The sequence below is a fragment of the Microbulbifer maximicatervae (SeqCode) genome, from assembly GCF_052468155.1.
In genome coordinates this window covers 4041348-4099018 of sequence record NZ_CP174335.1, presented here as the reverse complement: position 1 = coordinate 4099018, position 57671 = coordinate 4041348, and the positions used below count along the sequence as shown (strand labels likewise).

Below are 57671 nucleotides of genomic sequence, written 5' to 3'. Positions count from 1 at the left end.
CATATAGGAATAGATGAAGACATCTTGGCCAAACAGGTCATCATTACTGCTGATACTGGGTTCTCCAACGACGCTAACTACAGCTACCTGCGAGAGAGCGGCATCAATGCCTACATACCTGACAATAAATTCCGTTCACGTGATAAAGCTTTTGCTAAGCAAAAAGCCAAGTATTGCAAGTATAAACAAAAAGGTAGGGCTAATGTCCAGCAGACTTTCCCTGCTAGTAAATTTACATTCAATAAGAAAAAGAAAACCTGTATCTGTCCGGCAGGAAAATCTATGCTTTTATTAAAGGAAGAGCCTGTTAGTGAAGGTAAGAAAAAGCTATTGTTCGAAGGGCGCTTCACTGACTGCAGGGGATGCAGCATTAAAAATCAGTGTATGAGAAACCCGGATTCTGCCAGCTCTCGAAAAGGACACGGAAGGCAAGTATCCCTAACTTGGACAAACGGACGGACAGCCACTGACTGGATGAAAAAGCGGGTTGATAGTATCGAAGGCAAGTCCATTTATGGACATCGAATGTCTGTTGTCGAGCCAGTGTTCGGGAACACTGGTACCAACAAGCGATTGAATCGCTTCTCGCTACGAGGAAAAAGTAAGGTTCAGAGACAATGGCAGATGTTCTGCTTGGTGCATAACATAGAAAAGTTGATGAGATATGGCAGTATCCACTGATTGAGTATAAATTAGGGGCCTCAAGGCGCCAAAATTTAATACAATGAAAGAAATTTAGTGGTATCGCTAAATTTAGACCGGAATTTTGATTGGAGGAACCTGAGGAGTGACAGCTTTTTCTAAAACTGTTTTTCTACAGCTTCGTTATATCTTTTCAAGGATCGGAGAAGTAAATGAAAAGGCCTACTTGGGCAACAGTGGTTGGTGTATTGGCAATAATCTTCGGAATACTAGGTGTCTTAGCAGGCGTTCAAGAGATAGCGATACCATCAATGATTGAAATGCAAAAAGAAATGATGACGAGCTTCAGCGAAGGCAAAACTCCAGATGGAAAGAGTGTACCTGAAATGAGCTGGGAAATTAAAAAGGATGGAGAAAAGCAAAAAATTGATATGTCTCAAATGTTCGAAGGCATTGAAGAACAGTTTGAACACCCTGAATGGTATAAATCATGGGCGGCGGTTCTAGGTTTAATTTCTTTGGTCGTCGCTGCATTGTACCTTTTATCTGGTATTCTTCTACTAATGGCGAAGCAGTTTTCCATTCGGATATTTTATGTGGCAATTGGTGTATCAGTTATATGGGCTATTGTTCAGGCAATCATATACTCCCAAGCTGATAGTAGTATGCTAATGGCTGCTCAAATCCCAAGTTCTATATCAAGTGTAGTTATAGATATCATTCTTCTTGTCGTTGTATTTATTGGTAGTAAAGAGGCTTTTAGTACTGAGCAAGCAGAAATATAACCAACGGCTGCATCGGACATATTTCCGCTGTCACCTTTTTGCAAAACACACACAAAAGCCGTCATCAAAAATTTGCTCGGTGAGCCGGGCGCTAAGTTTTATACACAAGTTTTTTTAAGTTTTATTATGTAAATCAATAAGTTACAGTTTAGCCCAGTAAGAACTACAGATTTGGCTGGATTATTATGCAGGACTGGGTCATGGACGAAGTAAAAAATCAGGTTATGGGTGATACACGCTTGAATAAGCGCTTGTCTAATATTCTCAGTAATTTAAGTTCAGACCCAAACAATAGCATTCCTTGTGCAAACAAAACTTGGGCAGAAACGTTTGCAGCTTATCGCTTTATAGAAAATGATAAAGTCAACTTTGACTCTATTATGAGCGGTCATAAATCGGCAACTCTTGAGAGAATCAAAGCGCAGCCTGTTGTTCTTATCCCACAAGATACTACCTTTCTAAATTTTGCCACTGACCTAGAAAGTAAAGAGATGGGAACTCTTAGGCGTAAAGAGACCAACCAACAACTCTTGCACACCTCCATCGCGATAACACCATCCAGAGTTAATTTGGGTGTTGTTGAAGGTAGTATGTGGCAGAGAGATAAGGAATCAAGTTCTAATTCCCGCTATACCAAGTCGATAAAGGATAAGGAGAGTCGACGCTGGCTAGACCATTACGAAACGGCTTGTCAGATACAAGAGCACTGCCCTGAAAGCACAATTGTGAGTATTGCTGATAGAGAGGGTGATATTCATGAGTGGTTTCAGCTGGCTGAAGAGCAAAGTGAACAGCGGCGGGCGAGCTATATCGTTCGAGCTAAGGCCAATCGCACTTTAGAGCTCGATGGAGAAGAAACGGTTTTGCTTTGGGATCATATGAACGAGCAGAAATCTATTGGTCTATACGCGGTAGACATTCCCAAACGGAATGGGGAACCTGGAAGAAAAGCCAAAGTCAGCGTATCCACTACTGAGATACGGCTACTTGGAAAAGGAAAATCTAAACGACCACTTTCTCTCTATGCTGTATTGGCTAAGGAATTAAACCCACCAGAGGGTGAAAAAGGCATTGAGTGGATGCTGTTAACTGATCTTCCAGTTGAAGACTATAAGCAGGCGAGAGTCATCATTGAGTGGTATCGAAGCCGGTGGGAAATTGAAACCTATTTTCGGGTGGTAAAAGGCGGATGCCAGATAGAAAGTAATCGTTTTAGAACAGAGCAGCGAATGTTGAACTGTATTGCGATCTATATGATTATTGGATGGCGACTACATTCGATAACTACACAAGCAAAAAGTCTTCCTGATGAACCATGTACGAGTGCTTACTCTGAAAAAGAATGGCGCATGGTATGGATGATGCGAGATAAAAGTTCCCCACCGAATATACCTCCAAGCATGAGAGATATAACGCGTATGCTGGCAGGTCTAGGAGGATTTCTAGGGCGTAAAGGCGATGGCGAGCCAGGGGTTAAAACTGTTTGGCAAGGATATGCTAAGTTGCTCCATTATGTTGAAGCAGCAGAGGTTTTAAATGGACTTAAATAATGTGTATAAAACACAGGCCGGGCGTTAAGCACCATAGCTGGGGGCATCTTGCATGTTCTCCCGAAGCAGTTGATATAGCCACAAGCTTCTCAAAAATTTATTCGGTTAGAACAAAAAAGTAATTTAGTTTCCAGTAAGAGCAGTATTCAACACTATCCCAGTAATGATAATGGCAAGCCGAACGAGGTTTTTGTAGATATGTCTTTATTTGATGTTGCCCTACAAGGTAAAGGCTATGGCTCAAAAAATATGAGACTTCTATGTGAGGAAGTCAGAAAAGTGAAAAATTTTCACCCTGTTTCCCGTTGCTACGTAGCAATCCATGCTTTTATTAAGAAACTTTCGAACGATTTAATTTTTAAGTTGTAGATCGAAACGAGTTTGATGAGTCAATAATGGAATTGCATTATGTTCAGTCAGTTCTGTGGGTCTTTGTCTACGCTGTTTTCTTTTATATATCCCCCTTATGAAGAACGAGTAGGGGGATATAAAGCTCTACTTTTGCGATTGTGATTATAACTTAAACATTAAGTTTTTTGTTTACTGGCAGATTGCGAATTCTGGTTCCTGTTGCTGCAAATATCGCGTTGGTCAATGCAGGGGCTACGGGTGGCACACCAGGCTCACCAACGCCTGCTGGAGCAGAATTGGCACTCACTACCGTTACCGAAATATCAGGGCACTGCCCCATACGAAGTACAGGGTAATCATGGAAGTTGGACTGCTTAACCTTCCCATCTTCAAAGGCTACCTCTCCCATCATCGCCAAGCTTAAGCCAAAAATCACCGCGCCTTCGGTTTGTGAGACAACTCTATCAGGGTTAACAACAAGTCCAGCATCAATAGCTGCAATTGCTTGCAGTACCTTGAGGTTTGTGTTTTCCACCTCCACCAGAATAGCTATAGCTACATAGCTATTAAAGCTTCGATGAACGGCAAAGCCCCAGCCTTGATTTGGCTGGTTAGGTGCAAATTCAGCCATATTCCTTTCAACAATATCAATCACCTGATGGTAGCGACCAATATCGACTGGGTGACGTGACAGATCCTCTCCGTAGTTTCCGTATTTGAACTGTTGACCGGAAAAGTCGATATGCCTAGGTTGGCCCAACATTTCTTTCCACATCTTTGGGCATGATACTTTGGCATTGTGTGCCAGTTCATCCACGAAACTACCAATACCAAAGGCGTGCTGAATATTACTCACTGAGCGCATCCAGCCGATACGGGTATGCGCCAATGCTTTAACCGCTTCACAACGATGACTTGGCACAGTAAATGGAATGTCGACAAAGCCAAGGTCCAGCTCTCCAGCGGACGGGTACTCCACGTTCTCGGCAAAGGTAGTGCTAATAGATGGAAAGGCAGTACGTTGTAGTATTGCCGTTGGCATTTGATCGCTATCAAGTTTTGCTTGATAAAATTGGGCACTAATTGCGTGCATGTAGCCGTTTTGGATATCGTCCTCGCGGCTCCAGCTAACTTTAACCGGCCGTCCAAGCTTTTTAGACAATAGTGCCGCTTCCACACTAAAGTCAGGCTTTGACTTCCTTCCAAAGCCGCCCCCTAATAGCGTGACATTAACTTTCACTTGTTCGTCATTGAGCCCGAGGTTTGCTGCTACATTTTGCTGCGTACTTTGCAGTGTTTGTGTTGATGCCCAGATTTCACAGCCATTTGGTGTAACTGAAGCTACAGCAGCAGGAGCTTCCATCGGTGCGTGGGCCAAATAGGGCACTGTGTATATGGCTTGCTGGGTAGAGTCCTCCGGCCAATCGGTGTTTTCAACTCCTTGTTGGCGAACTAATTTACCAGGCTCCTTGACCCCCTGAATTAACGACTCCATGAAACTTGTGCTGCTGTGGCTATCATTCTTACTGGCAGTCCAAGTTGTTTCTAATGCTTTACGCCCTTGCAAGGCACTCCAGGTGTTAGTAGCAATAACTGCTACACCACCTAAAACTTGAAACTTAGGTGGTCCTTCGGGCACAGGTAATTGAATCACATCCAAAACCCCGGGAACCTTGCGAGCCGGGGTATCATCTAAACTTTCTACATCACTACCGAGAACCGGGGGCCTGCTTATACTGGCATACAGCATGCCATCTATTTGAATGTCGTAGCCATATCTAGCTCTTCCAGATAGCATATTATCCATGTCGACAATCTTGTGAGATTTGCCGATATGTTTAAAGTCCTTGTTTTCCTTCAGTTTCACGCGGTTCAATTCTGGTATGGGAAGTTTCGCAGCAGCAACTGCTAGCTCTCCATAACTAAAGCTTCTGCCCGACTTTACGTGCACGACTTTATGATTCCTGGCTTCCACTTCTCCGACAGGCACTTGCCATGAGTCTGCTGCAGCTTGTTCCAGCATGGTCCGAGCTATTGCCCCCATTTGTCGCATTTTGTCATAATGCTTACGAATACTGCGTGACCCATCGGTATTCTGGCTTCCATAGCGCTTATCGGCTAACCCTTGAATCACAACGACATGTTGCCAATCAGCCTCAAGCTCATCAGCGAGTATCTGAGGTATCCCGGTTCTAATACCTTGGCCCATCTCTGAACGATGACAGGTAAGATAGACTTTATTGTCTTCGCCAACAGCAACAAACAGGTTTAACCTCGGCTCCTTTCCTTGTGCTATGGCCATCGGACTCCAGCTTATCCCACTTGCACCTAAAGCTAAGCCCCCGCCAGTTGCTCCAAATAGTTTAAGTACATCCCGGCGGCTGAAATTTTTTACGGCTGTAAAGCTACTCATTATTAAGTTCTCTTTTTAGCGGTGTCTTGAATAGCAGCTCGAATTCGTGTGTAGGTACCACAACGGCAAATATTTCCAGCCATGGCAGAGTTAATCTCTTCATCACCTGGTGATGGGTTTTGGGTCAATAGCGCAGCAGCAGTCATAAGCTGGCCAGACTGACAATAGCCACATTGTGGAACGTTATTGTCACTCCATGCTTGCTTCAATTCAGCAAATTGCAGCCCCTCGATGGTAGTTACTTTCTTGCCTTTTGCTTGCGAAACCGTCGTTAAACATGCGCGCGTCGGCGTTCCGTCCAAGTGGATTGTGCAAGCTCCACACAATCCAGCACCGCAGCCATATTTAGTGCCTGTTAATCCAAGCAAATCTCTGATTGCCCACAAAAGTGGCATCTCAGGTGCAACATCCAGTGCGTAACTTTCGTCGTTGATGGTTAAGGTTAACTTCTTATCAGACATTACCCGCTCCTTGATAATCCCGCTAGTAATTGCGTATCGGTGGCGAAATCGCCTCTTTTCGTGAACTGGCTCTGACTTAGAAATCTGTGTATCGCACAGCTAGTTTTACGGAAGTAATTAATTATATTGATACTCTCACTAAAAACTGAAAATAAGCCTAACTGAGATTCTCCACAATCATTTTTTGCCATTTTTCTATGTCAGCTCTACGATCTATATCTATGGCGACACCCTCGATCTCAACAACTGATAAAGCATCAAGATTAGATTTCTTTTTCAATAAGTGCTTTGCGCCCGTATCGCCTGTGAGAGATGCGAGATTAGTAAAATCTGAGGAGTTAAATACTGCAGGTACGCCAAAACTATTTTGATATTGGGCGCAGCAAGTTTGCCCATATGATTGCCACGCAGTGATTAATTGTTGATAATCATCCAAAGTTACGCCTATGTGATCAGCCAAGGCAATTAGTAAACCATCCACCTGAAGGGCCTCTGCTTCGATAACTGCTTCTTTAATAGAGCTTGCAATACCACTTTTCCAGTTAGGGTTAAATCGCCGGTTCACATCGGAAGACAACAAATTATCCAGCTTCTCTTGATGCGCTCCCAGAACTACCAATAACTCTACTTTTAGCCCGGTTGATGTTTTTGTGTTTAGGCTGGTTAGTTTATCAAGCGTTTGCAACAGCAGAGGCTGACTCTTAATCTTCCCATTTGAGTCAATCACATCTACTGTTGCTTGTAATTTTATACCATTAAATCTACGACTTTCTCCGGCAGCGAGCAATGCTACCAGTATCCGTTTTGAAGGTTGTCTAGCTGTCTCCCGGATAAATTTATTCACGTTGCGACCTTGTCTAGAGGTAACAATCTAGCTTGATGCAATACTCCGTGACATTGAGCCAGGATGCTCAAAGCAATGGACTCAGGTAGCTCACCACCTAATGCTAAACCTGCCGGTGCGGAAAAGACACCATAGAAATCACTTACTTTTATCCCCGCTCTATCAAGAACTTTATCACGTCTATGTGGAGGGCCGAGCAGTGCAACATAGTGTAGCTTCGTCAGGCTTACGGCTTGTAACGCCTTCGCATCCAAGTCCAAGTTGTGGTGCATCACAATCGCCGCATCAAACTGACTCAGCAGCGATGTGGTCAGTTGTGAATAGGGTTTCTTTAGAATACTTGCACCAGGGAAATCGTAATGACGGGCAAAACTTGCGCGTTCATCAATCACCGTAATGTGCCAGCCTAGTTCTTGAGCAATTTTGACAACTGGCTGAGCATCTAACCCGCCACCAAAAACAGCAATATGAAAGCGGGGTAGGCAGGGAATAATTAATCTCGGATGCAGAGCATTTGCTTTTCCATTTTGCAGTGACAGCGTAGCTTTGGTAGTGCTATCAATCTGGTAGCCCATTGCTTCTGGGGCAATAACTCTCGCAACAAGATCTCTTGAATTGGTATTTTGAATAGGTAACTCCAGTTCGTAGAAAGCGGAGTTTCCCGAGTTCAAATATTCTAAAAGGCAATGCAACTGAAGATATTGGTTTCTATACGTGAGGGGAAATAAAATTAGTTCTACAATGCCACCACATCCTAATTGATAGCTAGCATCCGACTCATCACTGGCATCGTAAATCACTTTAATCGAAGTATCATACTGAATAGCGCGTTGAGCGTATCGTTTTAAATCGGCCTCTAAGCAACCACCACTGACTAGGCCAATACTCTTACCTAGTGGGTGAAACAACATCATCGCTCCCGCCTTACGATAAGCTGAGCCCTGAACTTTGGTGATTACGGCAAGTACCCAATCATCCTCAGGCGATGCCTGCCATTCACTTAATAGGGCTTCAATATGGTGCGACATAACTCAGTACTCGAATACATGAAAAATGACCTACAAACCTATTTGGAACTTAGTAAGCTGTAAAACACCACAATTTAGCGATACTCCAAGAATGTGAATAAAATGCAAGGTCGTTCCCAGAAAATGCGGCAGTTGTGCTGTTAAGCGCGATAGCTGGAAATTGATGTGTGCTTTCGTCTAATAATGGGCAGCTTCTATAAGGGTAGAATCTGAGGCGAGGCAGTGGAGTTTTTGTCCTAAATGGCTCCTATTCGATTATTTTCTATTTTGACCGCCTCTGAAACAGTGGTGCCAGCTCACTAGCTTGTTCCGAGTCGAATCAGTAGCCTATTTCCTAGTGATACTTTGGGTAAGGAAAAGCTTAGTGCGTAGAGGTTCTTGTAATTGATCTTTGGTAGAAGAGTAGAGCAAGGCAAAAGGGTAATAGATGTAGAATGGAAAATTAGATATTAAGCTGCTAGTGCTGGGAAGCCATTGGTTAAGTCAATATTTATAAGGTTAACTAAACGTTAGTATTGCAATGCCAGGAAAATTCGAGATCCGTATGAAATTCTATCGATAGCCAGTCTTGTTTAAGCGATAAGTAGTGTTTAACTCAAAGGTTGTAACAGATAAGGTTAGAATGCGGTGAATTTTAAGTCCGTTAATCTGTGTTTTTGTGATGTGCCATATAAAGATAAATTGATAAGGATGATTATGAATGTCAAGTCGATTCTCAATTTCCTCATCGCAGGTATAATATTATTTGATGTTTAAATTTGTGCTAAAAATAGCGGTATTTGAAAGTGTAGAGTATTAAAGGTGTTGAATTGTCTATTTCGCCGTATCGTGAAGTTTTTTGGTTTTGGTTATGTAGTTGACGGGGAGTGTTTGTGAAATTTACACAAAGTTTATTGGTTAAGTATTGCCTTGTTTTACTTTTCCTTTTCTACAGTGCGGTAACTCTGGCACAGAACAATAAAATAGATTATTTGGACATTTTGATTCTTGATGGAAAAGTTATCGATGGTTCAGGTAATCCATGGATAAAGCAATATGTAGGAATGGTCGATGACAAGATAGTCTTTGTAGGGAACGCTGATAGTCTTAGGAGCAAGGCTAAATTAACCATTAATGCTGATGGGTTATATGTTACTCCTGGGTTTGTTGACATGCATAGTCATGCAGATCTCAATGGCCCGCAGGGTAAAAAATTTTACCCCAGATATTTCAGGGCGTGACCTCGGTAATTGTTGGTATAGATGGAATTGGAAAGTATGATGTTCTAGAGTAATATAAAATCGCTATGGTTCCCTGAGAATTAGTTTATTAGGAAAACACATTGCTACTCGCCTATGAATAGATAGTTGGCTACGGTTGACCCGAGGGTGAGCCTTGCTTATATTAATTCGGATTTTGATTGGCAGTGTGTTTTCTACAGCAGTGGTAATTGGAAGGTCAGATTTGAATTGGTACTTGTAAGTATTTACCGGCTTAAATTATAGCTCGGGCTTTTTGCCATTTAGTCAGGGTTGGCTAATTCAGAAATCCAACCTCAGGTAAGTTAGCTTCCGAGTAAGGGAAGTTTTTCACCAATGTCTTTTAGCTATACCTCCATGCGAGCAGAGATTTCTCTCAATATAGGCGATAGTTTTGAGCTTTGAATTTTCGCAAGGTCCACTACGTAGCCTTGCAAAGCCTATATCGTCACCTATGTCTCCACTATAATATCTGTTTCATCTACTAAGCTCTATACCCCTTTAAAAGAGCATGGTTTTTCATACTTCATTTCGACGGCTTTTTGCTCGCGATATTGGCCGAGTAATGAGATACCTATTCCGGACATAATAATGATACCCCCAATGATTTGAGCGAAGTTGGGAACCTCTTGCAGGATAAGAAAGGCGAAGAAAGTACCGGCTACGGGGGTAATGGCTGTCGCGATAGAGATATCAGCAGAGCTGGCTCCTCCTTGGAGTCCTTTAAACCAGGTGATCTGCCCAAAGACAATAATGATTGCTCCGTATACAAGCATCCATACCCAGAGGAAAGGAGAGAAAAGGTCGTCAAAGTGGTGGGGGCCAAATACAGAGAGGACAATAATCGAAAACAGTATCACCCCTGCAAGCATACGAAAAACTGAGAACACGCCAATAGGGACGCGATCAAGCAGTTTCCGGCTTGCCTGAACCGCAATGACCCCTAAGAGTGTAGCTAAAGCGGTTAAAATTTCTCCAGCTTTGGGGAGGTCTTGAAGAAATTGGTTCATGGCTGGATTTCCAAGATTAAGCATTTTCATACTCATTGGATCGTCCATCGGGGGTTGGTGTAGGGCAAAAATTGCAATAACACCAACCGTTACCACAAGGGCGCCCACTATTGAGAACACGGTAGGCCTCTCCCGGAACATCAGAAAAGCGAACAAAAGCCCCAAGGGAGCATCTAGAGTTGCAATTAAAACGACATTGGTCACTTCTGTGAGCATCAGAGCAATAAAGAAGAAGGCGGGGGCAAGAACTCCAGACATCAAAATAAGCACGAACATGTAAAACCAGTCTTTGAAAGGATACTGCTTTAAGATGCTGAGGCGCCAATCTTTTCTATAGATAATTAAAAGGGTGATACCCGCCAAGAGATTTCCAGCGAACAAGAGGTTGCAAAAAGAGATAGGGTTGTTTCCATTAATAGGGTGGCTGGCACCTAGCTCCCCGATTTTCGCAACGACCGCGTTGGAGGCAGCAAAAATAAGAATTGAAATCCATAACCAAAATCGAGTACTTTTTACGGAGGGCTGATTTTCCATCTCATATCCCTTGAGCGCTATGGTAAGCCTTAATGAGTTTACCTCTCCCAAAGCAAATTGCGCCTTTACTATCTGGTTGTTAGGGGGAGCTAACTCTGATCTGGGTTAGTTTAGACCAAATCCAATAGTTGTCTGGAAAAGAGAATTTCATTGTATATAACGATATTGGAGTTTTGTATCTAGAATGGGGACGTTGGTAGGTATTATCTTTGTTTTAGCAACTTGCTGGATAGAGTGTGTCTATGCAATTCATCCTGAGTATATGGGAGTAAAATCTTTACCTACTTTACTAACAATGAAGTTCTATAAGCTCACCGTATGGTGAATTAGATTGCGCATTTACTGCTTTATTGGCATGTTACTATTAGGTATAAATATAGTGATAATACCTCAACGCAATGTATCTTTTCTTAGGTGTCATTCCATTTTTACTTGATCCTGTTAATGCCTAATTTACTTGTGATTAGAGTGTCTAAACTGAATTTTCCAGGGCCTGTAATTATTAGCCATATGAATAAAATAATATATAAAACTTGAGGTAAATAAAGAAACCAGCTCATCCAATCTAATGGTCCAATATCTTTAGGGATGACACTTTCTATTTCAACGGTAGTAATGGCAACAATCATTACAAAAGACAGGACGACGGCGACAAGTGTTGACAGTAGGCCTACCATTAAAAGTAACCCTCCGAAGAACTCCACAGAAGCTAAAAAAAATGCCATAAATTCATGAAAGGGAACTCCTATTTCACTCATTAAGTTTATAAGATCTGCATGCCTCTCAGGGATAAATAGCTTGTTGTATCCTGATACTGAAAAAAATAATCCCAGTGATACTCGCGTAATTAAAATAGGTAACCACTCCCATCCGGGATTGCCGACAAGTATTTTTTTAATTAGAGGAGAGGATTTTGTAAGCATCTTTACGCTCCAGTAGGGTGTTTTTTGCGCCTGACCTTGGATGGCCTCTATTTTTCATATAGTTACATATTGTTTATATTTCTGTGTTGTATATGAGTAAGATCTAATTGAATAGCTGAATCAGTCATTGTTACTGTACTTTTGTAAATTCTGGAGGGGTTGAGGTTTTACCGATAACAGTCGGTATAGTAGACATCCCTTTATTAACAAGCAAAGATAATGAAAGCGATGCTTTACATGACAGTAATTCATTCCTCATTCCAAACGAACCATTTGGGTTCGTGCTCACGCTGAATTACCACGAGCTAGCGAGATATTTAAAACAAAAGATACGATATCCAGATAACTAAAACATATTAGCTTACTTACACGCCAGGGCAAGCGAATTGATACTTGACCATAGTAATTACGCCAATTAGATAGTCCTCGGCCATTTGGTTAGCTTACTAACCATATTTGGTAGGAGCGTAAGATTACTTTATATAGCTGGCCAATATCTACTGATCATTGTCGGTTAAGGGAGCTTATAAGGACTCAAAATTGTTTTATAAAATGTTGGATGTTAATGGAGGAGCTGAATAGTATTCATTACTAATTGATTTACTTGCTGAGTATTGAAAAAACCCTAAGCTTGAAATTGGGGCCTATTGGTGACAGGCCGGCTACCGTTACATGTTTTTGAGTTTCTTTCTAGGGAGCCTCTGAAAAACTCCGTGATACCTCTGGCATGCAGAGCAGTTCACAATCAAGGCGCGGCTTTGCAGGAATGTCTAGACCTTGCAAGAAGCCGCAACGCCGAGTGTGAATTGCTCTGCAAGCCCCAAAGGGTGGGCCTTGAGGGCTACAGCTGCCACGTTGCAGCTCTAGCAAAGGACTGTGCCATTCGCGGCGAGCTGCGCCTAACATCTGCAGCCCTTAAGACCCACAGAGGCATTACGGAGTTTCTCAGAGGCTCCCTAGATATCTTATAGTGATATATGCCGTTAATATCACCCAAAATTTGTATTTATACCAACTCATTAAGTGCTTTTTCATTCTATCCGTAGTGGCATCTATACCATAAGAGCTTAAGTCCACAGTAATGAGATATGTGTGTCTTTTGATAGGACATACCTAGAAGATTTTCTTGTTCGGAACAGAGGCTATCAACCTGTAAAAAGTTATAATCTGCAAGCCCGGCTATAGAGTCTTGTATTCATTTGTTAACAAGCTTTTCTGAAGTAGGGTATCATCATGTTGTTAAAGGTGAGTGGGGTGGAAAGGAATCTGTACATGAGGAAAGCTAGCGGTTTTTCTGGAGGTTCTTGACAAGAAGGCAGTTCACTTGCTGGATTTTTCATGTGTTAGATGTACATGACTTCGCTATCGTCTCACAGTTACGATGACAGAATAGCTGTAGTTATCACAGCGTTGGCAAACAAGGATTGAGGTAATATTTAAGTTGGAAGACAGAATTATTGGATCTCTCGTAGGGTTAGCTTGCGGAGATGCTGTAGGTACTACGCTGGAGTTTGAGGTACGAGGTACGTTCGAGCCAATTAAAGATATGGTTGGAGGCGGCCCTTTTAGGCTACAACGTGGAGAATGGACAGATGACACATCTATGGCTCTTTGCCTTGCTCATAGCCTCTTAAGCAAACTCGACTTTGATCCAGAAGACCAAATGAATCGCTACTGTAATTGGTATCAATACGGGTATATGAGTAGTAACGGACGATGTTTTGATATCGGAATTACAGTATCCAAGTCCTTAGAGTAATACCTTCAAACTAGAGACCCATTTTCTGGAAGTATAGATATACGGTCATCTGGGAATGGATCGCTAATGAGGCTGGCACCAATACCTATTTTCTTCAGTAAGAGCGAAGAGCTTTGTATCAAATATGCTGGAGAAAGCTCAAGGACAACACATGGGTCTTATCTTTGCATAAGCTCTTGCCGGATGCTTTCACTATTGATTTATCGAGCTTTTAGAGCGGGAAGTAAAGATGAAGTTTTTGATGGGTTAGATCCAGCTGATTATTGCGAGGAACTTCGATCACTAACCAACAAGGATTTCTCCGCACTTGGCTATAAGGAGATAAATGGCAGTGGATATGTGATAGAGAGTTTGATTGCGGCTGCTTGGTGCTTTTATCATGGAAATAGTTTTCGCGAGTGTATCCTTTTGGCTGCAAATCTCGGTAATGATGCGGATACAACTGCGGCTATTTGCGGGCAGATGGCGGGTGCTTTTTATGGGTACTCCAACATTCCAGTTAATTGGCGAGAGGGGATTGTAATGTCAGCTGAGATAAGAAAGTTGGCGATTGACCTATATCATGCAGGTAGGACCATCTAACCAGTATATAAATCTCGTTTTAGCCACTTGTTTGGCTTTCAACGGGGCTGCGACATACTGTACGTTATGCTAATGATGGTGGGGTGAGTACGGTAAATACTGATCCTACCCACCAAAGACGGACACTCTCTTAAGCGATAAACTACGCAGCAGAGGTGCCCTATGACACGATCAAGTAAATCAACCAAAACCACTCGTAAAAAATACTCAGAGGAATATAGAAAAGATGCCCTAGCACTGGCGGTCAAGGTAGGGGTAAGCGTTGCCGCTAAACAGCTTGGGTTACATCCTTCCCAGATTTACGGATGGCGAAGCAAGGCTAAGTTACATCAGAGCCGAGGGGATGCCGAGAGAGAGCTGGCCACAGAGAATGCTCGCCTTAAGCGGCAGCTGGCTGAGCAGGCAGAGGAGCTGGCGATCTTAAAAAAGGCCGCAGCGTACTTTGCAAAGAGCCTGAAATGAGGTACGCCTTCATGCTAAAGCACAGGCATAAGTTCAGCATCAAAGCGATGGCTAAGGTATTGAGCGTATCTCGCAGTGGGTTTTACGATTGGGTGTCAAGATCGGCCGATCAATCCAAGCGCCAGCAGTACCAAATGGAGCTTGATGGTTTGGTACAGCAGCGCTTTATAGCCAGTAAAGAACGTAGTGGCGCCCCTCGCCTGACGAGGGAATTGGCCAGTGAGGGGAGTAAATATAATCAAAAAACAGTTGCTGCCAGCATGCGTCGACAGGGCCTACGGGCTAAAGCCGCCAAGAGATATAAAGCCACAACCTACTCAAAACATGGTCTGCCAGTGGCCCCAAATCTGCTCGAGCAGAACTTCAATACTGAAGCGCCGAATCAGAAATGGGTCGGGGATATTACCTACCTACGAACAGAAGAGGGTTGGTTATATCTGGCTGTAGTGATAGACCTATATAGTCGGCTGGTTATTGGTTGGGCGATGTCAGAAACGATGACAGCTACATTGGTCTGTGACGCCCTTCAAATGGCTTTATGGCGACGTAAGAAACCTACAAATGTTATCGTGCATACTGACAGGGGAAGCCAATATTGCTCTAAAGATTATCAATCTTTAATTACAGCTTATGATCTGCGGTGCAGCATGAGCGCCAAAGGTAACTGCTATGATAACGCCTGCGCAGAAACGTTCTTCCACTCACTTAAGGTAGAAGTAATCCATGGTAACCGCTTTCCTACAAGGTGCCTCATGCGGGAAACCGTATTTGAGTATATAGAAATAGACTACAATCGAAATCGCTTACACAGCGCCAATGGCTATCTCAGCCCTGAGGCGTTTGAGGAACAACTAGTCGCTTAGTGGTGTGTCCGTTGTTGGTGGGTAGGATCAGATGGCCTATTTTCGTTCAGCCGGTTATGAAGATGAATGGGAAGAGGTAACTGATAAAAATTAGTGTGAACAGATTGCAGCAATGCTAGCTATGTCTTGAACTCAGTTGATCTCCCCAGTTAGTGTCGATTTTCACTTATAGAGTGTGTGCAGCTGTTTTCTAATACATTTGGAAGTAACTGTATGGCTGTGACATTTCTCATCATAGAAATAGTGTGCGCTCAAAGGTGCCACTATGATGATGAAAGAGGGGAGGAGATTTGGGTGGGATTCCCTCCATTGTGAATCTGCTCCCACCGCACTTTCAGTGCCTACTTTTTGTTCTCTTTTGATGCGCACATAGATCTTTCCACTATGGGCTGATAGAGATTACTTTTCACTCCCAGTATGTTACTTGATACATTTGTTCTATCTCTTGGGCTCTCGCCGTTTCGATGCTTTAGGCTCAATATATTTGTTTCCTGATGATATTCAAGTGGTGGGTGGGTATTCCTTGGCGCATTGTTTTTTCTCATGAGGAAGTTGGTACAAAGGCTATTTTCAAATCAGCTTTTAATATTTTTACCTGTGCTTTTTGTACAGATATCCTTAAAAAGTCTATTCAATAAAATCATCTTACTGGTGTGCGGTTTGAACATCGCTTAGCTTAACTCTTGAGGGGGCTCATTTTATTAATTAAGGGCCCCCGCGATTCTCAAGATTAATAGGCTCTATGGTGGCAGGGCCCCAGTCATCTTTTCCTATCAAAATACACGAAGATCTTCTCCCGATGAATGGGGTGAGATTTGGGTATTGTAGATATCACGCTTTACATGGTTGCCGGTTACGTCCAGTAATGTAACCTAGACATTTGTACCGATTTTAATGCTCTCACCTTTAGGAAACTCTAAGATCAGAATTTTTTAGTGCCAATACTTAAGGTTGTGGCTGGGCATTCCCTGCTTCAGAAGTTACAGGTAGAACGGAGTAAAGTGTGAATGGCATAGGCGCTAAGTTCCTATAGTTTGAGGAATCACTACAAGTGGTTGAATTCACAAAGCTTTTACAGTTTTGTGTTATTTTGCTTACTAGGCCACAACAATATTGCACGGTGCTTTAGTTTAAGATTTTCTAAAATTGGTTTTTAAATGATGATTTACTGGCGGACGCACCGGGTATTATGCTCCATAATAACGACCTAAAGAACCATCAATATCTATATTCAGGGAGGATCGTAGAAATTGAACATGATATCAGAAAGGATTTGGTCACTAAGAACGTTAGACTGGAACAGGGTTCGTCGAAAACGACTGATCAATGTTAAACGCAACAGTGTCTCTTCTAAAGGAAAGTTTAATTTAGGTACTAGCGTTAGAAAGGGACCAACCCCACAGCCATTTTTTCTTGGTTTCTATACAGAGAGCGAGATAATCCAATACTAAACAGATCCTTCCAAGACTTCCGTGTACAAAGTATCTCCTTGCTCGATGTTAATACAGGGAGTCGGTATACTCGGTTGCTAGCTTGGAATCTCATAGTAACTTTTAAATAAACACTCTCATTAGGGGAGCATTCATGAAGCTACCAACACTTATTTTCTCTTTGGCCCTGGTTTCTATCGTGAGCGGATGTGCGTCTAATCAGCATATCTACTCATCAGACGGTAAATGTCTTACCTGCTGGAATAATCCGGTTACTGGCGACCCCATCAATCACGATGGAAATACTCGCCAGCAACAAGCTGCACAGGAATCCCAGATGGAGCAGACAAGCACTACCGACAAAACTGCGGTGAATACATCTGCCAATAAGCCTACTAATCATAAAATCGCATTTACCGTGCCTGTGAATGTGGACGTGGTGTTCATGAAAATTAAAAGAGAATTTGAATACCAATCAACCAGTGAAATCCAGCAAGAATTTGGTAGCTTGGCAAGTACAAAGATGCAGAATTTTGAGTATCACTACGATATTATGCCATCTATGTATTACCACATGAGGGATACTCGTATGCATAACGGTGTGATTACAGTAATTGATTTTAGGGTCGAAAAGGTCGCTGATAAGGAAAGCTCTATAGAAATTACTTACTGGCCACAAGCCAAGTCAGTTAATGCCATTCATTTCGGGGAATCTCTGAAAGATCGTACACGAAAGGCATTAAATATCTAATGGAAGGAAAGGGACGCCAATCTGTTTTTATATTGTCTGAATGGCCTTTTTCCAGAGCGCTGCCGGAGAGTCTAATAGGCAAGATGAGAAGCAGGGTGAGAGTAGTGAGTACACCCCTGAGTAAATTATGAATCCTCTGATGGTCTATTTTCGTTCATTGGGTTATGGCGATTAAAGGGGGGAGGTAACTGATAGACGTTAGTCTAAGCAGATTGCATTAACGCTAGCAATGTATAAACTCAGCTGACCGTCCCAGTTAGAGTCGATTCTTGATTTATAGAAGAGCGGGGGACACATGTAAAGATAGCTTTAAAATAGCGACGTATCTATCTTGGAGTTGTTGTGTCCTTATGGGCGCGATTACTATGAGCAAAAGTTGGATGCTAGGATGGGAGATTCTCCTTCTATTAGGAATCTATTTTCAAAGCCCTCTATTTTTTAATTTTTTCTATTTTGAGATCCACGTAGATTTTTTCATTGTAGTGGCAAGGGAGTCCGGGCATGGATACCTATCTTTACTTGAATTCCTTTCACTTCCAGTACTGTGATCGAGACACTCGCTCCAATTCTTAGGTGCTCGCTTGTTCGGCGCTTTAGGATCAACATGTATATATCAAGTCTTGGCTGGGTATTCCTTAGTGGGGAAGCTTGGTAAGTAATGTTTGGAGGCGGCATGGAGTGCGGCACAGAGGCGGTGGTCACGGAATAGAAAAGGGCGGGCGCTACAACCTGTAAAATTAACTCCGTTTTTTAAATACGATTTTAACTAAGCTAGCCGAGGCCTATAGCTCTAGCTCTCTACACTATTTGTTGGATGCCCAACAAATTTTCTAAAAGATAATCTTAGATGCTGCTTGCTTTAATACATTTGCATTGAGGAATATAAATTTTATTGGGTGCCTAGCATTTTTCCTATCTATCCCCTTTAGTCAATGGTCGAGGCGATTTATACTTCTATTTGGCATGTCCCCATTACTGTAAAAACAAGGAAGAAACATGAAAATAGGGAAAATTATAATTTTAATATTATTTACAGGGGGCAATGCTGCCTGCTCAATTACATCCAACCCTCCAATCACTATCGAGCGTGCAGAGCAATTTTCTAATTTAGTGGAGTTTGTTGAAAAGGAAATTGGCTCATATCAACTATTTGATGAGTGGAAATCTCAAGTAGAGTCGCCAGGTGTAATTAATTATCGGGCTTACTTTACATTCGTTAATACTAAATCAATTAGAAAACCAATTGATGATGTAGGTGGCTATTGTAGAGTAAAAGGTGGAAAGTTTTATTCCATTGGTTCCAATGAAATCCAAGTTTTGCGAGATAATGGAGTTAGGGCAGCAGTTACATCGGCCTCTTTCGCCAAGTCTTTAGGCGCCTCTGATGAAGTTGCTATGCGATCAGCAAGTATTGCTACTGAAAGACTTCATAAGTTTTATCGAAACTCAGGCTTAGCTGAAGATCAGCAAATAATCTCTGATTTGTCAAAGAGGGGTTATTTAGGTACTGCGGTATGTAAGCTAGAGGATAGAACGTGGTCAATATAGGTTGTACCTACCGCATACCACCCGAGAGATCCAACAAATCAGCTGACTTCAAGTCACCTGGATCTGAACATTTCAGTAACGGAAATCTGAGTTCAGTACCTGAGGAACCTATGAGCGGATTGTTTTGGGCGTAGCATCAATGTTGCTCCCGCAGGAGGTGCCAGCTCAGAGACCGGCAGCTGCATCTGAATGCTATCGGGCAAGGTCAAATCAACAGAAGCCTGAAAAGCCGCTATAGTCACCGGGATCAACTTGGGTCGTCGCTTGCTCTGCTTGCTGTGCCAATAAGTATAGGTTCTGGGTTTCAGATCGTGTTGTTGACAATATACTGTCTGGGAAAATCGCTGTTGTTCCTGGCACTGATATGCTCCTCCAAAATTCGGATTTTCTCTGGGGGTTCATTGAGAACTCCTGATTATTGAAAATCAGGAGAGTAGAGAAAAGTTGGCTGATTTTTAGATGAGGTTGCTTGATCGCTTACAAGATTTGGGGGCATGGATGCCTATCTTTTCTTGATTGCTTTCCATTTCCAGTACAGCAGCTAGGATATTTGTTCCAATTTATGAGCTTTCGTCGGTTCGGTGCTTTATGGCCAACCTATTTACTTCCCTTTGGAATTCAAGCCGTGGGTAGGTACGGCCCCTATTTTTTGCCTAATTTGGAGAGGGCAGGATTTTGACTGGACAAATACACCAGCCACAAGCATTTAATTAATCTATCTAGGTACTTTGATTGAGTTGCTTTTAAAGTTATAGTGAGGAGTGGTGTAAATAAGTTTTAGGTTAATCAATATATTTAAGGGAGGCGAACTATTAAGTTTCTAGATAGTGCAGTTATTTTAGCTTGTATTACAGCATTTCTTTACTCGGCTAGCACGGCGTTTACACACGGATTCTTTCAATTCTTAGATTTGGATGGAGAGATCCTGGACAGAAACTTTCATCAAATTCTATATCATGGAATGATTCTCAATATATGGACCATACTATATGTTCCGTTAGTGGCGGCAGGCTTGGTGACTTTTTATTCATTGTACAAAATTTGCCTTAGTGAATATGTAAATAAAGACACTGCAAGCGCAAGGAATATAGTTAATTTTAAAAAAAAGATCAAATTGCCGACCAAAAAGAGTAGGCCTCTTGTTTTAAAATATGAAAGAAAATATAAAAATTCATGGTCCATCCTCATTGGGGTAGTTATTTTTATCATGGGGATGGCTCATTTTGAAAAGAAGGGTGTGCAAGAGGCAAGAAAAATTTTGCAAAATATCAAGACTGATAAAAACAGTAGAGTGATAGTGCAAATTAACGGCGCGAAAAAGGAGCTATTGTACCTTTATTGCGGTTCAAGAAACTGTGCCGCTTTTAATAAAAAAACAAATGAGATTGTCTACTTTCCACAAAGTGGGCATAGTTATGTCCGGCAAAAAGAAATTTAATAGATGAGCATGAACTGTCAATTGAGGCTGTGCTGCTTCAGTTGGCCCTTGGGTTTAGCAATCTGAAAATGGGATGGCTAGCCAATACAGGAGCAATAATTACAGGCATGAGCTAGCGGAATCGGTTCAAAATACCACTTAAGAATCAGTTTAAACTTCTATTGAGCAAGTACGAGCGCCTCCTTCCTTGGAGAATCTGCCCTTAATGTCTTCCATTGCTTGTTTTTTGTTAGTTATTGAGTTGTACATAGATCTCTTCACGGCGGATAGGGGGGGATACCTGTCTTTACTTAATTTCCCTTCACTTTTAGTGTTGTGATCGAAACACCCATTCCAATTATTAGGTTCTCGCCTGTTCGGCGCTTTAGGATCAACATGTTTTCTCCTGCCGATACTCAAGCAATGGGTGGGCATTCCTTGGTGGGGAAGCTTGGTAAGTGATACTTGGTGGAAGAGTGGGGTGGGGCGCGGGGGCGGTGGGCGCAGAATAGGAAAAGGCGGGCGCTAGGCTCAAATGGTCATTCGCGTTATCATTACCCATCCATATCGGGCTTTCACTTATTAACGTCCATGATTGGTCGGATCGCAATGAACCGGGAAAATACTGCCTTCAGTGACAGCTAAAGGCGGATCTCAACAGGCAGATTCAAGGAGAAGAAATGCAACCGTCACATAAGGAAACGTTAGAGCGGTATGATGTATTTCGAGCGCAAGCAGAGATATAGCAAAAGAAAGTTTGCCCGGAAACCTGAAGGGCGTTCTAAATGTTGAAGGTATAGATCACAAAACCTTAAATGCTTTCCAGGCTTGGAAGGATACCGCTGAACGAAAGGTTTTATGGAATTGGGAATTTTCCCGGAGCTATAAGATTTTCTACCCGAAGTCATTCGATATGTCAGTTTGGTTGGGAAATACTCTATGTTCAATGTCCCTTGGTCGCCCTACATTCAAGGGCACCGAAATGCGTTTAGATTTTATAGAGAGAGCCCCTAAGAATTGTCCATACGCCGGTGAAATGTTCAGTATTTCTCTATTGGCGTATGAAATTTATGGGGATCTAATTGGTGCAAAGAAAATTCGCATCATGGAGCCTATGAATGACAAGCTCATTAAGTACTATATGTCTCATGGTGGGTTTAAATTGGTTGGTTCAAAGAAAGGCAATCCACATTATCTGGTAAGAGACTTATGAACGATAAAGAAAGATACGAACAGGCAAAAAAGAAAGCCGAAGAGAGGGCAAAAGAGTTGTTCAAGTCACTTCCCGAAGACATTAAGGAAGAGCTTGAAAAAGATAGCACTTTGGGCTCACCGGAAAACCTAATAGATCGTAGTGATGAAGAAGAATAGGTTGAAAAATGACCTTAGTTTTCTGCGAGCTAGTTATACTGCTTGTTCGATCCAATTTGTGTTGACTTTTACCTTTCTGTGGAGAGGTGACTTTTTGTAGTTGTGAAGAGGGCTGTTTAAGTTCACTGCCCTATACCTCGAAGATAACTAGCTATTAATAGCGTCTTTATTGAGGTGTAGCCTCCTTCCTTGGAGAACCTTCCCTCAACGCCTTCCATTGCCTACTTTTTGTTCTCTTTTGATACGCACAAAGATCTCTTCTCGATGGACGGGAAGGGATTTGGGGGCGCGGATGCCTATCTTTACTTGATTTCCCTTCACTTCCAGTACTGTGATTGAGACATTTGTTCCAATTCTTAGGTTCTCGCCTGTTCGGCGCTTTAGGATCAACATGTTTTCTTCCTACCGATACTCAAACTGTGGGTGGGCATTCCTTGGTGGGGAAGCTTGGTAAGGGATACTTGATAGGAGAGTGGGGTGGGCCGCGGGGGCGGTGGGCGCAGAATAGGAAAAGGCGGGCGCTAGGCTCCCAGAGCTTGGAGAATCGCTCCAAGCTGCTGATTGTGCTCCACTTTATTGAAGACGAGCGGGTTTCTAGCGTAGTATGCATACAGCCATCTTGATACTTGTTCTATCAATTTGGTTAGCTGGCCCCTGGTGTTGCAGCACCTTGGGTCAGCGCCTTTTCTCTATTCTTAATTCACGCTGTGGTTCTCTCGTTGAAAGTATGGACTCTTCAGAAATTTCGGGATCTTTGCTAGAGGACAGCGACCGTAGAAATTTTCTTGATCGCAACCCGCCATACTGATAGACATTTATCAATTCTACTTAGCTGTGACACTGAATAAAACTTAATATATTCCAATAAGAAAATTTACGCGCCTATATTTCTCTAAGTTTCTGTGCTGAAAGGCTGGTTTCCTTAGTTGCTTATTGTGCTCCCGTATTTGGTGCTGGTTAATGCTTTAGTCGATATGGCTGGGGATTATATTTTATAATTGGTGGGTGCCCAGAATTGCTCTTTACGTTGATGACCTATTTTCGTTCAGTCGGATATTAAGATGAATGGGAAAAGGTAACTGATAAAAGTTAGTGTAAAAAGATAGCAGCAACGCTAGCTATATAGTGAACTCGGCTGATCATTCTAGCTAGTGTTGATTTTTCACTTATAGAGCCTGGGAAGCTGCATTCTGATACGTGTGGAGATAGTGTGCTCTCAAAGATGCCACTATGACGATAAAAAAGGGGAGGGGGGGGCTCGGCTCCTTTCATTGTGAATCCGTTCTCATCATCTCTACTACCCACTTTTTGTTCGTTTTCGATCCATATATGGATCTCCTTTCGATGCAAAGGAGGGGATGCCTAGTTGTATTAAAAAAGATCGTATTTAACCCTGTTGATACAGCTTCTCGCTTTGGCAAGTATTAAGCTCGGTGCTGTGCTTATCTCAATATCGTGAACTTCAAATTTCCAATTGCCGACGACTTGATCCCACGACTCTTCCTTAACCTTGCCATTTCGCCAAGTGTTGGATATCAGCATTGGCTTGCCATCCCTCGTTCTATCGGACATACGCACCCAGTGCTTGTACAGCCCTATATAGACAACAACTACCTGTAACATTACAATTTCTCATAATTGATAAAATATTAAAATATTAAAATTGCTAAATTAGCAAATTACTAGCTCTACGGTGTTGTCAATTTGCAATCTGGAGTTGTGTTTGATCAGGTGGTTGGGGCTGTGTTGGCTCACTATCGTAAAGCTGCTGGTTTGAATCAGAGCGAAGCAGTGGATGGCTTGAGCTTAGGGCCTTCCAGCTTATCTAGGTTAGAGAAAGGCGATTATTCGCTAAGCATGGAGCAGCTTTTTGAGTTGTCGAGGCGCTATGGTGTGTCTATGGCAGAAGTGACGGCCAGTATTGAGCAAACCTTAGATAACGCGATAAAGAATGGTATAGCTGTAGAGACCGAGAAGAAATCAAATACTGGTTTGTTGCTACTAGGTGCTGCGGCAATATCTGCATTGGTAATTGCAAATTGATAAGCATAAAAAACAAAGATAAATAGCTAAAGGAGCTAATTAGCTGTTATGAGTACTAACTCCGGGGATGGTGAGCGTACAGCAATGTTAGGTTATGTGCCGCAGTATGAAATAGCGGCAAGCTTAATATATGAAGCTTTGCTTGATGGAAGTCTAGAGTGGTTTCGAGTAGCTGACCCAGATGCAGGAAGCTTGGATGACATACTTATAGCGACTACAGGTAAGCTTGATGCGTATCAGGTGAAGTGGGCGGAATATACTAAAGCAATAAGTTATGCCGATTTTGTAAGAGATAGTACTACAAAAAAGGAAGGTAAAAAACTTAGCCTTTTCAGGCAGCTTACAGAAGGGTGGGCAGACCTAAATGAGAGTTACAAAGAAAGAACAGTAAAGGTCCATTTGCTTCACAAGTTAGTACCTAGCTCAAACCCTATAGCCGAAATTCCTGTGGGCGAAACACCACCCCAACATGCTCACTTTCAAGCATTTTTAAAAGAGTGCTGGTTCGATAGATCATGGTGCGAAACGGGCCTTGATAATGCCGCCGCGTGCTGGAAGAAGGCATTGATGGATCTACAGCGTAGATCTGGGTTTAACGATGATCGATTTTTGATATTTATTCGTTGTTGTGAACTTGAATTCAACTATAAACGGCCAGCCGACATTCCTGTAACTAATCAGGGGCAAGCAAGAAAACAAGAGGATATTGGAAAAATATTCAACCTCCTAACGCAAATGGCTGGAGGTGAGCGTCGAATTATTGAACTATCTAAAGATGATATGTTGGATAGGTTGGCATGGACCCATAGATTTAAGTATAAGTTTGTTCACGAATTCCCTATCGATCAAACTTATCAAGAAATTGAAGAAACTGTTAGTTCTATATCTGATGTTTTGTCAGAAACCAAGCAAGGCTATATTGCATTGCTAGGAAGTCCTGGTTCGGGAAAGTCAACAACGCTTACCCATACTTTAAAATATAAATCGGGATATAAGTTAGTTAGATATTATGCGTATGTTCCAGATAGCACGTACCAAGGGCGTGGTGAAGCGACTACGTTTCTTCACGATATCACCTTGTCGCTAAGAAATCACGGTTTTCGTGGTGAAAGTTCTGGGCAGCCTGGATCAAGGGAGGAATATCTGTCCTTGTTTGGGGAGCAACTTCAGCAAGCCCACGAAAAATGGAAAAATGATGACGTAGTCACCATTGTTATGGTAGATGGTTTAGACCACATCCAGCGAGAGCAAAATCCGCTACAGAGCTTGTTGTCAGATTTACCCTCTCCTAACACTGTGCCTGAGGGCGTGATATTTATTCTTGGGAGTCAGACGTTAGAGTTGGACGACCTCTCTGACATGATAAAAGAGCATGTCAGATATGAAGGCAGAACCATTGTCATATCCCCTCTAACTCGGCCAAACGTCTATGCGGCCATAAACGAATGGCCAGGTTGTACCAAACTAACAGATGATAATAAAAGGAAGATTTTCGAAAAATCGTTGGGGCATCCACTGTCTTTGGTTTATTTACTGCAGTTTATCACCGGCAGTTCGGATAGAAATTTTGATGAGGTTGTTGATGAGTTCCCTCTTTACCAAGGGCATATTGAGCAAAGTTACTCGGTTTATTGGAGGCAAATAGAGGGTAACCAGAACCTTGTTGATTTGCTTGCGTTGTTATCAAGATTGAGAGTGCCATTAAATACTCAGGTTCTTGATAAATGGTCAGACCACTCAACCATTCGCGAGTTTATTTCGAGTGCATCACATTACTTTAAGAAGGATAGTGATGTAAGTTGGCGATTTTTCCATAACAGTTTTAGGCAGTTTATTTTGGATAAAACTAGCCGAAATCTATTTGGAAATTTTGATGATTCAAAAAATATAGAATATCACAAGGTGTTGGCTGAGCACTGTCTCCAATCATCTGATAGCGATCCAATGCGATGGGAGGCTGTTTACCATCTTTTTAATTCTCAGCAGATGGAAGCTGTCATTGATGCAGGGACGCAAGGCTATTTTAGAGAGCAGTTCTTTAGTCTTCGGAATATTTCGAGTGTGACAGATGACATTGATGCTGTCCTATTGTCAGCGAAGGAGCTAAATGACCCACTTGCGGTAGTGAGGTGTATCTTAATTGAGTGTGAACTTAGAGAACGAGGAGACGCCCTCAATGAAGTAGATGTACTTAATCTCTTGTTTTCATCTGAGGGGATAAGTTCAGCGCTTAATTATATGTTCGATGGGGAGTTGCTCGGGGTAAGTGATTCTGAAGCTCTCATGTTTTCTAAAGTCCTTGCTGAGAACGGGTTCTTTAGTGAAGCTAAAAGAGTTTTTGAATCTGCCGAGCCACTAAGTTATTTGTCAGGTGGGGATAGAGTTGATCCTCATCATGGTGGATCTCAAGATTTGAAGCGATGGGCTGATGTGGCTCATTATTTCATGCCGCTAGGCGATATTGTATCGACTATACACCAGACGAAGTATAAAGATGATGATGCGGGGTCATGGAGTAGAGATGATGAAGACCTTCACACTCACTTAATGAAACGGTTGATCAATGGTGTTTACGAAACAAAAGACGAAAGAAAAATAGGTGAGCTTTTCTCTTTCTTGTCAGGAAAAATAGAGCACTTTGATAGTCTCTTAGATTTATGCTTCTCCATATGTATTAGCCAATATCCATCGGCTTTGATAGGCACCGCATTCAAGACAGTTATTGATTGGTCTGAAAATGAAGGCGATGATTTGGAGTTTTCAGAAAGGTTGTTGGTTGCTGAGTTGGATTACAGAACCAACGGAAGAGTAGAGGAAACTAAAAAGTGGTTTGAAAATTCAGAACAGCCAAAACTGTATAAGTATGGCTTTCACGGCCAATGGAAGAACTTAAGCCCGTTCGCAGATAGAATTCGGTTTAATAGATTACTGGCAGCGTTAGGTCAAGATGTTGACCCAGTTAAGGTGGTTCCAAAAGAAAGTGACGAAAGATACACAGGAAATGTCTTATTTGAACGTGCCTTAGTCAGGTTTTCAAGCATTTGGGGGCGAGGTTGGGCTGGAGAGAAGCTACTGCCAAGTCTTATCGTTCAAGAAATAAAGCCATCATTTGATTTGTTCCGAAAGCCGTATAGTCAAACAAGAAATTGGACTGGGTGGTATGAGTTTGAATCAGCGGCTGTAGATTACTTTAACTTCGTAATAAGGGCTACATCTCAGCACGGGCAGGATTGTATTTTAGCCTTGGCTGATGCTTTTAGAAAAGATTGGGATAGGCGATATTGGCCGACTAGCTGGCGAAGAGAAATCGCTTTCACTTTGTATAAAGAAGGGTATGGTAGGGATGGTTTGGTTGACGTTCTCAATCAAATCGAAGAAGAGATACCCGGTTTCGACGAAATTCACTCCAAAATATCTGAGTACTATGAACTTTCTATAATTTGGTCAAAGATTGGCGAGACTGGTCGATCGAGTAGTCTGGTGCCAAAGGTCTTTATGGGATCTTTTGGAATACACCATAGAAAAGATAGGCAGTTCTCTCATTGGGTATCGTGGCTGGGTAGGTTGGTTAACCAATATCCTGATTTGGCCTACGATGAAATATGTCAATTCTCTTTGGCGTTAGTAAATTTGGAACAGTCGGGAAATGGTCGCGGCACTCAAGAGGCAGGGCTTGATCTAATCGCTATTGCCACGAGTTGGAATCCACAATATGGTTTAAAGCTATTGAGATGGTTATTCGACCATAAAGGACTCCACTATGTTCCGGGTCTAACAGGGCTGCTTTCTGGAATGCTTGATGGCTCTACTCCCCCCTTTAAAGAAATATCTGTGACGGCGAGAAAGCTACTGATTCCTTTCGAAGAGTACAACCCTTCTGATCTGCCTAAAAAATTTGTATCTCACCTCTGTTTGTCTTCTGATGATGGCGTGACGGAAGAGGTAGAAGAGCTAATCATATCTATCAGAACACACCTATTACCTTCAAATCGATACTCTTGGTTAGAGGGGGTGGCGCTTGGCGTCAGGGAAGCGGGGTTGGACAATAGTCCTTATGCATCTATGGCGATTTCTACACCTCAAGAAAAACATGTTACTCATGAACCCTCTCTGACATTAAATACTGGCGAGAAACTTACAGATGAAGAAGCTCAGCTGAAAGTAAACTCTGCTGAAAGCCTATTTCAGCTTCTTCGATCTGTAGAGTCTGTCGATTATTTTCGGTGGGTGAATTTGATTCAGCCATTTTTAGTGGGTATGAGCGTCCATCAATTGGGCGAGCTTCATAAGTTATTAAAGCCGCATCAGCCTGATAATAATGTTATTTCATGCATTGCTGGCGCACTGTCTTCACGCGGTGAAATAGATAAGGCGAACAACCTGCTTGAAGATCTATTCGATAACTCGGACGCTAAAGGCTGGGATTTGCATTGGGATGGGGGTTCTAGGCAATCGATATTTAAGGCTCTCGTTGAAATAGATGCCAAACAGTGGCGGCCTAAAGCGATTGCTTGCTTGGTGGATGATTATATTGGTGAATTTCGATACCCGAGCAGGCTAGTTTTGAATTTGGAAGAGATTGTCGACATCCTCTTCGAGGATAAAGACGTACTACCTATTTGGAAGGAAATCAAAGATCACGTATACCAGCTAGACGATTTTGAACAAGATGCCGAAAAACCACCGATACTATCAGATGACATTGAAGAGAAAGCCCACGCCAGATTACTCATTGAGTTCGCATTCGAAATGTTCGATGTAGGCATTCCTGAGTTAGGGAATATGGCCCACCAGGCAATCGTTAATATGTCTAAAATTGAAGAGAATTGGCCAGAAGTTCGTAGGCAAATGGCTTATAGAATAGGCAAAGTTGGACTGACACAGATAAAAATGGTGTCTTTGTTAAGTAGTTTGGTGGATGATTTCAAGGGATTTGTTCTTCAGTTTGAAGATGAAATATCTTCACTCTGTGCGTCGGAAGACTTTAGTGTGAGGATGCTTGCCTTAGATTTGTCTAATAGGTTAGAAATCGAAGGTAGATTACCTCCGAAAGAGCGATCAAAGCTGCCCTTGGTATACGAACTGGAGTTACCCGAAATAAGTAATAGAAAGGAAGCTATACCTTTTTCCGCCATCCGGCCAGGGGAAACATTTCCTGATGTTGATGATCCGGTTGAGCTGCTTAGACCTTTGTTGACTGAAGCGAAGTTTGTGGCTGATATGTCAAACGTACCATTTGAGAATCTGGCCTACAGGGTTTCTGAGTTTATGAAAACTTTGATTCCAGAGAATGAATGGAATAAACAGGCAGAGGAAACTTATAGAAACTGGATGGAGGGGGTTGGGCTCAAGCTGACCTATCATAGGCTGCGACCGAAAGTGGCAAAGCTCGCACTCTCTCATGTGGTATGCGAATTGTGGGATGCAGGACGAATACCTCCCAAAGGAATACATCTTCTGCAAGCTATTTTCAAACGCAGTGATGAATTGTTGTTGGCGCTTGAGCCCAGGGTTCGACCTGAGTGCATTGCTGTACCTCAGGCAAAAGATCGAGAGATATCCCCCAAACACGATGAGTGGTTAGGAGATATTGAACAAGGTTTTACACAATTTGTTGATAGTATCGAAACTGGGGAACAAATCATTGGTGAACTAACAACCTGGAGTTGGTTAGATTGGAATTTGCCAACTGAAATTCGTATGTCTACAGTCTGTCATCCAAAATGGAATAGCGATGTAGATGTTAAGTCACCCGCTACTTTATTTCCAAGCATGATGGACTGGTATGCCATTGATTACCCTGAAATCACTGCTACTAATGAACCTTCGCTGGTAATTTATGGTACAGGTTCATACATTGATCACGGAGGCCTTGAGTGGTTAGCGTTAAATCCATCTATAGGCTTTTCTTTAGGGTGGTCTATTTCAGAGGAAGGGCTTTTTCGTTGGGTCAATCATGAGGGCGAAATAATGGTTGAAAGTATTTATTGGAAAGATGGCCCTATTTCCCGGCAACCTCCCAAAATGGATGACATCTGTTCGAATGGGTGGTTAGTCGTCGCCTCAAACAAAGCAATAGTCAAGATCCGAGAAAAGATTGGCAATGCAGTTAAGGCTAATGCTGTTGTACGGAGTTATAGCCGCAGTATATATGATCCCGTGACACAAAATATTCAGCGAAGAAATAGGTGGTAACTGTATTTAGATGTAGAGTGGCTTTATGTTTCTCAGATGTTTATTGGTTTTCTCACTGCGCTTTTTATGCTGGGTAATTCGCCTTTATAGTATTCCGCAATTAGATCTTCTCTAGAAGCCGGAAGGGTTATAAACGGCTTATCTTTGAGTGCTCCAGGGGGAGGGTGTAAATAATACAGCTGCACCTTGCCCTCTCATTTCAAAAAGCTCCAGTTGCAACAGGAAGACCCGAAAAACGTACTGAGGCATACCTCTAACACACCACTGAATAGAATTGAGTTGGGCTTCTTTGAAAGCTCGTTCCGCATTTTCCCTAGAGTAGAAGAGCAACATTTCGATAAAGTAGCAATAGATGCTCATTTGCCAGTGTGGCTCTCCGCTACTTTTTTAGGGAAAAAAAGTTCAAGTTCCAATACTAAATCTACCCCAACTCCACCAACCTCTGCATCAACGGAAAATACAGAGCACACCGAATATTCCGCTCTCCCCGCGCATAAAAGAGCTTGCGGTAATTCTCCAACTGATTCCGATACTGCTCCAGCTGAGCCGCAATAAATTCCTCCTGGCTTTCTTCACCACTGGGCTCTGCGGTTTTGTAGTCGACAATCCAGCGGGTACCTTCGTTGTCGATAAAGGTGCGGTCCACAATGGAGCGCCTTAGCTGTCGGCCGCCGCTGTGGAGTTCCAGTTCGCAGGCGGATTCCCTTAGTGAGCCGTCCAATAGCCAGCGGCCGGTGGGGCAGTTGAGGCTGTTGCGTACGGCGATCTCCACTTTCTCAGCAGCGCGGTCCAGGCTGGTGGCGGATAGTCCCAGTTGTTTCAGGCGCAGTTGCCATAGGGGGCGTTGGGCTTCCAGTTTACTGGGTGTCCAGTCGTTAATATTGGTCTCGGCAATAGTGGCGAGGGTTTCGTGGGCTACGGTGCCGGCGTGTTTGAGCCAGCGCAGGGCTACCTGGCCCAGCTCGGGAATATTGTCTTCTTCCTCAGTTTTGGGTTGGTAGTCTGGCATACGGTACTGGGCCAGCCATTCCTGCCGGGGCATGGCTTGGGGTTGCCATTGGCTGGGCAGGCGCAGTAGGTAGTCGTGATCTCTGCTGGCTTCGTCCTGGTTTAGCAGGGGTTCTTCCGCTTCCAGCCAGTGGCACCAGTCGCTTTCCTGGTGGTGCAAAACACTGGGCCAGATACCGGCGAGTAGGGCGGCGCTGCCGGGGGCTTTTAGGTGGCCCTTTTTTTCATCCCGGTTGATGCAGGCCAAAAGATGCAGCGAGCGGATGGCGCGGGTGCAGCCTACATACAACAGGCGGGTGCCTTCCAGGCGTTCGCGTTCGCTGTTGTCGTGCTTCAGGTATTCAAAAACCGGGTCGCGGCCGCCGCGCGCATTTTTGGGAGCGAGCAGAAAGCGGCTTTCGCCTTCGCGGTTGAGCCATTCGCTCCAGCGCAGCAGTTGGTCGCTGCCGGGTTTGCCGCCTTGGTCCAGGCCTGGGATCAGTACGTGTTCGAACTCCAGCCCTTTGGATTTGTGAATGGTCATCACCTGCACTTTGGCATCTTGGGCGGGGCGGGCGTAGAGCTGTTCCAGGGCCAGGGTGAATTGTTGCCAGTCAGTAATGGCTCCGCCGGTATCGAAGGCTTCTAATAATTGTAGAAAATCCTGCACATTATTCAGGTCGGATTTTTGCGCTACCGTGGCGGGGCCGCCCAGTTTCAGCCAGAGGCCTTCAATCCAGGTGCGTAGGGGTTTGCGGCCGCGCTGTTGCCAGGCGTGCAGCAGTTTGGGGGCCACTTGGGCCAGGCGCGTGCGCCCTTCGTCGCTGAGCAGGGCGATATCGTCTACTTCTTGCAAGGCCATTAATAATGGGCGCGCGCTGGTGTCGGTTACGGTGATATCCCCATTGCCCCAGTTGGCCAGGGTGTAAAGGTCTGGCAGTTGCAGTCCGCACCAGGGGGCGCGAAGTACGGCCAGCCAGCTGATTCGATCGCTGGGGTCGAGCAGGGCGCGGGTGAGGCTGAGTAAATCCAACACCACCATTTTACTGGCGAGTGGCGCCAGCTCTGGTGCCTGGAAGGCGATATTGGCTGCGCTTAGGGCCGGCAGAATCTTTTGTAGATGCTTTTTCTTACGCACCAGAATGGCGATACGGCTCTTCGGATCTTGCGCTTGTAATTGCTGCACCAGTTCAACTGCTTGGGTGGCTTCGCGGTTGCGGTCTTCGTCATCGATGCAGCCGTAAAAGTTCACCGAGGGCTCGGCCCATTTGCTGCCTTTAAACGCTTCGGATTGCAGATAGCGCACGGCGCCGCGACCGATATTGTCCGCTTGCGGAAAGGCCCTTTGGAAAGTCTCGTTGACCCAGTTCACCACTGCGCTTTCGGAGCGGAAATTTACTTGTAGGTCGAGGGTTTCCAGGGGGACTTCACCGATACCGCGTTTGCGTGCATCCAGGAAAATACCCACGTTGGCATTGCGGAAGCCGTAACAGGATTGCATGCCGTCGCCGACAATAAATAGGGTGCGGCCGTCTCCCTGTTGCCAGCCGGCAGTGAGTTTTTCCAGCAGTTGTAGCTGGGTGTGGGAGGTGTCCTGGAACTCGTCCACCAGAATATGCTGGGTTTGCAGGTCCAGTTTTAGGGCCAGGTCTGTGGGGTTATCGCTATCGCCCAGGGCGATCAGTGCGGCTTGGGCCACTTCGGTATAGTCGGTGGCGCCCAGTTGCTGGAAGACCAGCTTTAATTCTGCGACTAACTTGGGCAGTACCTGGGCGAGCCCTTGCAGCAGTTGCCATTGGCTCTGTTGCAGTCCGCTGGGGAGCTTGCCTACTTCTCGCAGTGCGGAGAGCAGTGGTTCGTTGCCGGCCAGTTCTGCCAGCAGGTCTTTCATGCGCTGTTTGTATTCTTCGGCGATGGGGCGCTCGGGATCTTTTTTATCCGGCAGGCCAAAACCGAGTTTTTTATTGATGCCGCCGCCTTTGCGCAGATCACCGGTGGTGGTGAGGAGCAGGCTGCCGAGGGCGAGCCAGGCGGGCAGACCGCTGCTGTCTGTGCTGGGGAAGTCGTCCAGTTCGGCGAAGAGGCACAGGCCGTGGCTGGGGTTTTCCTTTTGTAAATTGCCGCCGGCATAGCTGGCTAGCTCCAGCAGTTCCCCGGCGTAACTGCCGAGGGCTGTGGTGAGGTCTTGCAGCTTTTCTGTCACCAGTTCGTCGATAACAAAATGGAAATAGTCCTGGGCGCCATCGAAGTTAACGCTCAAAAGTGGGCCGAGCCATTGCTCGCGCTTATCCAGCAAAATACGCAGCAGTTTATTGAGCTGGCCCAGGTCGTTGTCCAGGTGGAGCAGTAGTTGCTGTAGGTCTGCGTCTGGGGTTTCGCCATCGAGATGTTTGAGCAAGTTCACCACCGCCAGCTCAAAGGCGATTTGGGTGCGTTCCAGGGGTTCACCCGGTGCGCCCAGGCCGCTTTCGATCGGCAGTTGGCTGGCGAGGCTGCGGCAGAGGCCGTCGATGGTTTGAATACGCAGGCGCTGGGGTGTTTGCAGTAGTTCCCATTCCAGTTCGCGATCCCGCTCCAGCAGGGCGCGGGCTAAATCCCAGGTGATGGCATCGTGGGGATTATCTGGCCGGGCTTGGTCGCGGGCGCTGTGCAGGGCGTCGATTAGGCGCTCGCGCATTTCACCGGCGGCTTTGCGGGTGAAGGTAATGGCCAACACTTCTTCCGGTTGCTGGCAGGCGGCGAGCAACTTTAAAACGCGCTGGGTGAGCAGACCGGTTTTACCGGAGCCCGCCGGGGCAGATACGGCAAAGCTGCGGCTGATATCCAGGGCTTGGCTGCGGGCGTCGGCATCGATGGGTCGGCGCAGGGCGGGAGTGGTCACGACTTCGTTCATTCGGTTATTTGCTCCCTTTCCGGCCAGCGGTTTAGGGGCCAGAGTTCACTGTTGTTATCGGTGGGGCGATCAAAGGCGAGGGTGGCTACACCACTACGATATTCGGTGGCGAGGGATTCCAGGCTGTAGCGCCAGTGCTCCACCAGATTGCTCCAGGTGCCGTAGGGGGATTCTTTTTCGGTATCGCCCACGGCTTTAATGCCGGTAATGGGGTGCTCCAGGTCTCCGCAGCCATTCCATTTGCAGTCGCCGTTGCGCACCTGGCCGAAGGCGATGGCGTGGGCGTCCGGTTGGAAGAGGGCGTAGAGCGGTAGCTGGGGTTCACGGATACGCTGGGTAAGCCAGTCGCGAATACTGGGGACGCCGGTTTTGTAATCGATTACCAGTTGTTCGCCGCTGGCGAGTTGGTCCAGCCGGTCCAGGCGCAGGTTAAAGTGCAGCCCGCCGATTTCCACGGCTTGTTCCCATTCGACTTTTTCTACGGAGAAATTGGGCCTGTCCAGTTCGACGGACAGCCATTGTTGCAGCAGGCGCTCCAGGCGCTGCTTTTCCATGGCCCAAAATCCGATCGGCAGGTGATTATATTTTTTGCGCACACTGCCGAGGGACCGTTCCACCGCGCGCTCGATTTGCGCTTGGCGTTGCTCGTCGTCCATGGCTTGTAGTTGTGCGAGGGTGCCGCACTGTTGCCAGAATTCCGCCAGCACCTGGTGCACCACATTACCGCGCTCGGCGGGGCCGAGGCCGATATCCGGTTGGGTAAAACTGCTGGCGCCGAGGCGGAAGCGCAACTGCGCATTTAATGGGGACAGGGCCTGGGCCTTGAGCACCGAGGCACCGCCGCGCACCCGCTCGCATTCGGCGGGGGTGAGTGACGGTAGCTTTTTGTCTTCGATTTTTTCCAGCTGGCAGGCTTGCGCCAGTTGGCTGTAGTGATTGTGCAGGGCGCCTTCGGCAAAGTGCTGGGCTTGTTGCGGGCTTTCAAACAAGCTGCTCAGTCCCTGCTGCACACCGTCTTCTTCACAGGTGTAACTCACGACGATATCGCCGCTGGCATTCTGCAGGTCGGCGGTGAGTTCTCGGGCCAGTTCCAATTCCCGCTCAGCGCTGGCGCGGGGCATCTTCCAGTGTTTTTGCCATTGAATTGGCAGCAGCGGATTGGGTGCCGGTGCCGGCGGCCACTGTTGTTGGCCGAAGCCGACCAGGCGAAGGTGATCGAAAGCGAGGCCGCCGGCTTCCAGTACCCCGAGTATTTGCATAGGGCCATCGCGGGTTTCCGCCTGGAAGGGGGTGCGGCTGGCAATCTGACGCAGCAATTGCAGGGCCTGGGTGAGAGTAAGGTTGCCGCCGCAGGCGCTGAGTGCGGCGAACTCTTCCAGGATGGACTCCCATTGCATCAGCTGCTGGTATTCCTGGCTGTCCGGGTTGCGGCTGCCGGGCCAATTTAATGCGCTAAGTGTTTCGGAAAAGCGCGCGGCCCAAATTTCAGCGGGCGCTCGCTGCCAGCGCCGGGCGCGTTCGGCCATTTGTTCCAGCTGGCGGGGCAGTTGCCGCGATTCCAAATGGAGGACTTCTGCGGTGCGCTCGGCCCAGTAGCGCAGGGTTGCGCCGTCGATGCGGCGCAGTTCCAGTTTTTGTAAGCGGCGGAATAGGGCGCTGCGCAGCCAGGTTTCACTGTCGTCACCCCAGAAGGGGCTGAACAGGATATTTTGCAATTGAGGGTAATCCCATTCGTCTTGCAGTAGCGATAGCAATTGCAGCGCAGCGCTGCCGACTGGTGTTTGCGCCAGGGGCGTGCCGGCGGAGAAGTTAAACGGCAGTGTGTAGCGCGGTTGCTGCGGGTCCAGGTATTGAGGTTCGAGCACGCGGGAAAATACCGCTTCCACCTGGGCGCGGCACTGGCCCAGATTATTCACCACTATGCCAACGCTGTGGCCGGGGTTTCCGGCGAGCTTTTGCCCGGCCCAAAGGGCTGCCTGATAAAGCTCTTCATCCAAATTGGCGCAGGCGGCTACGGATAGTTCACTCTGCTGGGTGATTCCCGGCCTTTCATTTACAGCTGCGGCACCTGCGTGAATCAGGGCATTGGCGAGGGGCGAAATCTGGGCAAAGCCGGCGGTATCAATTTGCGGCAGGGGTTCCAGAATGCCTTCCTGGAATGCGCGTAGGATCAATTGATCACGCTGATCTGGTGTGATAACACTGTGGGCCTGAAGCTCAGCAGCAAAGGCCTTGATCATGGCGCACAGCGGCAGTTCGTCGCTGCGCATAGAGAGTGCGAACTGCTCCAAAAGCGGAGTCAGCGCTTCATCTATTTGCGAGAGATCGGAAATCAGCTGCCATTGGAGCAGCTGCGCCAGGGCGCTATCGGCATCCCGGCACAGTTGCTGGCTGTTGAGCAGTTGCCGATCCAGGGATTCATCCAGGGCGCGCTGCCAGAGTAACTGCCGTTGCTCGCGATTCAATACCTGTTGCAAGGCGGGCTGCCAGTTGCGCTGTTGCAGCTGGAACCAGAGTTTGTCCAGCCAGCTGCGCAGGGATTCCACCGGCGGCGGCATCCAGCAGGCACCGGGCGACTGCTGCGCGGCAAACACCTGTTGGCAGCGGTTGCGCAAACGGTTGTTGGGGGTGAGCAGCAGTCCTCCGGGAGGCAGCTGCGCAAATATTTCGAGAGCGGGAAATGCCGGCTTCAGCATGAATTCGGGTACCGGTTAGGGCTTGTTATTCGGGGAACGGTCGCGGTTTGTGACGGAGCTGTCAACCCAAGTGCGCAGTTCTCATCATTTTGGCGATCTTAGGTGTTGGGTTCGAGGGGTTCAGCAACTGGGGCGAACTCGCTGAAGGCCCGTTCTATATTGCCGGTTAGGTCAACCGTGCTGGTGATCAGGCGGCCAGTGTTTGGGGTATCCGGCAGCATCAGCTCGAGTTCTTCCAGCCACCAGCGCACTCGCCGGGCGATGGCTTCGCCGGAATCCAGCCATTGGATTGAGCGAGGGGCGAACTGGTCCAGTTCTTCCCGCAGCAGGGGAAAGTGGGTGCAGGCCAATACGGCAATATCCACTTGGTCACCGCCGGCGGTGTGGAATACGCGGTGCAAGACCGGCTCCAAATCCTCTGCGGTGATGGCTTCGCCGCGCAGTTTGCTCTCCGCCAGATGCACCAACTCCGGTGCGGGCACATTAATTACCCGGTTGCCGTTGGCAAATTGCTCGATAAGCTCTCGTGTGTAGCGGCGATTAACGGTGCCTTCAGTGGCAATCAGGGCAATGGTGCGGGAACGGCTGGCGGCAGCGGCGGGTTTCACAGCGGGCACAACGCCCACTACGGGTTTCTTCAGTGATTCGCGCAGCTGGGGTAGGGCCAGGGTGCTGGCGGTGTTGCAGCCCACCACTAAAATATCGGCACCGCAGTGCTCCATCATGGCTTGGGCCTGCTGGACGATGCGGGGGCGCAATTCCTCTTCGCTTTTATTGCCGTAGGGGTAAAAGCCGTTGTCCACACCCAGGTGTAAGGTCAGGCCCGGCATCAGGCGGCGGATCTCCCGCGCAATGCTGACGGCGCCCACGCCGGAATCAAAGATCAGGGCGCTGGGGGCTGGGCTATCTTGGTGGGCGCTGTGTTTGTGCATGCGTTCTGGAGTACCAACATCGAAACCAATCCTCCAAGAATACCTAAAACCCCGTAAAAATTCCCGCTGGGTCTTCTCGGGCGCAAACCTATCCCTTGTTACTGAGGTTATCGGCCGGGCTGGCGCGGGGTACTTTCCAGGGGCAAGCTGGTAGAATGGCGCCTTCGCTTGGGCTATTTCCCGGGCAGGCCAGCGGGCGAGGCCCCTGGCAAAATCCTGATTTATCCATCTCTTTCCAGGTCTGGGAGTACCACTCTATGCCAGCGTTTCCGCTGCAATTGAATGCCGATCATGCGGTGATGGCGGCTGTAGCCATCTTGTTTCTGTTGGGCTTGGTGTTTTGGTTGGCGCGAGCCAGTAGCCGCCGCGCTTTATTGCAAAGCGAAGCCGCTTTGCAGGTGGCTCAGGCGCGTATCGATAGCAGCCGCGAGCGGGAATCCCAACTTGGGGTTGAGGTGGAATCCCTGCGTACCGAGCTGGCGGACAAGCTCCAGCAGCTCACCCGTAGTCAGGTGCTGGTAGAAAAAGGGGAGGCGGCCCTGGCGGAGCAGCGCAAGCTGATGGAGCAAATGCGTATTGCCATGGGTGAGCAGTTCGAGAATCTGGCCAACCGGATTTTTGAAGAAAAGCAGCAGAGCTTCGTGCGCCGCAGTGAAGACAGCCTGCGCAAAAGTCTCGACCCGCTGGAACGCCAGCTGGGGGATTTCCGTAAACGAGTAGAACATGTCTACGATCGCGAAAATGCCGAGCGCAACAGCCTGCTCGGGCAGATTAAAGCGTTGCGCGAGCAAACCCAGCGCATCAGTGATGAGGCCCTGAACCTGACTTCGGCCCTGAAAGGAGATCGCAAGATCCAGGGTAACTGGGGTGAAGTAGTGCTGGAGCGCTTGCTGGAGGAGTCCGGCTTGCAGAAGGGTCGCGAATACGAAACGCAAGTCACGCTGACGAGTGATGGCCGCAGGCGCCAGCCGGATGTGATTGTGCGCCTGCCGGAAAACAAAGACCTGATTATCGATTCCAAGGTCTCCCTGGTGGATTACGAGCGCTACAGCTCGGCGGAAACCGATGAGGAGCGCACCCAAGCCCTGAAACAGCATGTGAATTCCCTGCGCGCCCATATCACCGGCCTTAACAAGAAAGCCTACGAGCAGCTGGAGGGTGTGCGCACCCTGGATTTCGTCTTTATTTTCGTGCCCATTGAGGCTGCGTATATGTTGGCTATGCAAGCGGACCCGGACCTGTTCCGTTTCGCGTATGAGAAGCAAATTGTCCTGGTGAGCCCCACCAGCCTGATGGCGACCCTCCGCACCGTCGAGAATATCTGGCGCTATGAGAAACAAAACAAGAACGCGGAAAAAATCGCCGACGAAGCCGGCAAGCTGCACGATCAGTTTGCTATGGTGCTGGAGTCACTGGATGTTCTTGGTGACCGCCTGCGCCAAGCGGATGACGCTTACCAGCAGACCTACAAGCGGCTGGCGACAGGGCGTGGTAATGCGGTGAAGCGTATTGATAGTCTGCGTAAGCTTGGTGCTAAAACACGCAAACAAATATCCGCCCAGCTCCGTGACAGGGCTGAGGATTCAGGACAAATGGCGCTTCCTCAGGAAGAGGGAGTTGCTGCGGAAGACTAATTCCCTATGGAAAATATTTCCTTTGCTCTGCTAGTTACAGGCCCGATCTTTTTGATGATTATCGGTGGATACTTGCTTACCAGGCAGGGCATGTTGCATAAATCCTTTATCGATGACGCAACGGTGCTGGTTTTCAACGTGATGCTGCCTGCACTGTTGTTCGATAGTATTTATTCATCGAATGCAAAACCCTCAGAAGAGATCCCCCTTTTAACAGCGGGAATTTTGGGTACCTTCGCGATAATCCCCATATCTTGGCTGATGGCTCGGCCCGTTACTGTGAAGGATCGCAGTGCGTTTATCCAGGGTGCATTTCGTGGAAACGTTGCCATTGTGGGGCTCGCCTGGGTTGAGAAGGCGTTTGGTGAGTCGGGCGTTTCTCACTCGGCAGTGCTGGTTGCAGCGTTGACGATTCAGTTCAATGTGTTCGCAGTAATACTTTTTGTTTTTTACAACGAAGAGAAGAAATTCAGCCTGGGCTTGTTGCTGAAGGAGTTGGCAAAGAACCCATTAATCATCGGGGTATTCCTGGCAATTTTGTGCCGGGTGCTGGATATCAAAGTGCCACAAATGGTGCTTGATACCGTTAAAATACTGGGTTCTGCAAGTTTACCAATGGGGCTGATTTGCATTGGTGCGAGTATGAAGCTAGGCCAGCTACTGCGTAGCTCGCCAACAGCGCTGACCTCCTCAGTGCTCAAGTTATTAGGAGTACCAATACTCTCAGTGCTGATTGGTTGGGCCCTGGGTATGAGTCCGACCTATTTGGGCTATTTAATGCTGATCACTGGCTCGCCTTGCGCGATATCGGCCTTTGTGATGGCTCATACCATGGGTGGTAATAGCCAATTGGCGGCCAATATTGTTGGTCTTAGTACAGTGCTCTCTGTTATTTCGGCCAGCATCGGGCTGGCGTTACTTAAGGTGTATATTTAATGACTGTGTTTCCTACTTGGCTGCTGATTGTTGCGGCTTTAGTTATCTTCTCCCTGGCGATTGTAGCTGGCTACTATCTGCGCAAATTATCGATTGCACAGAAGAAGCAGGCCGCGCAGCTAGCTGAGTTAGAACAGGCCGCAGAGGATCAGCGACAAAGAGTAAATGACAGTATTCAGATTATTGCTCGCACGCTATTGGATGATGGAGTCGGGCTTACCGAAGCGTCGATTCGTATTCGCGTTCTTTTGGATGCACTTCAGGTAGAAGATAAAGTGCGTGAAGAGTTTGTGGCCTTTTACACCATCGCAGAGAAAACCAGTCATATCCCAATTCTCAAAGACTGGAAAGAGCTGCCGCGTAAAGAACAGTTCAAATATGAGTTGGAGATGGCGCAAGTAGAGGCGGACTATAAGGATTTTGCGATGGATGCCGCCAAGCGGATTTTGGGGCGTTCTTTTTAGTACTGAGTCATTTCCTGTTTGCGGGTGGCGTTTTGGATCAGCGGGTAGGGGGCTGCCTGCTGATTGAAGAGTATCGTATCGCCAGCTTTCCTCCTGGCCCCTTCATATCACTTACCCCTCGCCTGCCCACTTTTTGAATGTTATAAATATCGACTTATAGCATTGTTTTTATCGAGTTAGCTACCTGCCTAACCATTACCCCTTCAACTAGCTTCGAATAGAAGCCTGACTTATGACGGAAGAAGTTGGATCGAGAGAGGATCGGTACTGGAAGTATATTTATTCCAGCAAGCTGAGAGTTAAGCGACGAGTGCTGCGAATGGAGCGGCTGGCAGCGAGGAGACTTAGTCTGCTGCTGGTTAAGGAAAGATCACTTGATGATTGGCGCTTTGCGACCAGTCTTGAATTTCTACTTACTTGGAAGCTAAAAACAGGATGCTGCCCTGATATCATGTGGTGTGATGAGGTTGAGTTCGAAGATATACATATTGCTGGTAAGAGAGCTATTCGCTTCAGCGGCTCAGCATGGATAGGTCCTGAAGGAGCTGATAATGTTTTCCAGGTGCCTTTGGAGGCTTATATCTAGCTAAAACCGAGTGGTAAAAAAATCAAGACTTATCATTTTAGGGTTAACTATGGTGGGTATTATTTTGACCTGAAAAGACCCTAACCGATATAGTCACTGAGGTGACAATTATAAATAAATAGATATGGCAGGTGCGACGTGGTTTGTGTGAGCATGCGCAGGAATCAGAGAGTCAATAACTGCATAAGTATGAGAGTAGATAAGCGAACTATATCGGGCAGGTATGAAAAACTTTACTATTGTATTTCCAGAATACTGTTTGAAAATGATATAGAAGGTATCAACTTCGGGATAAATCAAGATGAATATGAGTCAGAAGTTGGGACAATATTACCACCGCCTACATGAAGCTGAAACGATAGAAGATATTCAGCAGGTGTTATTAGAAGAGTTCAGTTATTGGTTTGGCTGCGATAGGGATCATATTTTTTGATTGGATATTGTTTGGTAGCTATCGGATGGTGAGATGATAATTATAATTAGAGTTATACGTGCCGCTATAGGTTTATTTGGCATTAGCCAAGCTGTTGGAATCTTTCAATTTTCTCCCGATGGTATGAGCGTGGTTGTAGGGGTGGATGAGCTTATTCTGAGACTTGCTGTTTTGCTTGTATGTCTCACGTTATTTTTACTTTCGAGGCGAATGATAAATCATCTGTATCGATTGAAGCGTAATAATGATAAGGTTTGTATAACTTCCTTGTGGAGTTTGTAGTTGTTTGGTTGCTAGAGTTTATCACGATAAATTCCTGTAATATTAAATGGGCTTGTCTGAGGTTAAGTGGAATGTGAGTGCTCGCTGGGAGACGGCGTAATCCACACCGAAAGATAATGTTTAGAGTTAAATGCGCGTAGAGTAGTATGGGAAACATGAAGAAGATATCAGGATCTACATTCTATTTTAAGAAAATTTTTCCAAGTATATGGTTTGGTTTCTTGGTGCTTTTTGTGGCTGCCTCTATATCTGGAGGTGCAGTTAAAGATTCGTTTATGTTTTTAGTCATGCCGATTTTTATGGCTGTATTTGGCTTTTTCTTTTTTAAAAAGCTGTTGTGGAGTTTGGCTGATGAAGTATACGATGAGGGAGAATCATTGCTCTTTCAAAAAGGGAGTAAGCGGCAAAGAGTTCAGCTTAAAGATATTATTAATGTCAACTATGCGCAAATGAACGCGCCCGAGAGAATTGTTTTGCAAGTGCGCACGGAGGGGGATATTGGAAAGGAGTTGGCTTTTATTCCCCCAATGAGGCTTAACTTTTTCTCTAAAAGTCCTATTGTTGTAGATTTAATCGATAGGGTTGATCGTGCTAGGGAGGTCTAGCACAGGTTCTGCTATGTGTTTAACAAGGATGGGTTAGATGGTCGGGAAGCTTCGAATGATTCCCGTGCCTTTTGTAAGTAGTGTTGTTGGTTCTTGGGAGAGGGAGCCTCCATGTGTAGGAAGAGGGTTTTAGTTGCTTTAGTGATATCTCTACTTCTTGTTGGTTTTGGTTTCAGCTTTAAGCCACTAATAGAATCGTGGAGTATGCCTGCCAATGCTGGTGAGCATTTGATAAGGTTCGACATAGGTGAGCTGAAAGAAAATCGCTTTGTAATTATAGATAGTGGCTTTGATGGCTATTGGGGGCACTCGTATTTGATTTTAAAGGATAGGGGCGAGGTAAGAGCATTTCTTTTGCTTACACGAGAAAATAGATATCTGATGCCGTCAAAACATCACTTATGGAGTGCTTCCGGTTATTGCCAAAAGCTTCAGATCAAAGATCAAGTGATTTCTTGCGAAGATGAAGATATTTATGATTGGCAGAAAGAGGGCTGGAGGTGGAACTTGAAGGGTGAGAGTCTTTCAGGTGAGTTTGGAGCATTAGAAGTTATAGATTATGCCTATGAAGGGCGTTTCATCGCTATAGGTAAAAGCAGCAGATAAGTCGTGGTCAGACGAGCCTCTTTGCTGTTTCTATCATTTGTGAGAGCGATTAAGGAATGATCAATAGAGCGGGTGTGGGGGCGATGAATGATGCCTAGATATGTTAAGCTGCTTAGCTTAGAGGAACTTGAGCAGCTTTCAACTGAGAGACTTCTTGCCTACCTTTGTAAGCTCCATCAATGTGAAGACTCAGTTGACGCTTCCGATTTTTGCGAGAGTGAGGCTCATATGCCGGGAGTGGTATTTTTTAAAGAATCAGATCAGTGGCGGAGCCAATACAAGTTAGTAAAAGAAATTTTATCGGCAAGGCCTCATATTGATAAGGTGATAAGAGTAAATGGCTAATGGATTTAGGTGCCGAACTGCAGGGTTGAGTCAACTACCGCTGTAAACTTAATCTCTCAAGGGGGGAGTGGAGCTAAAGGCCCTTAGCTGTATTTGCTTGATAAAGAGTTGTGTAGAAATGGAGTGCTATACGTGACAGATGAAGAGTTAATAACATTTATAGGCAAGAGTGTTGTTAATAACTGGGAATATATTGTAGGTATTTATTTTGCGTTACTAAGTGGCGGGGTTGCGTTATCCTGGATGATTTCCAATCTGATCCACAAAAAGGAAATTAAAGTCCTACAGTTAGAGATTACCCATCAAAAAGAAAGGTTTTCTCAATTTGAGTCAATTATGGAGCAGCGGATAGCATCCATCCAGTCAGAGGCTGAAATGCTGCAAAGGAAGATCAGCCTTGCTAGCCCGGCAGTTCCTGCGGCAATGCCACTGAGTGATCCCTTTGCTGATATTGAGCAGAGCGTTAGTCCTGATGTTGATTGTTTAGAATCTATGCAAAGACGGGATATTGAATATCTGGATATCCCTGCGCCTTTGAAGCGGTCAGCTCCACTTGAAGTTCGAGAGAAGGGCTTGGAGAAAGGGGATGTATCTGATTATAAGATGTTGTCCTTATTGGATAAAACTGATGCTGTTAATAGGACCCTCCGGGAAATAGAAGTTCCCTCTTAAGCCCTTACTTTGCTGGTTGGCAGCTTCATTTATAATTGGTGGATGCCTTTAGTAAGTAACGGAATGATTTTAGAGGGATGTATGGAAAAAATTTATAGAAATGGACTCAGTTCACGTGAGTCTGCCAAAAAAATCTTAACTGTCAATCTTGGTGTTATAGGTATTGCATTACTAGTTGCTCTTATCTTTACGCGTATGTTTGGCTCTTCAGCCGAGAGTGGTGAGTCAGATCTTACCTTTTGGACTTTTGTGATTTTAGGTTCTTTAGGTGTTATCGTTTATATATACCTTTCTTTGATACGATTACTTCCACTTGCAGAAATTAATGGAAATACACTAACGGTTTATACCGGAGTCTTTATAAAGAAGACTGTAGACCTTGATAAGGTAGAGAAAATAACGTTTCAATATAGCTCAGAAAAAGATCAAAGGATGAAGGTTAAGTATCCGCGGAAAATTGCAGAAGAGTTTACGATCAAGCAGTCAAATTGTTCAGTTAAGCAACTTTCCGAGTTTATTACCAATCGCTTTGATGTGAATGTTGCCTATACATAGTGGTACGAGCTTCTATGGTCCCTCTATTGCTGGATAAGCCTACAAGGCGGAACACCTTTTGGTGAGGTGTTCTGTCCAGTGTAGGAGGCAACTCAATGCTTAATTATCACAGCTCTTAGTTTCTCAGATTTTATTGTTGAATTTCTTGGCTGGTATAAGAATGCTGGCCAAGTCAACGCTGTATAATGTAATTGTCCTTTTGGTATTTATGGCTCCCTTTTTTCTGGTACGGATGTGCTTTAAATAGAGCAATCAGTTTAGTGGTGCGTTGTCCTGGGGAAAAGTTTGATCTCAAGGTCTTCCATGAGGAGTTTCTAAGTTTTGGTAATGCGCCAGTGCCAATTATCCGAGAGTTAATGCTGGCAAGATTACAGGAAGAAGATCAAGATCAAAGGCAGAACCTAGTGCGTAATAAGGTACAAGTAATCTACAAACTATCAGTCGCGAAAATCGTCAAAGGAATCCTGCGGCTCCCAATAGAAAGTGCCTAATAAAAGATCGAATAGCGGAAAAGTTAAATTGAAATTATAAATTTTCATTAGTTTACGGTGATGATGAATTCTGTGTAAGTGGGCTAACTCACGAAACACTGGCACTTTATGAAACCAGTGACTCTTGGGCTGGTGATAACCGATATGCATTAGCTCATAAGCCAGGTGATTTAATATCATGGTTGCTGCTGTGATATATCCCATATTACCTGAAGCCACCCAGGATAGAAAAAAACCACAAAGTGGTGCCAGAATAAAAGTGATAACAGCTGTTAGATAGATTGGAAACAGTACTATACGCCAATCACGAGTTGACTCAAAAGACAGCAAAGGTGCAGAAAAGAAACTGTGGTGATCGCCAGTATGCCTCTTGTAAAACAGTTTGGTAAATCTCAACTTATTATGCCCAGACCAGCGATGGGCGGCATACTCTACAGCGTTGTAAGCAAGAATTCCCAGTGGAATTATTAGCAGTTCATGCGCCCTCAGCTCACTTATCTGAAAACTACAGTAAATAGCACCGATTAGGCTGATCAGTAGAATACTCCCTAAATGGAACCAGCCGCTATAGCGGCTTTGGGCATAGGCTCTATATTGCTCTCTGAAAGCCGCCGTATCATGCATGTTCGACATATTTCACCTGACTTTTTATAGTATTTACGGTTTTTCATGCTATTGACGATAAATATAATCAGGGACATCATGTATCGTCTAATAAATAATTATTAAATGCATTATTCATCAGGTTGATAATGTCTACGCACCTTAGATCACTGGATTTAAATCTGCTTCCCGTTTTTGAAGCACTTATGATTGAGCGAAACCTGACCAGAGCTGCAGTAAAACTGCATATGAGCCAACCGGCCGTTAGTGCTGCCCTCAAGCGGTTGAGAGCTACTTATGAAGATGAGCTTTTTATACGGACCGCTAGGGGATTGCGCCCCACTGAACGCGCACTGGTACTGCACCCCTCTATTCACCAGGCACTCAACACCGTCCGTTCAGGCTTCCAGCAAACGTCTTTTGATTACCGGAAAGCAGAGCAGGAATTCTCCGTCGTTATGCCCGATGTGGTGGAAACTCTGATGATCCCCGGCTTCTGTAAATGGCTTCGAGAATTTGCACCCGGCATAAGGCTTACTGTACTCCCCGATGAGTCAGAAATGACAGCCAGAATGGTGAGTAATGGGGAAGTAGACTTAATCATTGACTACCTACCTGTCAATTCCCCCAGCTATGTTAACCAGCCTATCGCAGAAGAAGAGCTTGTGGTTATTGTCAGCAAACATAATAAAAATGTGGGTGAGACAATCAGTGAAAAAAAATTCCAATCGCTGCCACAAGTATCCCTATTAAGAGGAAACCCTATGGGCTCTCCAATGGAAAGGCTAGCCAGGCCCAGAAAGTTACAGCGTAATATTTGTTTACGAGTCCCACACCTCTCGTCTTTCCCCTATGTGGTTTGCACAACCGATTTAATTGGCGTTGTACCAGCAAGAATGATGATTTCAAGCTATTATAAAGAGCTTCCCATACGTATGCTCAAACTGCCAATGGCATTTCCAAAGGTAGTGCTTCAGCTCACCTGGCATAAGTCGCAGACAACAAATCCAGCTCATCGATGGCTAAGGGAAAAAATTTTGGAGCTTTATCCGAGTTTATAAACGCTGTGTAATACGAGTGCCCTTTGATATTTATGGCTCCCTTTTAGTACGGATGTGCTGCAAATAGGGTAATCCTTTTCGAACGTTCTGATAAGGATAATGTCCCACCTAATGAAGGCTAGAGGCTGATTTTTTAGTTTTCAGAGGTTCTGTTATTTCTGAGTGATCAGTTGTAAGTGGTGCGTTGCCCTGGGAAAGGAGTTTAGGGAATGAGTGGGTTTAGTTTTAAGGGTGCGGTAAGAAACAACCGCGGTGCAATATTGTTTCTATTTCTTATGTACTTTTTCAAGTCAGCGTATGCCGATTGGTCTCCAGTACCAAGTGGGTCTATGGAGCCTACTATTCATCCTGGTGATTTTTTGTGGGTAGATAAGACGAGCTATGGGCCAAGTTTATTTTTCTTCAATAAGCAAGTTGCTCAATGGGGGAACCCTTCCAGAGGAGATGTTATTACCTTTTTGCCACCTCACACTGATCAACTATATGTGAAGCGTGTAATAGGCGTCCCTGGTGATAGCTTACGTATTGAAGGGGCGAATGTGTTTGTTAATGGAGCTCAGCTTGAGTATCACCTGGAAAGTGGGGTGGGTTCGGACATCCTGGGTAGGGAAGTCATTGATGGCAGGGAGCATCAGTTCAAGCTTAGTGGTAATAAGAAATTGCCATATATTGGGAAGACTATTGAGATCCCTGAAGGTAAGTACTTTGTCATGGGAGATCATCGCAACGATAGCTTGGATTCGAGATATTGGGGCTTGGTTGACCGTGATAGGGTTATGGGCAAAGTTACATCTTTAGCGTTTTCCTTTTCTAAGGAGAGAGATTTCTTTAGTAGTGTGGCGATGCCTCTCAAGTAAATAGCCAATAAATTTTCTTTAAAAGGGTGCAGCTGTTCACTGGTAATACTTGTGCTACCAGAGAATAGAGGGAAGGCTTGCAATAGCAGGGAGTTGCTAACATGAAAGTGATTGATGTTTGGGCCCAGCATCCTACAGAGCGTTTTCTTGCTGAACCTTTCTTTGATACTTTGAAGCGTTGGATGGGGCAGGATTTTAAAGAAGTGCCCCTTGAGTGGACCCTGTCAGCTATGGATATGGCAGATGTGTCCAAGTCATTGATTTCTGCTTGGCATGGGCCGAGCGGAGCCTTGATAAGCAATGATGAAGTACTGGATCTTACTTTAACTCATCCTGACAGGTTTTGCGGTCTGGCATCAGTGGACTTGCGAAAGCCAGTAGAGGCTGTGCAAATCCTGCGCAAGTACGTTTTGGAACATGACTTTAAAGGGTTGCGTATTGTGCAATGGCTCTGGGAGTTGCCTTGTACCCACCCTTTGTATTATCCGCTATATGCGGCTTGTGTTGAGCTGGATGTGCCAGTTTGTTTGCAAGTGGGTCTTACCGGGCCGCTTCGCAGCTCTGATTCTGGCCGTCCTGCTCATATTGAGCGGGTTGCTCTCGATTTTCCTGATCTAAAGATTGTTTGTGGCCATATTGGGTATCCTTGGCACAATGAAATGATCGCTTTTGCGACCAAGTTTCCCAATGTCTACATAGATACTTCTGCTTATAAGCCAAAAAGATACCCCCGCGAGCTGGTTTCATTTATCAAGTCGCACGGTAAGAATAAGGTGATGTTCGGGACTAATTATCCCATGCTGACACCAGAGATGTGCTTAAAGGAAATGCACCTTCTGGAGTTGGATGATGAGGTTGCGGAACTCTTCTTGTATAAAAATGCAGAGAGAGTGTTTAAGCTTTGATCGGCTGTTTGTCACTGTGGTTGATTCTGGCGGTCAACTTAACTGCTCTATTGGAAGAGGCTAAGAGGTTTAGTCTCTTCGCAACTCATCCTTGATTGCAATGGGATTGGGAAAGTTCATCACCACAATGTAAGACGACACCAGGAATGTAAGGATCGCGGTTGCCTGGATCAAATGTGATGCTGCGCTGCCAATCAGGTTTTGCGTATAAGCGAGCAGGGCGATTAATAGGGAAAATTCACTAATTTGCCCAAGTCGAAATCCAATATCCCACGAGAGCACTTTGTGCTCACTGCGATTTCCAAGTAGGAAGTGAAATACAACGGGTTTTATTACCAGAACTGCGGCGGCTGTGACCAGGGCAGGAAGTAGAATTTCGGGCAGCATGGCCAGCTTGAATTGCGCTCCGAGGCTGAAAAAGAACAGGATCAGGAAGAAGTCTCGCAGAGGTTTAAGGCTGAGGGCGATGTACTGTGAAATCCGGCTGGCAGCCAGCGTGATACCACCAATAAATGCGCCGATCTCTCTTGAAAGGCCAACAACTTCCGCCAGCTCTGCCATTCCCATGCACCATCCAAGTGCCATTAAGAATACGTATTCGTGAAAGCGGTCAAAGCGGGTAAAAAGTGGTAATAAAATATATTTTACTATTAGCCAAGCAAAAAGTATCAGCAGTGGTAGCGATCCAAAGGAGAGAGCCAATTGCCAGATCTGTTCATCACCGGTGTTATCACTCAGCAGTACCATTAGGCAGACTATTGCCACAAAGTCCTGAAAAAGAAGAAGTCCCACCATAAGTTCACCCAAGTGCTTGTGGTGAAGTACGGTCGTGGGAAGCAGTTTGATACCGATAATGGTGCTAGAGAACATCAGCGCCATGCCGATTACCCAGGATTCAACGGTAGTAAATCCAAACAGCAAGCCTATGCCAAAGCCAAGGCCGAGGAAGATCGCACAGCTTACAACCCCCACAAATGTAGCTTTGCGCAATACAGCTACCAGCGCTTGAGGCTGCATATCCAGCCCCAATAGGAAGAGCAGGAAGATAATCCCAACGCTGGACATATCGGATAGAAGTCGCAGGTTGTCGATTACTGCAAAGCCGGATGGGCCGAGTAAAACACCGAGAGCGATGTAAGCGACCAGAAGTGGTTGTCGTCCAAAAAGAGCCAGTGAGGCAACAATTGCTGCGCCACTAAAGATCAAGAAAAATGATTGGAAAAGGGAGCTGTCCGCCACAGGCCATCCTTGTGTGTGAGCGAGATTTAACCATTATCCATAGATGTGCGAACAGCTGAAAGGGCTATGTGCCTACCAAGTGGTTGCGCTGAGACTTTACTCACCGGATGGAATCGGTAACTCGGTAGTGCTTTTGATCTGTTCCAAGGCAAAGTTGGAGACAATATCGCTAATGCCGACATGCCGGATTAACTCCTTGTAAAAGCGGTCATAGGCCGTGATATCGCTAACTACCACTCGCAACAGGTAATCGTAGTCGCCTGCCATACGGTAGCAAGCCACTACCTCTGGCAACTGTGCCATATGTTCGGCAAAGTTGTCGGCCCACTCCGGTGTGTGCTGGTCGGTTTTAACCTGGGCAAACACTGAGACCGGAAGTCCTAAAATCTCGGCATTTAGCAAGGCGACTTTGCGTCGAATGATGCCGCTCTTTTCCAGTTTCTGCACCCTGCGCCAGCATGGGGTTTTTGTCAGGCCCACACGCTCCGCCAGCTCCTCGATCGAAAGGCTGACGTCAGATTGCAGAATCGCAAGAAGTTTTCTATCAATCGCGTCAAGTGAGGACATAGTGCTATGCGCTCCCTATAAGGTAGGGGGTTTGTGTCCTTGCGCTGTTTGCATTGCCTCCCTGGCTACCCCTAACGGTATTTGGGCGAGTGGGTGTGGGGGCTATTGGATGAAAGTCATCGAACTACCATCACACCTACTGCAGATACGATAGGCTCAGGGGGAGAGTGCTGGTAGTGGAATTTCCCTAGATGTGCAACGCTTCTGGGGGAGCTTTTTAGCAGAGGTGAGATTGGGCGGAAGTTGGCCGCCCAATCTTGAATGCAGATCAGGCTGCGTCTTTAGGTGGGAAGCGGGGTTCGAATAGTCCCAGCTCAATGGCCTCGCGGACCTTGGCCATCAGGTCAATTTCTGTCAGTTCCTGCAGCTGTTGCAAGCTGTTGAGAACATAGTAAATGGGTTGAACAATATCGATGCGATATGGGGTGCGCAGTGCGGTAACCGCGTCTAAATCGTAGCGCTCTGGTTGGTGACTCAGTGCGTAGAGTGTCTCTTTCGGGGAAGACAGAATGCCGCCACCGTAAATGCGCAAACCATCGTCGGTGTTCAGCAGGCCGAACTCCACTGTAAACCAATAGAGGCGGGCTAAATAGGCGCGCTCTTTAGGCGAGGCTTTAAGGCCCAGTTGTCCGTATTTTTGCGTGAAGTTTGCAAATGCTGGGTTGGTGAGCATGGCGCAGTGGCCAAAAATTTCGTGGAAGATGTCCGGTTCCTGCAGATAATCAAACTCTTCGGGAGTGCGTATAAAGGTAGCAACTGGGAATTTGCGATCCGCTAGAAGACCGAAAAAGGTTTCGAAGCCGATAAGGGCGGGAACCCGGGCGACTTCCCAGCCAGTTTCCCTGCGCAGCACGCTGGAGATTTCCTCGAGCTGGGGGATACGGTCTTTCGGTAGGTCCAACAGCTCCAGGCCGTGCATATATTCATCGCAGGCGCGGCCAGGTAAGACATCCAGTTGGCGTTCAATCAGACGCTGCCAAGTTTGGTGTTCAAGGTCGGTATACTCGATAAAGCCGTCTTCATTGGGCTCACGGGCAACGTACTTGCTTGCCTTCTTTGCTTCTTTCTTCATGAATGTCTCTCCTGCGGCTCGGTAGCTCTCGCTGATTCCCAGTGCCCAGCACCTGCCGCTGAACCTGTTGTTGTTATGTTTCGACCTCTATTTTTAGCCAGGCGTGCCCTTGGTGGGGAGAGGTAGCGGCGAGCTATTGCGTCTTCCGGGGAGTTCAAATTACACTTTCTGTAAACATTTCTTTACAGGTGAGGCTGTGCGGGTAGAGATTACTTGTGCAAATCGTGTCGGCATTTTGCACGAAATAATGCAAATTTTCGGAAAATATCGGATAAATGTGACCTCTGGTGAGCTCGGGGGTGACAGTGGAGATAAGGTCTATCTGATAGCGCCCGGGATGCTTGCCACTCAATACCAGACTATCGAGAAGTCCCTGCACCAGGTTCCTGGAGTTAAGCGGGTGCGGAGGATCTCTCTACTGCCCCTGGAGCGACGTCATTTCGAGTTGGACACTTTGCTGAGTCATGTGACTGATCCGGTTCTTAGTGTGGATCGCGAGGGCAGGGTGGTCGCTGCCAATCTGGCAGCGGCAAGGGCTTTCGGTGTGAGCTTGGACAAGGTGCCTGGTCTACAGCTGCAGAGATTCCTGCCGCTTATGCAGGTTGCAGAATTGCTGCGGGATTTTGCAGTGCCTCGCTACGGACTGCCTCTGGTGGTAAGGGGGCAGAGTTTTCGTGTGGACTGGTCCCCAATCACTCTGGAGGGAAATCCCGGAGCGGTTGACTCACTGGCTGGGGCGGTACTGCGTTTACAGCCTTGGGATAGCAGCGAGTTTGTCACTGAGCTGCCAAGACCGATGGTGTTGTGGGATTTTGATTTGCGTCGAAGGAGTTGCCTCCAGTTACAGGACTTATCTGAACTCAGTGCACCTCTGTTGATACTGGGTGAGCGGGGCACAGGAAAGACAACGTTTGCCTGTGCGGTGCATTACCTCTCCCCATCGGCCTCAAGGGCTGATTGCTATCGAATTATCTCACGTGATGGGACTATGCAGCTGCCTTCACATCTTCGTCGAACGGGTACTTTGATTCTTGAGGATATACATACTCTCAAAACAGAAGCTCAAGTTGATTTATTGAGAAAACTCCGCAATTTGCCGGCATCGCTGAGATTGGTGGCCACCGCTATTAATAGGGAATCTGTTGCGCCGCCACTTGCGCAGCTCTTTTCGTCGTTAGCGATGTCCTTGCCCCCGTTGCGAAATATGCGACCGGCTCTGCCGCGCTATGCCAGTACTTTAATGCGCCAGGAGTCTCCAGAGGCTAGTGAGCTCAATTTTGATAGCGAGGTGATGGAGTTGATCAAACTCCACGACTGGCCGGATAACTTCAACGGCCTCAGGGACTATTTAATGGCCGCATCCAGTCAATGCTTGATTCGAGGGGCGGCGTCGATCAGTTGTGGGGATGTGCCGGATTTAATGGTTAAGGCGGAACTTCCCTGGCGGGACTGGAGCCGTGGACTTACCTATAAGGAAATGATGGAGCAGCTGGAGAGGACGTTGTTGGCGGACATTATCAAAGGTCACTCCTCAACCAGGGAGCTGGCTAAGGAGCTGGGTATTTCTCATACCGCTGTGGCCAACAAATTGCGGAAATACGGCTTGTCGGCCACTAAAAAATAGTTTGTTTAGCGTTCGATTCGCCCGATCAGCATATCTTTAAACATAACAAAGTCTCCGATAAAACTGTAGAACGGATACTTAAAGGTTGCCGGGCGGTTGTTTTCAAAGAAAAAGTGCCCGATCCATGCAAACCCATAGCCCGCGACAGGAGTAACTGCTAGCCACAACATATTGGAAGTTACTACAGCCGCAATTATTGTCGCGAACACCAGACTGGTACCAAAGAAGTGCAGCCGACGACAGGTGAGGTTGCTATGTTCCTGTAAATAGAACGGGTAAAATTCGCGAAAAGATTCAAATTTTTGAGCTTCTATAGCGGCCATGCGGAGCTTCCTTATTTATATTGCGCAGCAAAGTATATGACGAATACCTAACCCGGCCAATCAAAGCGCGGGCGCAAATTATCTGTTAGGCTGCCGCAAAAATATGCGGTTATCCCGCAAGTAAGCGATATGAGGAAGTTATGGCAGGTCCACTCGCACACTTAAAGGTACTCGATTTAAGTCGTATTCTCGCCGGACCCTGGGCTGGGCAGGTATTTGCTGATTTTGGGGCTGAGGTTATTAAAGTAGAGCGCCCGGAACGAGGGGATGACACTCGCCACTGGGGCCCTCCCTACCTAAAGGATGAGAAGGGAAATGACACGGCTGATGCTGCTTACTACCTAAGTGCCAATCGCGGAAAAAAATCAGTTACTGTTGATATCACTACCAAAGATGGCCAGGCCCTGATCAAGGAGATGGCAGCCCGTTGCGATATCCTTCTGGAAAACTACAAAGTAGATGGCCTGAAAAAGTACGGCCTGGATTATGAATCCATCAAGGCAATCAACCCTGGTGTTATCTACTGCTCGATCACAGGTTTTGGGCAAACGGGCCCGTACAAAAATCGAGCAGGCTATGATGCCATGATCCAAGGGATGGGTGGTCTGATGAGTATTACCGGTGTGCCAGAAGGGCAACCGGGTGCGGGCCCGCAAAAGGTGGGGGTGGCCGTAGCCGACCTGATGACAGGGATGTACGCGGTATCTTCTGTATTGGCAGCTGTTGTTCACCGACAGCATACGGGTGTTGGCCAGCATATTGACCTCGCCTTATTGGATACCCAGGTATCCTGGTTGGCTAACCAAGCCCAAAATTACCTTACTTCTGGTAAAAGCCCTGAGCGACAAGGTACCGGCCATCCCAATATAGTCCCCTACCAGGCAGTCCCTTCAAAAGATGGCTATTTTATGTTGGCAGTGGGTAATGATGACCAGTTTAAACGCTTCTGCGGAATCGCGGGCGTAGAAGAACTGGCAGAAAATCCTGCCTACGGGACTAACTCAGCGCGGGTAATGGCCCGTGAAGAATTGGTGCCGCAGATTGAAGCGGCGACTCGTAAGCGCGATTCCGCTTGGTGGCTCCAGCATCTTAGTGATGCTCATGTTCCCTGTGGGCCTATTAATACATTGGAGGAGGTTTTTGCTGATCCTCAAGTACAGGCCCGGGGTATGGTGGTTGAGCAGGATCATCCGGAAGCTGGAAAGGTGAAGACCGTGCGCAACCCTGTAATCTTCTCCGAGTCCGCACTCGACTACACCCAGGCGCCGCCAGTATTGGGTGAGCACACTGAGGAAGTATTGCGAGATTTGCTTGGCAAAAGTGACGAGCAAATAGAAGAGTTGCGGAACAAGAGTATTGTGTAAGTTATAGATAGATGACTTGCTGATAATCAGGCACAAGGATGTGCCTTGTAAATTAGGGAAAACAGATGGAACTCGACCACGTCAATATTACTGCTCCTATGGAAACCCTAAAGCGGGTACGGGACTTCTATGCCCAGGTTCTCGGTCTGACCGAGGGTGAGAGGCCAAATTTCAAGCGTAATGGATTTTGGCTCTATGGCAATGGTAGGGCTATTTTGCATTTAATAGATGGTGAGGTGAGTGGTGACCAGCCTGAGAAACCCTACTTGGATCACATAGCTTTCCGTACAGATGCGCTTGAGCCGGTTAAGCAGCGTCTGGATGCGTTGGGAGTCGCCAATCACCTAATGGATGTGCCCGGACGCAATGTACGGCAATTAGTATTTTTTGATCCAGTTGGGAATAAGGTAGAAGTTAACGCGGTGGTGTAGCAACTTCTTGAGAGGTCTAGACATTCCTGCGAAGCAGCCCTTGACTGTACCGCTCTGCATGCCAGAGGTATCACGGAGTTGTTCAGTGGCTCCTTAAGCTGTTTTATTCCTTTGAGTTTCTTAGGTATAGAAGATTCTTTGTAGAGCATGTTCTTTATAGCCCCTGGATTTAACTTGGTCCCCTGCCAGAGAAGCTATGGCAATCACTTCCGATTTGTTGTTTTCTCTGATTGAAAAGTTGATATGCTTCATGTTTTATTGCAAATGACTAGGTCCCTGATAAAGATAATAATTTATGCCAGATAGTGAAGAATCAGTTGTATTTAAAATACAAGGGAAAATGGTAATTGGTCAGCGTAAATTCAGGGCACCGTTAAGTTATCAAGACCGTTTGGTTGATGAGGCAAGGTTGGTTTACGTTATCAGTGGCTGTTCAACCTTGGTTTGTGGTGATGAAACCCTCACCTTGAGTCCAGGTGCCACTGTGCTAATGAAGACAGATAATTTTATTAATCAGTGGCATGAAGATGGAATAAACAATGAAATTAATTTCATCGGTTTTCGGCTAACGTCAGAGCTATTACAGCGACTCTACCCAAGTGGTATGCCTGATGTCTTTGGTAATAATGGCGAAAGTAGGACTGCTGTTAAGGAGGATAATAAGTCCATTAATCAGCCCCCCTCGGCTGAGCGCCTGCAGGAATCCGTACTGCTCTCCAATTATATGCGTAGCATAATTGACTATATCCAGCAGCCAGAAGTATTCAGTGAGCCACTGGTGGTATTAAAAGTTCGAGAATTAGTAGAGCTTATCCCCAGGATTGATAGTAGTGGAAGAGTCGCGAAGATGTTGGGGCAGTTGTTCATCAGGCAACAACCTAAGCTACAGGAAGTGGTGCAAGCTCACTTATACTCCTCTCTGAAGCTGGCGGATTTAGCTTTTCTATGCCATATGAGCGAGTCAACATTTACTCGTAAATTTAAGCAAGTCTATGGCAGTAGTGCCACGAAATATATTACCTCGAAACGGATGGAGAAAGCACAGCAGCTGATTCTCAATAGCGATCTTAGCCTGACTGAAGTTGCTTTGGAGTGTGGTTTTGATGAGCTTAGTTACTTCTCCCGGGTGTTCAAACAGCACTATCAAGTAGCCCCTTCCCAAATGCGTAAAAAGGCGATTTGACGGATTTGTACAAATCCTTGACTGGATGTTCCAAGTAAAGTGTTGGCTTACTGCTTAATCTAGTCCTTGTCTTAACAGCGTACTTTTCTAACGATATGTCGTTATATTTAAACCCTCTTGTTATTGAGGGGCTAAAGAATGAATACATGCTCATTGCTGGTGCTAATGGTGATGTTGGTTTTACGTTTAGCCCGACGAGCATTAGTTATCGTCCTGGTGGTTTGATTAGAACCCTCCTGGGGCAAACTATAGCTGATACCGCTGAAGACTATAAACCAGTCACTTTTATTACTTGCTCATGTTTGCTGGAAGCCTGAATGCTAATCACTCTGCCCCCTGCGCAATCAAAAATAGTGAGACTTGATACAGTCAATTAGTAGCACTGCTTTGGTCTGTTATCCGGGCTAAGGGCCTCTTGAGGTCTCGCAGAAATGATAAGGAATTTTTCAGGGGATCTTTGAGTTCTCATTCTGTTCATTTAATCAACCAGATGGAATATTTAATATGATTCGTTTCGCACAATTTCTTTCCGGTATATTCGTACTTATATTGGGTTCGGCTGGCTTAGTGACCATGCTTTTCCCGGAAGTTGTTAATGGTCCAGCAGGGTTTGATGCCACAACTAATTACGGTTTCACTAACCTACGTACTCTCGGTGCCCCCACACTTAGCTTAGCGATTATTACGGCAATTGGTGCCTTTCGCAAAGAGTGGTTATTAATACTTCCTGCCTCGATGTACTTTCTATTTAATGGTTCTTCGCGGCTTATTTCTGTATTGGTTGAGGGCTACGAGCCCGTAATGCTGACTGGTTTGGTGGTGACATTTACACTATTTATTCTGTCTCAGGTGGCTGTGTACAACTTCCGTCGTGCAGCTTTGACGTAGGTTTAGAAAATGTAGGGTGTTGGCGGTGTTTACTGTAAATATCACACCGCCTCTCTTTCAGAACGTCGTAGAAATGAGGTTGACGCTATGGAAATTGTGTACTTGATTGATGGTGAGGTAAGTGCTGCGTTGCTTCCGTAGGTTTTTGTATTCCATTTCCTGAAACGAAAGCAACCAGCTCTAAGTTGAAAAATGTTTCTAGTTTTTGGGGGCTTTGTCTGAAAACAGCTTTCCAAA

Annotated in this window: 47 protein-coding genes and 3 pseudogenes (2 of these 50 cut by a window edge); 30 read left to right on the top strand and 20 right to left on the bottom strand. The window is 45.9% G+C overall.

The features are described 5' to 3' along the window. The 3 genes and pseudogenes from ACJJIY_RS17445 to ACJJIY_RS17435 all read left to right on the top strand — a co-directional run. Positions 1 to 681, top strand: a pseudogene (locus tag ACJJIY_RS17445) (transposase) (it extends 836 nt beyond the left edge of the window). 173 nt (positions 682 to 854) lie between these two features. Beyond that, a complete protein-coding gene (locus ACJJIY_RS17440) occupies positions 855 to 1427 on the top strand; it encodes a hypothetical protein (protein WP_445358492.1) in 573 nt (190 codons plus the stop codon). A gap of 185 nt (positions 1428 to 1612) precedes the next feature. Next, positions 1613 to 2977 (top strand): IS4 family transposase, encoded by a 1365-nt coding sequence (locus ACJJIY_RS17435; protein WP_444896910.1) that lies wholly within the window; start codon positions 1613 to 1615, stop codon positions 2975 to 2977. 520 nt (positions 2978 to 3497) lie between these two features. Here the strand turns inward: ACJJIY_RS17435 and ACJJIY_RS17430 are convergent. The 4 genes from ACJJIY_RS17430 to ACJJIY_RS17415 form a co-directional block, all read right to left on the bottom strand. After that, the gene (locus tag ACJJIY_RS17430; protein WP_445358490.1) at positions 3498 to 5630 is read right to left on the bottom strand and encodes a xanthine dehydrogenase family protein molybdopterin-binding subunit; all 2133 of its coding nucleotides are present in this window, start codon (positions 5628 to 5630) and stop codon (positions 3498 to 3500) included. Positions 5631 to 5743: 113 nt separating this feature from the next. Further along, entirely contained in the window at positions 5744 to 6202 is a 459-nt protein-coding gene (locus ACJJIY_RS17425; RefSeq protein ID WP_444897053.1) for a (2Fe-2S)-binding protein, read from the bottom strand. Positions 6203 to 6359: 157 nt separating this feature from the next. After that, a complete protein-coding gene (locus tag ACJJIY_RS17420; RefSeq protein ID WP_444897054.1) occupies positions 6360 to 7046 on the bottom strand; it encodes a nucleotidyltransferase family protein in 687 nt (228 codons plus the stop codon). Beyond that, positions 7043 to 8074 (bottom strand): XdhC family protein, encoded by a 1032-nt coding sequence (locus ACJJIY_RS17415; RefSeq protein WP_444897055.1) that lies wholly within the window; start codon positions 8072 to 8074, stop codon positions 7043 to 7045. Before ACJJIY_RS17415 ends, ACJJIY_RS17420 begins: the two co-directional genes overlap by 4 nt. Positions 8075 to 8946: 872 nt before the next feature. Between ACJJIY_RS17415 and ACJJIY_RS17410 the strand changes: the two genes are divergently transcribed. Further along, a complete protein-coding gene (locus tag ACJJIY_RS17410; protein WP_445358489.1) occupies positions 8947 to 9294 on the top strand; it encodes a hypothetical protein in 348 nt (115 codons plus the stop codon). Between the two features lie 509 nt (positions 9295 to 9803). Here ACJJIY_RS17410 and ACJJIY_RS17405 read toward each other — a convergent pair. After that, entirely contained in the window at positions 9804 to 10856 is a 1053-nt protein-coding gene (locus tag ACJJIY_RS17405; RefSeq protein ID WP_444897057.1) for a DMT family transporter, read from the bottom strand. Between the two features lie 428 nt (positions 10857 to 11284). Then, positions 11285 to 11779 (bottom strand): DoxX family protein, encoded by a 495-nt coding sequence (locus ACJJIY_RS17400; RefSeq protein WP_444897058.1) that lies wholly within the window; start codon positions 11777 to 11779, stop codon positions 11285 to 11287. A gap of 1441 nt (positions 11780 to 13220) precedes the next feature. Here ACJJIY_RS17400 and ACJJIY_RS17395 point away from each other — a divergent pair. The 3 genes and pseudogenes from ACJJIY_RS17395 to ACJJIY_RS17385 all read left to right on the top strand — a co-directional run bounded on the left by ACJJIY_RS17395 (position 13221) and on the right by ACJJIY_RS17385 (position 17626). Continuing rightward, positions 13221 to 14120, top strand: a pseudogene (locus ACJJIY_RS17395) (ADP-ribosylglycohydrolase family protein). 162 nt (positions 14121 to 14282) lie between these two features. Then, a protein-coding gene (locus ACJJIY_RS17390) for an IS3 family transposase (protein ID WP_444897071.1) occupies positions 14283 to 15445 on the top strand; the annotation gives its coding sequence in 2 pieces (ribosomal slippage) (positions 14283 to 14541 and positions 14541 to 15445; 1164 coding nt in all). Positions 15446 to 17029: 1584 nt separating this feature from the next. After that, positions 17030 to 17626, top strand: coding sequence for a hypothetical protein (locus ACJJIY_RS17385; RefSeq protein ID WP_444913615.1), 597 nt, complete (start codon positions 17030 to 17032; stop codon positions 17624 to 17626). A 474-nt stretch (positions 17627 to 18100) separates the two neighbouring features. On the opposite strand, the gene ACJJIY_RS17380 is transcribed toward ACJJIY_RS17385, so the two are convergent. Next, positions 18101 to 18232: a carbon storage regulator gene (locus tag ACJJIY_RS17380; protein ID WP_445354386.1), complete on the bottom strand. Its 132-nt coding sequence runs from the start codon at positions 18230 to 18232 to the stop codon at positions 18101 to 18103. Between the two features lie 390 nt (positions 18233 to 18622). Between ACJJIY_RS17380 and ACJJIY_RS17375 the strand changes: the two genes are divergently transcribed. After that, entirely contained in the window at positions 18623 to 19174 is a 552-nt protein-coding gene (locus tag ACJJIY_RS17375; RefSeq protein WP_445358488.1) for a hypothetical protein, read from the top strand. A 92-nt stretch (positions 19175 to 19266) separates the two neighbouring features. Here the strand turns inward: ACJJIY_RS17375 and ACJJIY_RS17370 are convergent, their stop codons facing one another. Further along, positions 19267 to 19482, bottom strand: a complete 216-nt coding sequence (locus ACJJIY_RS17370) for a hypothetical protein (protein ID WP_445359678.1) — start codon at positions 19480 to 19482, stop codon at positions 19267 to 19269. A 692-nt stretch (positions 19483 to 20174) separates the two neighbouring features. Between ACJJIY_RS17370 and ACJJIY_RS17365 the strand changes: the two genes are divergently transcribed. After that, positions 20175 to 20612 carry a hypothetical protein gene (locus ACJJIY_RS17365; RefSeq protein ID WP_445358487.1) on the top strand — a complete coding sequence of 146 codons (438 nt, stop codon included), beginning with the start codon at positions 20175 to 20177 and terminating at the stop codon, positions 20610 to 20612. A 293-nt stretch (positions 20613 to 20905) separates the two neighbouring features. On the opposite strand, the pseudogene ACJJIY_RS17360 reads toward ACJJIY_RS17365, so the two are convergent. Beyond that, positions 20906 to 20989, bottom strand: a pseudogene (locus tag ACJJIY_RS17360) (carbon storage regulator); the annotation flags it as partial. 359 nt (positions 20990 to 21348) lie between these two features. Between ACJJIY_RS17360 and ACJJIY_RS17355 the strand changes: the two are divergent. After that, the gene (locus ACJJIY_RS17355) at positions 21349 to 21804 is read left to right on the top strand and encodes a hypothetical protein (RefSeq protein WP_444917025.1); all 456 of its coding nucleotides are present in this window, start codon (positions 21349 to 21351) and stop codon (positions 21802 to 21804) included. Continuing rightward, the gene (locus ACJJIY_RS17350) at positions 21801 to 21962 is read left to right on the top strand and encodes a hypothetical protein (RefSeq protein ID WP_444897101.1); all 162 of its coding nucleotides are present in this window, start codon (positions 21801 to 21803) and stop codon (positions 21960 to 21962) included. Before ACJJIY_RS17355 ends, ACJJIY_RS17350 begins: the two co-directional genes overlap by 4 nt. Positions 21963 to 22166: 204 nt before the next feature. Here ACJJIY_RS17350 and csrA read toward each other — a convergent pair whose 3' ends face one another. Both csrA and ACJJIY_RS17340 read right to left on the bottom strand, forming a co-directional pair. Further along, a complete protein-coding gene (gene csrA / locus ACJJIY_RS17345; protein ID WP_445358486.1) occupies positions 22167 to 22355 on the bottom strand; it encodes a carbon storage regulator CsrA in 189 nt (62 codons plus the stop codon). Between the two features lie 978 nt (positions 22356 to 23333). Continuing rightward, positions 23334 to 23585, bottom strand: coding sequence for a hypothetical protein (locus ACJJIY_RS17340; RefSeq protein ID WP_445358485.1), 252 nt, complete (start codon positions 23583 to 23585; stop codon positions 23334 to 23336). An 81-nt stretch (positions 23586 to 23666) separates the two neighbouring features. Between ACJJIY_RS17340 and ACJJIY_RS17335 the strand changes: the two genes are divergently transcribed. After that, the gene (locus ACJJIY_RS17335) at positions 23667 to 24005 is read left to right on the top strand and encodes a helix-turn-helix domain-containing protein (protein ID WP_445358484.1); all 339 of its coding nucleotides are present in this window, start codon (positions 23667 to 23669) and stop codon (positions 24003 to 24005) included. Positions 24006 to 24053: 48 nt separating this feature from the next. After that, positions 24054 to 30200 carry an NACHT domain-containing protein gene (locus tag ACJJIY_RS17330; protein WP_445358483.1) on the top strand — a complete coding sequence of 2049 codons (6147 nt, stop codon included), beginning with the start codon at positions 24054 to 24056 and terminating at the stop codon, positions 30198 to 30200. 421 nt (positions 30201 to 30621) lie between these two features. On the opposite strand, the gene ACJJIY_RS17325 is transcribed toward ACJJIY_RS17330, so the two are convergent. The 3 genes from ACJJIY_RS17325 to murI all read right to left on the bottom strand — a co-directional run bounded on the left by ACJJIY_RS17325 (position 30622) and on the right by murI (position 37708). Then, a complete protein-coding gene (locus ACJJIY_RS17325; protein ID WP_445358482.1) occupies positions 30622 to 34080 on the bottom strand; it encodes a UvrD-helicase domain-containing protein in 3459 nt (1152 codons plus the stop codon). Continuing rightward, positions 34077 to 36776 carry a PD-(D/E)XK nuclease family protein gene (locus ACJJIY_RS17320; RefSeq protein ID WP_445358481.1) on the bottom strand — a complete coding sequence of 900 codons (2700 nt, stop codon included), beginning with the start codon at positions 36774 to 36776 and terminating at the stop codon, positions 34077 to 34079. The genes ACJJIY_RS17325 and ACJJIY_RS17320 overlap by 4 nt, the downstream gene beginning before the upstream one ends. 98 nt (positions 36777 to 36874) lie before the next feature. Further along, entirely contained in the window at positions 36875 to 37708 is an 834-nt protein-coding gene (gene murI / locus ACJJIY_RS17315) for a glutamate racemase (RefSeq protein ID WP_445358480.1), read from the bottom strand. Positions 37709 to 37863: 155 nt separating this feature from the next. On the opposite strand from murI, the gene ACJJIY_RS17310 reads away from it, so the two are divergent. The 9 genes from ACJJIY_RS17310 to ACJJIY_RS17270 all read left to right on the top strand — a co-directional run bounded on the left by ACJJIY_RS17310 (position 37864) and on the right by ACJJIY_RS17270 (position 44826). Next, positions 37864 to 39342, top strand: coding sequence for a DNA recombination protein RmuC (locus tag ACJJIY_RS17310; RefSeq protein ID WP_445358479.1), 1479 nt, complete (start codon positions 37864 to 37866; stop codon positions 39340 to 39342). Positions 39343 to 39348: 6 nt separating this feature from the next. After that, positions 39349 to 40278, top strand: a complete 930-nt coding sequence (locus ACJJIY_RS17305) for an AEC family transporter (RefSeq protein ID WP_444897109.1) — start codon at positions 39349 to 39351, stop codon at positions 40276 to 40278. Further along, a complete protein-coding gene (locus tag ACJJIY_RS17300) occupies positions 40278 to 40742 on the top strand; it encodes a DUF2489 domain-containing protein (protein WP_413665600.1) in 465 nt (154 codons plus the stop codon). The genes ACJJIY_RS17305 and ACJJIY_RS17300 overlap by 1 nt, the downstream gene beginning before the upstream one ends. Before the next feature lie 232 nt (positions 40743 to 40974). After that, on the top strand, positions 40975 to 41328 hold the full coding sequence (locus ACJJIY_RS17295) for a hypothetical protein (protein ID WP_445358478.1): 354 nt from the start codon (positions 40975 to 40977) through the stop codon (positions 41326 to 41328). Positions 41329 to 42189: 861 nt separating this feature from the next. After that, complete coding sequence (locus ACJJIY_RS17290; RefSeq protein ID WP_444905421.1) at positions 42190 to 42648, top strand: hypothetical protein; 459 nt, start codon at positions 42190 to 42192, stop codon at positions 42646 to 42648. Between the two features lie 204 nt (positions 42649 to 42852). Beyond that, the gene (locus ACJJIY_RS17285) at positions 42853 to 43254 is read left to right on the top strand and encodes a hypothetical protein (RefSeq protein ID WP_444905420.1); all 402 of its coding nucleotides are present in this window, start codon (positions 42853 to 42855) and stop codon (positions 43252 to 43254) included. Between the two features lie 87 nt (positions 43255 to 43341). After that, positions 43342 to 43599, top strand: a complete 258-nt coding sequence (locus ACJJIY_RS17280; protein ID WP_444905419.1) for a hypothetical protein — start codon at positions 43342 to 43344, stop codon at positions 43597 to 43599. A 132-nt stretch (positions 43600 to 43731) separates the two neighbouring features. Continuing rightward, a complete protein-coding gene (locus ACJJIY_RS17275; protein ID WP_445358477.1) occupies positions 43732 to 44271 on the top strand; it encodes a hypothetical protein in 540 nt (179 codons plus the stop codon). A gap of 81 nt (positions 44272 to 44352) precedes the next feature. Continuing rightward, on the top strand, positions 44353 to 44826 hold the full coding sequence (locus ACJJIY_RS17270) for a hypothetical protein (protein WP_413665609.1): 474 nt from the start codon (positions 44353 to 44355) through the stop codon (positions 44824 to 44826). A 437-nt stretch (positions 44827 to 45263) separates the two neighbouring features. Here the strand turns inward: ACJJIY_RS17270 and ACJJIY_RS17265 are convergent, their stop codons facing one another. Beyond that, positions 45264 to 45950 (bottom strand): sterol desaturase family protein, encoded by a 687-nt coding sequence (locus ACJJIY_RS17265; RefSeq protein WP_445358476.1) that lies wholly within the window; start codon positions 45948 to 45950, stop codon positions 45264 to 45266. Positions 45951 to 46069: 119 nt separating this feature from the next. On the opposite strand from ACJJIY_RS17265, the gene ACJJIY_RS17260 reads away from it, so the two are divergent. The 3 genes from ACJJIY_RS17260 to ACJJIY_RS17250 all read left to right on the top strand — a co-directional run bounded on the left by ACJJIY_RS17260 (position 46070) and on the right by ACJJIY_RS17250 (position 48743). Continuing rightward, positions 46070 to 46981 carry a LysR substrate-binding domain-containing protein gene (locus ACJJIY_RS17260; protein WP_445358475.1) on the top strand — a complete coding sequence of 304 codons (912 nt, stop codon included), beginning with the start codon at positions 46070 to 46072 and terminating at the stop codon, positions 46979 to 46981. Between the two features lie 209 nt (positions 46982 to 47190). Then, the gene (gene lepB, locus ACJJIY_RS17255) at positions 47191 to 47838 is read left to right on the top strand and encodes a signal peptidase I (protein WP_413665612.1); all 648 of its coding nucleotides are present in this window, start codon (positions 47191 to 47193) and stop codon (positions 47836 to 47838) included. Positions 47839 to 47939: 101 nt separating this feature from the next. Continuing rightward, positions 47940 to 48743: an amidohydrolase family protein gene (locus tag ACJJIY_RS17250; protein WP_445358474.1), complete on the top strand. Its 804-nt coding sequence runs from the start codon at positions 47940 to 47942 to the stop codon at positions 48741 to 48743. Between the two features lie 69 nt (positions 48744 to 48812). On the opposite strand, the gene ACJJIY_RS17245 is transcribed toward ACJJIY_RS17250, so the two are convergent. From ACJJIY_RS17245 to phhA, 3 genes are all read right to left on the bottom strand, one after another. Next, entirely contained in the window at positions 48813 to 49982 is a 1170-nt protein-coding gene (locus tag ACJJIY_RS17245) for a cation:proton antiporter domain-containing protein (RefSeq protein WP_444897120.1), read from the bottom strand. Positions 49983 to 50078: 96 nt separating this feature from the next. After that, positions 50079 to 50549 (bottom strand): Lrp/AsnC family transcriptional regulator, encoded by a 471-nt coding sequence (locus tag ACJJIY_RS17240; RefSeq protein WP_108733441.1) that lies wholly within the window; start codon positions 50547 to 50549, stop codon positions 50079 to 50081. 268 nt (positions 50550 to 50817) lie between these two features. Then, on the bottom strand, positions 50818 to 51621 hold the full coding sequence (phhA, locus tag ACJJIY_RS17235; protein WP_108733440.1) for a phenylalanine 4-monooxygenase: 804 nt from the start codon (positions 51619 to 51621) through the stop codon (positions 50818 to 50820). 112 nt (positions 51622 to 51733) lie between these two features. On the opposite strand from phhA, the gene ACJJIY_RS17230 reads away from it, so the two are divergent. Continuing rightward, entirely contained in the window at positions 51734 to 53245 is a 1512-nt protein-coding gene (locus ACJJIY_RS17230; protein ID WP_445358473.1) for a TyrR/PhhR family helix-turn-helix DNA-binding protein, read from the top strand. A gap of 5 nt (positions 53246 to 53250) precedes the next feature. On the opposite strand, the gene ACJJIY_RS17225 is transcribed toward ACJJIY_RS17230, so the two are convergent. Further along, positions 53251 to 53568, bottom strand: coding sequence for an Mpo1-like protein (locus ACJJIY_RS17225; RefSeq protein WP_444897123.1), 318 nt, complete (start codon positions 53566 to 53568; stop codon positions 53251 to 53253). A 140-nt stretch (positions 53569 to 53708) separates the two neighbouring features. Between ACJJIY_RS17225 and ACJJIY_RS17220 the strand changes: the two genes are divergently transcribed. From ACJJIY_RS17220 to ACJJIY_RS17205, 4 genes are all read left to right on the top strand, one after another. Next, positions 53709 to 54932 (top strand): CaiB/BaiF CoA transferase family protein, encoded by a 1224-nt coding sequence (locus ACJJIY_RS17220; RefSeq protein WP_445358472.1) that lies wholly within the window; start codon positions 53709 to 53711, stop codon positions 54930 to 54932. 65 nt (positions 54933 to 54997) lie between these two features. After that, positions 54998 to 55363: a VOC family protein gene (locus ACJJIY_RS17215; protein WP_444905410.1), complete on the top strand. Its 366-nt coding sequence runs from the start codon at positions 54998 to 55000 to the stop codon at positions 55361 to 55363. A 295-nt stretch (positions 55364 to 55658) separates the two neighbouring features. Then, complete coding sequence (locus tag ACJJIY_RS17210; protein WP_445358471.1) at positions 55659 to 56546, top strand: AraC family transcriptional regulator; 888 nt, start codon at positions 55659 to 55661, stop codon at positions 56544 to 56546. A gap of 504 nt (positions 56547 to 57050) precedes the next feature. After that, positions 57051 to 57434, top strand: a complete 384-nt coding sequence (locus ACJJIY_RS17205) for a hypothetical protein (protein WP_413665620.1) — start codon at positions 57051 to 57053, stop codon at positions 57432 to 57434. A 198-nt stretch (positions 57435 to 57632) separates the two neighbouring features. Here ACJJIY_RS17205 and ACJJIY_RS17200 read toward each other — a convergent pair whose 3' ends face one another. After that, positions 57633 to 57671, bottom strand: the 3' portion of a protein-coding gene (locus ACJJIY_RS17200) for an alpha/beta hydrolase (protein WP_445358470.1). 783 nt of this gene lie beyond the right edge of the window; 39 of the gene's 822 nt are visible here — the last part of the coding sequence; its start codon lies beyond the right edge, outside the window; its stop codon occupies positions 57633 to 57635.

Excerpts from the sequence above, each read along its gene's own strand:
- ACJJIY_RS17385 (WP_444913615.1), top strand. The coding sequence starts at position 17,030 with ATGAAGCTACCAACACTTATTTTCTCTTTGGCCCTGGTTTCTATCGTG.
- phhA (WP_108733440.1), bottom strand. The coding sequence starts at position 51,621 with ATGAAGAAAGAAGCAAAGAAGGCAAGCAAGTACGTTGCCCGTGAGCCC.
- ACJJIY_RS17430 (WP_445358490.1), bottom strand. The coding sequence starts at position 5,630 with ATGGCCATAGCACAAGGAAAGGAGCCGAGGTTAAACCTGTTTGTTGCT.
- ACJJIY_RS17240 (WP_108733441.1), bottom strand. The coding sequence starts at position 50,549 with ATGTCCTCACTTGACGCGATTGATAGAAAACTTCTTGCGATTCTGCAA.
- ACJJIY_RS17260 (WP_445358475.1), top strand. The coding sequence starts at position 46,070 with ATGTCTACGCACCTTAGATCACTGGATTTAAATCTGCTTCCCGTTTTT.
- ACJJIY_RS17285 (WP_444905420.1), top strand. The coding sequence starts at position 42,853 with ATGCCTGCCAATGCTGGTGAGCATTTGATAAGGTTCGACATAGGTGAG.
- ACJJIY_RS17425 (WP_444897053.1), bottom strand. The coding sequence starts at position 6,202 with ATGTCTGATAAGAAGTTAACCTTAACCATCAACGACGAAAGTTACGCA.
- ACJJIY_RS17340 (WP_445358485.1), bottom strand. The coding sequence starts at position 23,585 with ATGTTACAGGTAGTTGTTGTCTATATAGGGCTGTACAAGCACTGGGTG.
- ACJJIY_RS17210 (WP_445358471.1), top strand. The coding sequence starts at position 55,659 with ATGCCAGATAGTGAAGAATCAGTTGTATTTAAAATACAAGGGAAAATG.
- ACJJIY_RS17290 (WP_444905421.1), top strand. The coding sequence starts at position 42,190 with ATGGGAAACATGAAGAAGATATCAGGATCTACATTCTATTTTAAGAAA.
- ACJJIY_RS17400 (WP_444897058.1), bottom strand. The coding sequence starts at position 11,779 with ATGCTTACAAAATCCTCTCCTCTAATTAAAAAAATACTTGTCGGCAAT.
- ACJJIY_RS17250 (WP_445358474.1), top strand. The coding sequence starts at position 47,940 with ATGAAAGTGATTGATGTTTGGGCCCAGCATCCTACAGAGCGTTTTCTT.
- ACJJIY_RS17440 (WP_445358492.1), top strand. The coding sequence starts at position 855 with ATGAAAAGGCCTACTTGGGCAACAGTGGTTGGTGTATTGGCAATAATC.
- ACJJIY_RS17415 (WP_444897055.1), bottom strand. The coding sequence starts at position 8,074 with ATGTCGCACCATATTGAAGCCCTATTAAGTGAATGGCAGGCATCGCCT.
- ACJJIY_RS17320 (WP_445358481.1), bottom strand. The coding sequence starts at position 36,776 with ATGCTGAAGCCGGCATTTCCCGCTCTCGAAATATTTGCGCAGCTGCCT.
- csrA (WP_445358486.1), bottom strand. The coding sequence starts at position 22,355 with ATGTTGATCCTAAAGCGCCGAACAGGCGAGAACCTAAGAATTGGAACA.
- ACJJIY_RS17375 (WP_445358488.1), top strand. The coding sequence starts at position 18,623 with ATGAAAATAGGGAAAATTATAATTTTAATATTATTTACAGGGGGCAAT.
- ACJJIY_RS17215 (WP_444905410.1), top strand. The coding sequence starts at position 54,998 with ATGGAACTCGACCACGTCAATATTACTGCTCCTATGGAAACCCTAAAG.
- ACJJIY_RS17310 (WP_445358479.1), top strand. The coding sequence starts at position 37,864 with ATGGCGCCTTCGCTTGGGCTATTTCCCGGGCAGGCCAGCGGGCGAGGC.
- ACJJIY_RS17380 (WP_445354386.1), bottom strand. The coding sequence starts at position 18,232 with ATGTTGATCCTAAAGCGCCGAACAAGCGAGCACCTAAGAATTGGAGCG.
- ACJJIY_RS17325 (WP_445358482.1), bottom strand. The coding sequence starts at position 34,080 with ATGAACGAAGTCGTGACCACTCCCGCCCTGCGCCGACCCATCGATGCC.
- ACJJIY_RS17330 (WP_445358483.1), top strand. The coding sequence starts at position 24,054 with ATGAGTACTAACTCCGGGGATGGTGAGCGTACAGCAATGTTAGGTTAT.
- ACJJIY_RS17305 (WP_444897109.1), top strand. The coding sequence starts at position 39,349 with ATGGAAAATATTTCCTTTGCTCTGCTAGTTACAGGCCCGATCTTTTTG.
- ACJJIY_RS17205 (WP_413665620.1), top strand. The coding sequence starts at position 57,051 with ATGATTCGTTTCGCACAATTTCTTTCCGGTATATTCGTACTTATATTG.
- ACJJIY_RS17220 (WP_445358472.1), top strand. The coding sequence starts at position 53,709 with ATGGCAGGTCCACTCGCACACTTAAAGGTACTCGATTTAAGTCGTATT.
- lepB (WP_413665612.1), top strand. The coding sequence starts at position 47,191 with ATGAGTGGGTTTAGTTTTAAGGGTGCGGTAAGAAACAACCGCGGTGCA.
- ACJJIY_RS17295 (WP_445358478.1), top strand. The coding sequence starts at position 40,975 with ATGACGGAAGAAGTTGGATCGAGAGAGGATCGGTACTGGAAGTATATT.
- ACJJIY_RS17350 (WP_444897101.1), top strand. The coding sequence starts at position 21,801 with ATGAACGATAAAGAAAGATACGAACAGGCAAAAAAGAAAGCCGAAGAG.
- murI (WP_445358480.1), bottom strand. The coding sequence starts at position 37,708 with ATGCACAAACACAGCGCCCACCAAGATAGCCCAGCCCCCAGCGCCCTG.
- ACJJIY_RS17225 (WP_444897123.1), bottom strand. The coding sequence starts at position 53,568 with ATGGCCGCTATAGAAGCTCAAAAATTTGAATCTTTTCGCGAATTTTAC.
- ACJJIY_RS17265 (WP_445358476.1), bottom strand. The coding sequence starts at position 45,950 with ATGTCGAACATGCATGATACGGCGGCTTTCAGAGAGCAATATAGAGCC.
- ACJJIY_RS17270 (WP_413665609.1), top strand. The coding sequence starts at position 44,353 with ATGGAAAAAATTTATAGAAATGGACTCAGTTCACGTGAGTCTGCCAAA.
- ACJJIY_RS17405 (WP_444897057.1), bottom strand. The coding sequence starts at position 10,856 with ATGGAAAATCAGCCCTCCGTAAAAAGTACTCGATTTTGGTTATGGATT.
- ACJJIY_RS17280 (WP_444905419.1), top strand. The coding sequence starts at position 43,342 with ATGATGCCTAGATATGTTAAGCTGCTTAGCTTAGAGGAACTTGAGCAG.
- ACJJIY_RS17435 (WP_444896910.1), top strand. The coding sequence starts at position 1,613 with ATGCAGGACTGGGTCATGGACGAAGTAAAAAATCAGGTTATGGGTGAT.
- ACJJIY_RS17300 (WP_413665600.1), top strand. The coding sequence starts at position 40,278 with ATGACTGTGTTTCCTACTTGGCTGCTGATTGTTGCGGCTTTAGTTATC.